Source organism: Nocardia sp. GTS18, assembly GCF_013839555.1.
GTDB classification, from domain to species: Bacteria; Actinomycetota; Actinomycetes; order Mycobacteriales; family Mycobacteriaceae; genus Nocardia; species Nocardia rosealba.
Genome location: NZ_JACBIU010000011.1, coordinates 1 through 57671 on the forward strand (window position 1 = coordinate 1; position 57671 = coordinate 57671).

Annotated in this window: 53 protein-coding genes and 1 tRNA gene (1 of these 54 running past the window's edge); 31 read left to right on the top strand and 23 right to left on the bottom strand. The window is 67.9% G+C overall.

The features are described from left to right. The first annotated feature begins 407 nt into the window (after window positions 1-407). The 3 genes from HYG95_RS12550 (at window position 408) to HYG95_RS12560 (ending at window position 2491) form a co-directional block, all read left to right on the top strand. Window positions 408-1319: an LCP family protein gene (locus HYG95_RS12550; protein ID WP_370465773.1), complete on the top strand. Its 912-nt coding sequence runs from the start codon at window positions 408-410 to the stop codon at window positions 1317-1319. A 9-nt stretch (window positions 1320-1328) separates the two neighbouring features. Beyond that, on the top strand, window positions 1329-1856 hold the full coding sequence (locus HYG95_RS12555) for a ferritin (protein WP_181698154.1): 528 nt from the start codon (window positions 1329-1331) through the stop codon (window positions 1854-1856). An 86-nt stretch (window positions 1857-1942) separates the two neighbouring features. Beyond that, complete coding sequence (locus tag HYG95_RS12560; protein ID WP_181698155.1) at window positions 1943-2491, top strand: ferritin; 549 nt, start codon at window positions 1943-1945, stop codon at window positions 2489-2491. Between the two features lie 259 nt (window positions 2492-2750). On the opposite strand, the gene HYG95_RS12565 is transcribed toward HYG95_RS12560, so the two are convergent. The 4 genes from HYG95_RS12565 to HYG95_RS12580 form a co-directional block, all read right to left on the bottom strand. Continuing rightward, window positions 2751-3671: a DUF5926 family protein gene (locus tag HYG95_RS12565; RefSeq protein ID WP_067644351.1), complete on the bottom strand. Its 921-nt coding sequence runs from the start codon at window positions 3669-3671 to the stop codon at window positions 2751-2753. Between the two features lie 158 nt (window positions 3672-3829). Next, window positions 3830-4597 (bottom strand): glycerophosphodiester phosphodiesterase, encoded by a 768-nt coding sequence (locus HYG95_RS12570; RefSeq protein WP_067495278.1) that lies wholly within the window; start codon window positions 4595-4597, stop codon window positions 3830-3832. Beyond that, entirely contained in the window at window positions 4594-5631 is a 1038-nt protein-coding gene (locus tag HYG95_RS24835) for a DUF4328 domain-containing protein (RefSeq protein WP_370465774.1), read from the bottom strand. The genes HYG95_RS12570 and HYG95_RS24835 overlap by 4 nt, the downstream gene beginning before the upstream one ends. 19 nt (window positions 5632-5650) lie before the next feature. Next, on the bottom strand, window positions 5651-6010 hold the full coding sequence (locus tag HYG95_RS12580; protein ID WP_181698157.1) for a rhodanese-like domain-containing protein: 360 nt from the start codon (window positions 6008-6010) through the stop codon (window positions 5651-5653). A 366-nt stretch (window positions 6011-6376) separates the two neighbouring features. On the opposite strand from HYG95_RS12580, the gene HYG95_RS12585 reads away from it, so the two are divergent. The 4 genes from HYG95_RS12585 (at window position 6377) to HYG95_RS12600 (ending at window position 9469) form a co-directional block, all read left to right on the top strand. After that, window positions 6377-6988 carry a hypothetical protein gene (locus tag HYG95_RS12585; protein ID WP_181698158.1) on the top strand — a complete coding sequence of 204 codons (612 nt, stop codon included), beginning with the start codon at window positions 6377-6379 and terminating at the stop codon, window positions 6986-6988. Window positions 6989-7108: 120 nt separating this feature from the next. After that, on the top strand, window positions 7109-7732 hold the full coding sequence (locus HYG95_RS12590; RefSeq protein WP_067495485.1) for a superoxide dismutase: 624 nt from the start codon (window positions 7109-7111) through the stop codon (window positions 7730-7732). Between the two features lie 143 nt (window positions 7733-7875). Further along, window positions 7876-8403 (top strand): peptidase, encoded by a 528-nt coding sequence (locus HYG95_RS12595; protein WP_067495270.1) that lies wholly within the window; start codon window positions 7876-7878, stop codon window positions 8401-8403. A gap of 358 nt (window positions 8404-8761) precedes the next feature. Then, window positions 8762-9469, top strand: coding sequence for a TMEM165/GDT1 family protein (locus tag HYG95_RS12600; protein WP_181698159.1), 708 nt, complete (start codon window positions 8762-8764; stop codon window positions 9467-9469). Here the strand turns inward: HYG95_RS12600 and HYG95_RS12605 are convergent. Next, window positions 9445-10092, bottom strand: coding sequence for a TetR/AcrR family transcriptional regulator (locus tag HYG95_RS12605; RefSeq protein WP_181698160.1), 648 nt, complete (start codon window positions 10090-10092; stop codon window positions 9445-9447). The two genes, HYG95_RS12600 and HYG95_RS12605, sit on opposite strands and share 25 nt — an antisense overlap. Next, window positions 10089-10964, bottom strand: a complete 876-nt coding sequence (locus tag HYG95_RS12610; RefSeq protein WP_181698161.1) for an SDR family NAD(P)-dependent oxidoreductase — start codon at window positions 10962-10964, stop codon at window positions 10089-10091. The genes HYG95_RS12605 and HYG95_RS12610 overlap by 4 nt, the downstream gene beginning before the upstream one ends. A gap of 264 nt (window positions 10965-11228) precedes the next feature. Between HYG95_RS12610 and HYG95_RS12615 the strand changes: the two genes are divergently transcribed. After that, on the top strand, window positions 11229-11996 hold the full coding sequence (locus tag HYG95_RS12615) for an SDR family NAD(P)-dependent oxidoreductase (RefSeq protein ID WP_181698162.1): 768 nt from the start codon (window positions 11229-11231) through the stop codon (window positions 11994-11996). Between the two features lie 53 nt (window positions 11997-12049). On the opposite strand, the gene HYG95_RS12620 is transcribed toward HYG95_RS12615, so the two are convergent. The 4 genes from HYG95_RS12620 to HYG95_RS12635 form a co-directional block, all read right to left on the bottom strand. Beyond that, window positions 12050-12499 carry a GNAT family N-acetyltransferase gene (locus tag HYG95_RS12620; protein WP_181698163.1) on the bottom strand — a complete coding sequence of 150 codons (450 nt, stop codon included), beginning with the start codon at window positions 12497-12499 and terminating at the stop codon, window positions 12050-12052. Window positions 12500-12549: 50 nt separating this feature from the next. Next, on the bottom strand, window positions 12550-14271 hold the full coding sequence (locus tag HYG95_RS12625; RefSeq protein WP_220139373.1) for an FAD-dependent oxidoreductase: 1722 nt from the start codon (window positions 14269-14271) through the stop codon (window positions 12550-12552). A 219-nt stretch (window positions 14272-14490) separates the two neighbouring features. Continuing rightward, window positions 14491-16449 (bottom strand): molecular chaperone HtpG, encoded by a 1959-nt coding sequence (gene htpG / locus HYG95_RS12630; protein ID WP_181698164.1) that lies wholly within the window; start codon window positions 16447-16449, stop codon window positions 14491-14493. 13 nt (window positions 16450-16462) lie between these two features. Next, window positions 16463-18178: a TM0106 family RecB-like putative nuclease gene (locus HYG95_RS12635; RefSeq protein ID WP_181698165.1), complete on the bottom strand. Its 1716-nt coding sequence runs from the start codon at window positions 18176-18178 to the stop codon at window positions 16463-16465. A gap of 133 nt (window positions 18179-18311) precedes the next feature. Between HYG95_RS12635 and HYG95_RS12640 the strand changes: the two genes are divergently transcribed. From HYG95_RS12640 to rraA, 7 genes are read left to right on the top strand one after another with little or no spacing between them, the layout of a single operon-like run. After that, window positions 18312-18983, top strand: a complete 672-nt coding sequence (locus HYG95_RS12640) for a DUF6474 family protein (protein WP_067644129.1) — start codon at window positions 18312-18314, stop codon at window positions 18981-18983. A 4-nt stretch (window positions 18984-18987) separates the two neighbouring features. After that, window positions 18988-19545 carry a hypothetical protein gene (locus HYG95_RS12645; RefSeq protein WP_181698166.1) on the top strand — a complete coding sequence of 186 codons (558 nt, stop codon included), beginning with the start codon at window positions 18988-18990 and terminating at the stop codon, window positions 19543-19545. A gap of 40 nt (window positions 19546-19585) precedes the next feature. Next, window positions 19586-20236, top strand: a complete 651-nt coding sequence (locus HYG95_RS12650; RefSeq protein ID WP_067644123.1) for a YcnI family protein — start codon at window positions 19586-19588, stop codon at window positions 20234-20236. Then, a complete protein-coding gene (locus HYG95_RS12655; RefSeq protein WP_181698167.1) occupies window positions 20236-20871 on the top strand; it encodes a copper resistance CopC family protein in 636 nt (211 codons plus the stop codon). Before HYG95_RS12650 ends, HYG95_RS12655 begins: the two co-directional genes overlap by 1 nt. 6 nt (window positions 20872-20877) lie before the next feature. Continuing rightward, complete coding sequence (locus HYG95_RS12660) at window positions 20878-21798, top strand: CopD family protein (protein WP_181698168.1); 921 nt, start codon at window positions 20878-20880, stop codon at window positions 21796-21798. Between the two features lie 30 nt (window positions 21799-21828). After that, window positions 21829-22284 carry an SRPBCC family protein gene (locus HYG95_RS12665; RefSeq protein WP_181698169.1) on the top strand — a complete coding sequence of 152 codons (456 nt, stop codon included), beginning with the start codon at window positions 21829-21831 and terminating at the stop codon, window positions 22282-22284. A 13-nt stretch (window positions 22285-22297) separates the two neighbouring features. Continuing rightward, the gene (gene rraA, locus HYG95_RS12670; RefSeq protein ID WP_067495230.1) at window positions 22298-22786 is read left to right on the top strand and encodes a ribonuclease E activity regulator RraA; all 489 of its coding nucleotides are present in this window, start codon (window positions 22298-22300) and stop codon (window positions 22784-22786) included. A 20-nt stretch (window positions 22787-22806) separates the two neighbouring features. Here the strand turns inward: rraA and HYG95_RS12675 are convergent, their stop codons facing one another. Beyond that, a complete protein-coding gene (locus HYG95_RS12675) occupies window positions 22807-23028 on the bottom strand; it encodes an RNA-binding S4 domain-containing protein (protein ID WP_181698170.1) in 222 nt (73 codons plus the stop codon). Between the two features lie 112 nt (window positions 23029-23140). On the opposite strand from HYG95_RS12675, the gene lysX reads away from it, so the two are divergent. The 4 genes from lysX (at window position 23141) to HYG95_RS12695 (ending at window position 27924) form a co-directional block, all read left to right on the top strand. Next, window positions 23141-26425 carry a bifunctional lysylphosphatidylglycerol synthetase/lysine--tRNA ligase LysX gene (gene lysX, locus HYG95_RS12680; protein WP_181698171.1) on the top strand — a complete coding sequence of 1095 codons (3285 nt, stop codon included), beginning with the start codon at window positions 23141-23143 and terminating at the stop codon, window positions 26423-26425. Between the two features lie 162 nt (window positions 26426-26587). Continuing rightward, window positions 26588-26896: a hypothetical protein gene (locus tag HYG95_RS12685; RefSeq protein WP_067495222.1), complete on the top strand. Its 309-nt coding sequence runs from the start codon at window positions 26588-26590 to the stop codon at window positions 26894-26896. Window positions 26897-27022: 126 nt separating this feature from the next. Further along, entirely contained in the window at window positions 27023-27268 is a 246-nt protein-coding gene (locus HYG95_RS12690; protein WP_181698172.1) for a hypothetical protein, read from the top strand. A gap of 38 nt (window positions 27269-27306) precedes the next feature. After that, window positions 27307-27924, top strand: a complete 618-nt coding sequence (locus tag HYG95_RS12695) for a histidine phosphatase family protein (RefSeq protein WP_181698173.1) — start codon at window positions 27307-27309, stop codon at window positions 27922-27924. A 49-nt stretch (window positions 27925-27973) separates the two neighbouring features. Here the strand turns inward: HYG95_RS12695 and HYG95_RS12700 are convergent, their stop codons facing one another. The 10 genes from HYG95_RS12700 to gltB all read right to left on the bottom strand — a co-directional run bounded on the left by HYG95_RS12700 (window position 27974) and on the right by gltB (window position 40822). Beyond that, window positions 27974-28873, bottom strand: coding sequence for a cutinase family protein (locus HYG95_RS12700; protein ID WP_181698174.1), 900 nt, complete (start codon window positions 28871-28873; stop codon window positions 27974-27976). Between the two features lie 190 nt (window positions 28874-29063). Next, the gene (locus HYG95_RS12705) at window positions 29064-29435 is read right to left on the bottom strand and encodes a hypothetical protein (RefSeq protein ID WP_181698175.1); all 372 of its coding nucleotides are present in this window, start codon (window positions 29433-29435) and stop codon (window positions 29064-29066) included. 10 nt (window positions 29436-29445) lie between these two features. Then, a complete protein-coding gene (locus HYG95_RS12710) occupies window positions 29446-29958 on the bottom strand; it encodes a roadblock/LC7 domain-containing protein (protein ID WP_225281661.1) in 513 nt (170 codons plus the stop codon). Then, the gene (locus HYG95_RS12715) at window positions 29955-31007 is read right to left on the bottom strand and encodes a hypothetical protein (protein WP_181698176.1); all 1053 of its coding nucleotides are present in this window, start codon (window positions 31005-31007) and stop codon (window positions 29955-29957) included. Before HYG95_RS12715 ends, HYG95_RS12710 begins: the two co-directional genes overlap by 4 nt. Then, on the bottom strand, window positions 31004-31423 hold the full coding sequence (locus HYG95_RS12720) for a hypothetical protein (protein WP_370465775.1): 420 nt from the start codon (window positions 31421-31423) through the stop codon (window positions 31004-31006). Before HYG95_RS12720 ends, HYG95_RS12715 begins: the two co-directional genes overlap by 4 nt. Window positions 31424-31752: 329 nt before the next feature. Further along, complete coding sequence (locus HYG95_RS12725; protein WP_181698177.1) at window positions 31753-32313, bottom strand: tetratricopeptide repeat protein; 561 nt, start codon at window positions 32311-32313, stop codon at window positions 31753-31755. 219 nt (window positions 32314-32532) lie between these two features. Beyond that, the gene (locus HYG95_RS12730) at window positions 32533-33930 is read right to left on the bottom strand and encodes an Abi family protein (protein WP_181698178.1); all 1398 of its coding nucleotides are present in this window, start codon (window positions 33928-33930) and stop codon (window positions 32533-32535) included. Window positions 33931-34091: 161 nt separating this feature from the next. Next, window positions 34092-34520, bottom strand: a complete 429-nt coding sequence (locus HYG95_RS12735) for a hypothetical protein (RefSeq protein ID WP_181698179.1) — start codon at window positions 34518-34520, stop codon at window positions 34092-34094. Between the two features lie 187 nt (window positions 34521-34707). Further along, on the bottom strand, window positions 34708-36177 hold the full coding sequence (locus HYG95_RS12740) for a glutamate synthase subunit beta (protein ID WP_181698180.1): 1470 nt from the start codon (window positions 36175-36177) through the stop codon (window positions 34708-34710). Continuing rightward, window positions 36170-40822, bottom strand: a complete 4653-nt coding sequence (gene gltB / locus HYG95_RS12745) for a glutamate synthase large subunit (RefSeq protein WP_181698181.1) — start codon at window positions 40820-40822, stop codon at window positions 36170-36172. The genes HYG95_RS12740 and gltB overlap by 8 nt, the downstream gene beginning before the upstream one ends. Window positions 40823-41757: 935 nt before the next feature. On the opposite strand from gltB, the gene HYG95_RS12750 reads away from it, so the two are divergent. The 6 genes from HYG95_RS12750 to HYG95_RS12775 all read left to right on the top strand — a co-directional run bounded on the left by HYG95_RS12750 (window position 41758) and on the right by HYG95_RS12775 (window position 49436). After that, window positions 41758-43524, top strand: coding sequence for a DUF4407 domain-containing protein (locus HYG95_RS12750; RefSeq protein ID WP_181698182.1), 1767 nt, complete (start codon window positions 41758-41760; stop codon window positions 43522-43524). Between the two features lie 166 nt (window positions 43525-43690). Beyond that, the gene (locus tag HYG95_RS12755; RefSeq protein ID WP_225281658.1) at window positions 43691-45244 is read left to right on the top strand and encodes an adenylate/guanylate cyclase domain-containing protein; all 1554 of its coding nucleotides are present in this window, start codon (window positions 43691-43693) and stop codon (window positions 45242-45244) included. 37 nt (window positions 45245-45281) lie between these two features. After that, window positions 45282-46142: a hypothetical protein gene (locus HYG95_RS12760; RefSeq protein WP_181698183.1), complete on the top strand. Its 861-nt coding sequence runs from the start codon at window positions 45282-45284 to the stop codon at window positions 46140-46142. Beyond that, the gene (locus tag HYG95_RS12765) at window positions 46139-47155 is read left to right on the top strand and encodes a DUF4129 domain-containing protein (protein WP_181698184.1); all 1017 of its coding nucleotides are present in this window, start codon (window positions 46139-46141) and stop codon (window positions 47153-47155) included. The genes HYG95_RS12760 and HYG95_RS12765 overlap by 4 nt, the downstream gene beginning before the upstream one ends. Beyond that, entirely contained in the window at window positions 47152-48138 is a 987-nt protein-coding gene (locus tag HYG95_RS12770) for a MoxR family ATPase (RefSeq protein WP_067644085.1), read from the top strand. The genes HYG95_RS12765 and HYG95_RS12770 overlap by 4 nt, the downstream gene beginning before the upstream one ends. Before the next feature lie 2 nt (window positions 48139-48140). Then, window positions 48141-49436: a DUF58 domain-containing protein gene (locus tag HYG95_RS12775; RefSeq protein WP_181698185.1), complete on the top strand. Its 1296-nt coding sequence runs from the start codon at window positions 48141-48143 to the stop codon at window positions 49434-49436. 91 nt (window positions 49437-49527) lie between these two features. On the opposite strand, the gene HYG95_RS12780 is transcribed toward HYG95_RS12775, so the two are convergent. Next, window positions 49528-50274: an RDD family protein gene (locus HYG95_RS12780; RefSeq protein WP_181698186.1), complete on the bottom strand. Its 747-nt coding sequence runs from the start codon at window positions 50272-50274 to the stop codon at window positions 49528-49530. An 18-nt stretch (window positions 50275-50292) separates the two neighbouring features. On the opposite strand from HYG95_RS12780, the gene HYG95_RS12785 reads away from it, so the two are divergent. Beyond that, window positions 50293-51318, top strand: a complete 1026-nt coding sequence (locus tag HYG95_RS12785) for a stage II sporulation protein M (protein ID WP_181698187.1) — start codon at window positions 50293-50295, stop codon at window positions 51316-51318. A 700-nt stretch (window positions 51319-52018) separates the two neighbouring features. Continuing rightward, window positions 52019-52657, top strand: a complete 639-nt coding sequence (locus HYG95_RS12790; RefSeq protein ID WP_181698188.1) for a class I SAM-dependent methyltransferase — start codon at window positions 52019-52021, stop codon at window positions 52655-52657. 57 nt (window positions 52658-52714) lie between these two features. Here the strand turns inward: HYG95_RS12790 and HYG95_RS12795 are convergent. Then, window positions 52715-52797 (bottom strand) — tRNA-Leu (locus tag HYG95_RS12795). A gap of 218 nt (window positions 52798-53015) precedes the next feature. Between HYG95_RS12795 and HYG95_RS12800 the strand changes: the two genes are divergently transcribed. The 4 genes from HYG95_RS12800 to HYG95_RS12815 all read left to right on the top strand — a co-directional run. Further along, window positions 53016-54407 (top strand): DUF3662 and FHA domain-containing protein, encoded by a 1392-nt coding sequence (locus HYG95_RS12800; RefSeq protein WP_181698189.1) that lies wholly within the window; start codon window positions 53016-53018, stop codon window positions 54405-54407. Window positions 54408-54572: 165 nt separating this feature from the next. After that, entirely contained in the window at window positions 54573-55049 is a 477-nt protein-coding gene (locus HYG95_RS12805; protein ID WP_067495180.1) for an FHA domain-containing protein, read from the top strand. Then, window positions 55046-56488 carry a PP2C family serine/threonine-protein phosphatase gene (locus HYG95_RS12810; protein ID WP_181698190.1) on the top strand — a complete coding sequence of 481 codons (1443 nt, stop codon included), beginning with the start codon at window positions 55046-55048 and terminating at the stop codon, window positions 56486-56488. Before HYG95_RS12805 ends, HYG95_RS12810 begins: the two co-directional genes overlap by 4 nt. After that, a protein-coding gene (locus HYG95_RS12815; RefSeq protein ID WP_067495175.1) for an FtsW/RodA/SpoVE family cell cycle protein crosses the window boundary here: on the top strand, window positions 56488-57671 show its 5' portion. 289 nt of this gene lie beyond the right edge of the window; 1184 of the gene's 1473 nt are visible here — the first part of the coding sequence; the start codon lies at window positions 56488-56490; its stop codon lies off the right edge, out of view. The genes HYG95_RS12810 and HYG95_RS12815 overlap by 1 nt, the downstream gene beginning before the upstream one ends.

The window sequence follows — 57671 nt, forward strand, 5'->3', positions numbered from 1 at the left end:
TCGGTCTGCTTTGATAGCAGAATCGGCATTCGGTATTCGTCTACGTCTCGTGGGCTCGGAGATGTGTGTAAGGATGTGTATAAGAAGCAGGCCCGACCGTCCGCCACACCCCGCACGACCGCCGCCCCGCCTCGCACATCGAACCCACCCAGGTCCTGCACCGCGACGGCCGCGACAACCAACCGCTCGCGTACTCACAGGCGTCTCAGCCCGCACAGGCGCCCCCGGCTCCGCGCGAACAGAAACCGCGCCGACGCGAACCGGTGCAGCACGCCCCGACGCAACGACCGGTCCCCCATCACGATGCGGTGCCGCCACGCAGACGCACCCCACCGCCCGTAGGCGGGGGCCGCGCACCACGTCCACCGCGTCCCCGTCGCAAGCGTCACCCGTTCCGCTGGTTCACGGTGGTGGTCGTCGCGCTGATCGCGGGCATGATCGCCGGTGTCATCTACCTGGACAACTCGCTGACCCGCATCCCCGCCCTCGCCTCCTACAGCGACCGGGTGGGCGACACCCCCGGCACGAACTGGCTGCTCGTCGGTTCCGACGGGCGCGGTGACCTGTCCGAGGACCAGGAAGCCGAACTGGCCACCGGCGGTGACACCGGTCCAGAACGCACCGACACGATCATGCTGGTGCACATCCCGTCGTCGGGCCCGACGACCATGGTCAGCCTGCCGCGCGACTCGTATGTGAGCATCCCCGGCCACGGCAAGGACAAGCTCAACGCCTCCTTCGCGCTCGGCGGCGCACCGCTGCTCGTACAGACCGTCGAGGTGGCCACCGGCGTGCGCATCGACCATTACGCCCAGATCGGTTTCGGTGGTTTCGCCAGTGTCGTCGACGCGCTCGGCGGTATCGAAATGTGCTTGGACCAGCCGATCGTCGACCCGCTGGCCGGTCTCGACCTGCCGGCGGGCTGTCAGGAGCTCAGCGGCCCGCAGGCACTTGGCTTCGTGCGTACCCGGGCGACACCGAACGCCGATGTGGACCGGATGAATCATCAGCGCATGTTCATGTCGGCGCTGCTGAAGAAGGCGACGAGCATGGGCACGCTCGCCAATCCGTTCGCGCTGTGGCCGATGGCGACGGGTGTGGCAGGCTCGCTGAAGGTCGACGACGGCGACCACATCTGGAACCTCGGTGCGCTCGGCTGGGCGATGCGCGGTGACACGGTGACGACCAGCGTGCCGATCGGCGGCTTCACCGATACCGATGTGGGCAATGTGCTGCTCTGGGACAAGGCCAAGGCACCCGGCTTCTTCGACGCGCTCGCCAAGGATCAGCAGATCCCGGAGGATCTGCTCACCCGGTAACGTCGACTCATGGCCGACTTCACCGAACTCCTGCGTGACCAGATCCGCCACGGACTCACCGCGGCCCAGCAGTACCTGGCCGCCGCCGTCTATTTCGACGCGCAGCGACTCCCCCAGCTCGCCGGACAGACCTACTCACATTCCTCGCGACATCGCGCGCACGCGCTGCGCATGGTGCAGTACCTGCTCGACCGCGATGTCGCCGTGCGCGTCGGCGGGCTCGACGAGGTGCGCCCCGATTTCGATTCCCCGCGCGACGCGATCGCCTTCCTGCTCGCCCGCGAGGAGACCATCACCACCCAGATCAGTACGCTCGCGGCCACCGCCCGCGCGGCGAACGATTATCTGGGCGAACAATTCACCCAGTGGTTCCTGAAGGAGCAGGTCGACGAGATGTCGGCGCTCACCACACTGCTCGAGGTGCTCGACCGCGACGGGAATTTGTTCGATGTGGAAGAATTCGTCCGCCGCGAACTCGCCGGAGCTGCGAAAACAACCACAAGGATGCCGAAAATGGCGGGCGAGGGGCACATCTAGTTAGGAAATACTTGGTTAGGGAATACTGTCCTCAATAAGGCTGCACTTGGATGACAAGCCCTCTGACCAGCGCTAATGTTGCCGACATGTCGAGCAATCCGGAAACCCCGCGCAGCAAATTCCACAGCCTGCTCCAAGACCAGATCCGGCATGAGTTCAACGCCGAGCACCAGTACATCGCCATCGCGGTGTGGTTCGACAATGCCGATCTGCCACAGCTGGCCAAGCGCTTCTACGCGCAGTCCGTGGAAGAACGCAATCACGCGATGATGATCGTGCAGTATTTCCTCGACCGCGATATCAGTGTCGAAATCGCGGGTGTCGATGCGGCGAAGTCGCATTTCGACAACCCCCGCGAGCCGATCGCGCTGGCGCTGTCGCAGGAGAAGACTGTCACCGATCAGATCATCCAGCTCGCGAGCACCGCCCGCGAAGAGGGCGACTACCTCGGCGAGCAGTTCATGCAGTGGTTCCTCAAGGAGCAGGTCGAGGAAGTCGCCGCGATGAACACGCTGCTCAATATCGCCGATCGGGCCGGGTCGAACATGTTCGATCTGGAGAACTTCATCGCGCGTGAGATGAGCACTCCGTCGGATGCGTCCGGGGCGCCGTCCGCCGCGGGCGGCAGCCTGTAGGACCAACAGCGAACGGCTTCGGCTCGCGGGCAGCGAGCCGAAGCCGTTTCGTGTGTCACCAGCCGGAGCCGGAACCGCCCGAGCCGGTGTTGGCGAGGATGGTGCCGATCACCATCTGTGCGAGACCGGCAACAGAGCCGAGAAATTCCATGATGTCCTCCGACTTTCACTGACGCCGAGCGTCGGCGTTGGGGTCAACCTAACCGACCGAACAGTGTGAAAGTGGAATGTTTCATTAATTTCATCCGCACGGAAATGTTCAGCGCAGGGTGACCTGACGCGAACGCAGACCGTCGCGCGACCGCCGCTCCTCGCTCGTCATCGGGGCGTCCGAGGCCAGCGCCTCGGCCAGGCGCGCACCGAATTCCCGTGCGGGCGCCTCCCATTCGGTGGGGTGACGCTCCGGATCGAGATCGAACACCGGAACGAGCACACCGTGGGTGCGGAAGGAACCGGCGAACCGCGAACCCTCGCCCATGTGCAGGCCGCCACCCGCGTGCACCCGCGCCAGCGCGAGCATCAGGGCGTCCTCGTCTTCCGGACGCACCCAGCGCACGTGCGCCTTCTCGCCCGCGTCGACCCACCACGCCGCGCCGACACCGTCGGCACCGAGATCCAGGCGGGCCGAGGGCATGATCGCCTGCTTGGCCTGCTCGATGGTCGCGGCGACCTGCGGATCGGGGGTCACGCCCTCGGGCACCCACCAATCGAAGTCCTGGTGCACGGTGAGCTCCAGGTCGGCACCGGGATCGATGACGTCCGCCAGGCGCGGACCGCCCTCGACAGCCTCCGGGGCCGTGAGCGACTCGCCCGGTTCGGCCGACTGCGTCCACAGGATCGCGGCGGCGATATCGGCCGACGGGTCGGCGCCCCGGAACTGCATCTGCGTGCCGACGAAGCCGACGGGCTCGTCACCGGCGCGCACCAGCGCGGCGACCGCGCCGGGCAGCACCGTCGCCAGAGTGACCTCGCGCTGCGCGGCCACGCCGGGCGCCAGCTTCAAGGTCGCGGTCGCCGACGGCACGAACTCCCGCAGCGCCACCAGATCACATTCGGCAGCAAGACCTTCGAACGGTCGCGTCACGACCGCCGATGCCTGCTCCTGCGCCGCACGCCGCTCGGCGAGACGCTGAGCCCGATTACTGTCGGGCTTAGGACTGTTCCGCTTGCTTTTACCCACGGCACGGAGTTTATGGCCGCCGATCACGTCGCAGCCCCGCGCCCCCGTTCTCGGCGCGCCTCCGACTCTGGACTGACCGGAGGGTGCGACGAAGGAGTGCCCGGAGGGAGGGAAGAGGCGGAGTCAAGCGCCGAGAACCGCGGCCCCGGCCGCCGATGTCACAGCGTGGCGAGCAGCGCTTTGGTGCGGCCGGGGTGGTTGGTCGCCACCCAGCTCACGCCGAGGTCGGCACACAGCTGCACATCCTCGGGATCGTCGACCGTCCAGCAGTAGGTGGCCCGGCCCGCCGCGGCGGCCTTGTCGACGAGTTCCGGGTGCTCACGAAGGGTTTTCACCGACGGACCGACCGCCGTCGCGCCGACTGTCGTCGCCGCGCCGCCGCCGAGGAAGCGCGAGGACTCGCCGAGCAGCACCGTCGGCAGCAGCGGTGCCGCGCGCCGGATGCGCCAGACGGCGGTGGCGGCGAACGACATCACGACCGCGCGCGAATGATCCGCCGAGGCGGGGGTGGCGATGCCGAAGCGCTGGAGTTCGGCGAGCACCTTGTTCTCCACCAGGGCGCCGTAGCGCACGGGGTGTTTGGTCTCGATGAAGAGTTTGGTCGGGCGACTGCGCCAGTCGAGGACGAGGCCGATGAGGTCGCTCAGGGCGAGCACGCCCGCCGGTGCGTCCTCGGTGCCGAAGTTCATGTCGCGCAGCTCGTCCAGGGTCAGCTCGCTGACCAGGCCCGTCGCGTCGGCGGTGCGGTCGACGGTGCGGTCGTGCACGCATACGAGGTGGCCGTCGCGGGTGAGCCGGACATCGCATTCCACCCCGTCGGCGCCCTCGGTCAGGGCGAGTTCGTAGGCGGCGAGAGTGTGCTCGGGAAGCTCCCCCGACGCACCGCGGTGCGCGACGACGAACGGCGCGCGATTGCCCTGACTCACTTGGCCACAACCTCCTTGTGCGGATTCTCGCCCGGCTCGGCGGATTCCGAACGCTCTGTCTCCTCGGCCGTACTCGTACCGCCCGGTTCCACCGGGGCGATGACCTCCTGCGCCGGGTCTGCGGCGATCAGCAGGCGGTGCGCCGAACGGGGATTCCCACGCAGGTCACGTCCCTCGAGCAGGCGAACCGTCCACAGCGTGAGCACCGCGAACCCGGCCGCGCACAGGTCGGTGAACCCGGTGAACGAGACGCCGTCGGCCTCGGCTTGCAGGGTAGAGGCATTGCGCCACAGCGTCGCGGCGATGAACAGCACCCCGCTGCTCACCCAGGCCGCCCACCAGATCCGCACCGCGCGCAGTGCGCGTGGATCGGGATGCGCCGCGGCGAGTTCGGTGAGGAAGACGCCGGGCCAGACGAGGTTGACACCCGGGATCACGCAACCGGCGATCAGTGTCCACGATCGGCGCGGGTCGCGGCTGCCGTGCGCCGCGTAGGCGGCACGGCGGGCCTCGATGAGCCACGAGACCAGCGACAGCGCCGTGAGCAGCGCGAGGATCGGCGCGAGCGTCCCGAACAGCCACACGGTGGCGTCGGAGATCCAGAGCAGCCAGCTCGGGATCAGGCGGGTGCGGTTCTGCAGCAGGATCAGGTAGCGGCCGTATTCGGCGAGGCCGGCGAGCACGAACGCCGCCGCGGTCATGACGAGCAGCCGGTCACGTCGGTCGGCGATGCCGCGCAACGGCCTGCGCAGTGTGCGCGGCTGGGCGGGCGGCGGGTCGAGCAGACCCCAGCGCGGTACCTCGGTGTAGCGGGGAGTCGGGCCGGGGTCGGCGCGGACGGTGCGGGAGCTGACGCGGCGGTCGCGATGATCGGGCCTGCGGGCGACCCAGCGGTAGTTGCGTTTCTCCGGCGGCGCGTCGACCCTGCCCGGGGACAGCAGCACGCCACGACAGCGCGGGCACCAGTGCATCGGCGCGCCCTGCACGGCCCACCGCGCGCCACAGCGTGCACATGGTTGCACCACCGAACTCACCCGCGCACCCCGTTCCGGACTAGTAGATCTTGGCTTCGTGGTCGCCGTCGGCGACCACCGGACGGCCGGTCTGTTGCCAGGCGACCATGCCTCCGGACACATGACAGGCCTCGTACCCGATGTGGGTCAGGTACTTGACCACCTCGATCGAGCGCCCGCCCTGCCTGCACACCACGTAGACCTCGGCGTCGATATCGATGTCGTCGAGGCGGGCGGGGACGTCGACCATCGGGATATGGATGGCGCCCGGTGCGTGCCCGAGCTCCCATTCGTCGGGTTCGCGCACGTCGAGCAGCTGGGCGCCGGGGACCGGTTCCGCGCGGTCGAACCCGGCCGGTACCTCGCCCACCGGCACCGTGGGGACATCGGAGCTCGTCACGCCTCGATCCTGCCATGCCCGAAGCGGTGCCGGGCGCCGTGTGCGTGGTCTGTGGACCGATCACGGTTATCCACAGAATCCACAGCTCGATCCACAGGTCTCAGCAATCGATCAGCACACGATCGGGCGTGTCCGCCCGCCGAGCGGGGTTCGGGCTGGTTCGCGCGGCATGGGAACGACCGATCCGGGACTCCCCTCCTGACATCCCGGAGCGGTCGTTCGCCGCTGACGTCGGGATTTCGCGTCCGCACTGATCCCGACATCTACTTGGACGCACGCCGGGCCGTTTCGGTTCCATAAAAACGACATCACTAGTGAAAATCCCATTTCGTGGGATCTGGGCGGGCGGATCGGTAGCCTGAGCGCATGAACCAGAGCAGGGGGCTACTCGACAGTTTCGACCGCAACGGCCTGAATACCGCTTTGTCCGAATCGACCTGTCTCGGCGTGGAGGTGGACGCCGACGCGGGCAAGCTGCAGCTGTGCCTGGCGGTGCTCACCCAGCCCGCCGACGGCGCCGAACCCGGTGAGCGCAAAGTGCTGCTCACCTTCACCGGTGTCACCCGCGTCGCCGCGTCGCTGCGCATCCAGCGCTGGGACGACATCGACGCCCGCGTTCTTCCCCTCACCCTCGACCAGCTCGACGAGGCCATCGAGAGCTTCGGCGGCGGCGGCCTGCACGGCTGGGAGTTCATCGACGTCGACGACAGCGGCTGGACGCTGTGGAGCGAGCTGCTCAGCTTCGACACGGTGCTCGACCAGCGCATCGCCGCGCATGTCATCGAATTCTCCCAGGAGGAGGGCATCGATCCGCGCGAACTCGACGTCCGAGTATGGTTCGACAAGATCACAATTACCGACCTGGACGGCCGCGAGATCCCGATGGCCGAGTTCGTCGAGGGCGGTCGCCGCTGGTGGGCCGCCCACGACTCGGGCGACACCCGCGCATCGAAGGCGGATGTCGCGCCCCCGCTGTAATCGGCTGGGCCATCAGAAATACAGCCCGCGCGTCGTCGGTTGCACGAATCGGGTGTACGAATGATGGTTGGTGTGCTCGATCGGATGGGCGCACACAGCCCGACACAGGAAAGGGACAACGTGGCCGAGTACACGCTGCCGGATCTGGATTACGACTACAGCGCACTGGAGCCCCACATCTCGGGGCAGATCAACGAGATCCACCACTCCAAGCACCATGCCGCCTACGTCGCCGGCGCGAACACCGCGCTGGAGAAGCTGGAAGCCGCGCGCGAAGCGGGCGATCACAGCGCCATCTTCCTGCACGAGAAGAACCTGGCCTTCCACCTGGGTGGTCACGCCAACCACTCGATCTGGTGGAAGAACCTCTCCCCCAACGGTGGTGACAAGCCGGAAGGCGACCTGGCCGCGGCCATCGACGACCAGTTCGGTTCGTTCGACAAGTTCCGCGCGCAGTTCACCGCGGCCGCCAACGGCCTGCAGGGTTCGGGCTGGGCCGTCCTGGGTTACGACACCCTCGGCCAGAAGCTGCTGACCTTCCAGCTGTACGACCAGCAGGCGAACGTGCCGCTCGGCATCATCCCGCTGCTGCAGGTCGACATGTGGGAGCACGCCTTCTACCTGCAGTACAAGAACGTCAAGGCCGACTACGTGACCGCGTTCTGGAACGTCGTCAACTGGGCCGACGTGCAGGACCGCTTCGCCCGCGCCGTCAACCAGGGCAAGGGCCTCATCTTTGGGTGAGTAGTACTTTCCGTGAAGGGCCTCCCGGCGTTCGCCCGGGGGGCCTTTTGCGTGGAATGACCAGTTCCTGGCACTCATTGGTACTTGTGTGCCAATAGGGTTCGGGGCTATTCCTGACTTATCTCGTAAGTCGGGAGGTCGTCATGACTGTTCAGGGGCCGATCGGGTTCACGCCGTTTCAGGCGGATGGTCGTCTGCGGGGGTTCGTGGTGTCGGGGCGGTGGCCGGATACCACCAAGGAGTGGGCGCAGGTACTCGTGCTCGCCGTGCGGGTGGCGTCGCTGCCGGGCCTGCTGCTCACCAGCACCGTGTTCGGGGTACGTGAGGAGTTGCCCGATGATCCGGAACCCGACACCGTCGGTCTCGTCCTCGCCGAGGGCCCGGTGGTGGGCGACCAGGCGATCGAGCCGGGGCGTTTCGCCGAGCATGTGCCGCCCGCCCTGCTGATGCTGCATCCGCCGTCGCAGACCCGACCGTCGCTACCCGAGTGCGTGGGAGCCGCGTCCGGGTGCGTGCTGCTGCCCGGTGTGCCGCATCTGGGTTTGGAACACCGCGCCGCCTGGGCCGAGGCCGAACTCGACGGCACCGTCACCTCCCTGGTGAGCCGGGTCGGCATGGATCTCATCAGCGACCCGGATACCGCCGTGCTCGCAATGCTGTTGGCTGCCTGAAACTTTCACGGCACAGGCCTGGCGAACCACTGGCAACAGGGTTTCCCGATCCGGAATTCAGGGGAACCGAACTATCCAGGCCGCTCAGCCAAACTTATTGTGTCCGTTGCCCTTTCGGTGATGCGATGTTGGCATTCCGGGAGCAACCGCGCTATGGTGGACGACAGCGAAGGGGAGTAGCCCGCAATCGCCCAGTCGACATACTGATCGCCGCCACCACCGGGGCGGTCCGGCTGCGCGAACCGGTAGTCACCGGTGGGCGAGACCTTCGGCCACGAAACCGATCATTCGACCGGTGTGGCTGAAGGCACCCCGTCTCAGCCGCAGGCCGGAAGTTGTTACCTGGGAGCTGAATTCATTGATCGCCACGATCCTGCTGAGCTTCGGCGTGATCTTCCTGGCCGAGCTTGGCGACAAATCGCAGCTGATGGCGCTGACCTTCTCGCTGCGCTACCGCTGGTGGGTCGTCCTGGCCGGTATCAGTGTCGCCAGTGTCGCCGTGAACCTCATCGCCGCCGGTGTCGGCCACTTTCTCGGCACGGCGCTGCCCGCTGGTGCCATCGCGGTGGTGACCGCGCTCACCCTGCTCGCGGTCGGCGTGTGGACCCTGCGCGACGCGCTCGGCTCGGCCGACGACACCGAGACCGCCCCCGAACCACCGAGCACCAGCAATGCCTTCCTCGTGGTGATCTCCGCCTTCATGCTCGCCGAACTCGGCGACCGGACCATGTTCGCCGCGGCCGCGCTCGCCTCGAACAACAGCTGGCTCGCGGTGTGGATCGGCTCGGTGGCGGGCATGGTCGCCGCGGGTGGGCTGGCGATTCTGGTCGGCAAGTTCGCGGGCAAGCACCTGCCCGAGCGCGGGATAGCCATCGCCTCGGGTCTGCTGTTCCTGTTCTTCGCCGGGAAAACCCTGCTCGACGCCTTCGTCCCCGGCGTCGACGGCATCGCCGCCATCGCGCTCGCCCTGCTCGCCCCCGCCCTCACCGGCGCCGGGGTACTGGCCTGGCGGTTCTCCCGGCGTGAGCGCGAGCCGGTGGATCAGCCGGCGAAGGCGTTGCCGTAAACCGTGCCCGAGCGCTGCGCCAACGCGATGAGCTGATCCTTCAGCTCCCACAGGCTGTCGAGGTCGCCGCCGGCGATCTTGCCGGTGACCATCGCGCCGATCGCCGCCGCCAGCGTGGCGCAGGCGAAGCGCTGCTCGTCGGTTTCGGCGCCGAGCATCGCCGCCACCACGGTGACGAACCGGTGCTGCAGGTCCATCCGGGCCGCGATCGCTGCCTGTCCCGCCGCGTACACCTCGACGAGGAACAGCCGTGCCGAGGCGGGATCGTCGATCAGGTGCTGGAAGTAGGCGGTGAGGATGCGATCCATCCGGGTCGGTGCGTCGGCGTCGGCGAGTTCGGCGATGGTGTCCTGCAACCGATCCGAGAGCAGTTGGGAGGCGCGGTCGAAGGCGGCGCGGAAACAGTCCTCCTTGGAACGGAACTGCTCGTAGAACGTCTCGCGGGACACCCCGGCGCGTTTGAGCACCGCCGCCACCGGCGTGCCGACATAGCCGCTCTCGCACATCGCCTCCCCCATCGCGACGAGGATGCGTTCGCGCTGGGACGCGACCACTTCCGCACGCGAGAGTCGGTGGCGCCCGCGTGGCAGCTGACGCAGGGTCGATCCGGGTTCCTCACTCATTGCCGTTCCATTCTGCGCGGCCGGGCCGGTTGGTCGGTGGTGAACGGTGCGTCCTCGTCGCGGGCGATCTCGACGGCGCGCGCCACTCTGTTGCCGTGCAGCCGTTGCACGACCAGCTGGGCGAAGGGGCGAAGCGGCCGGGCCATCGCGACCCACCACGGCGCGTACACCGTGGCCTTGCGGCGGGCCACAGCCCGTTCCATGGCGTCGACGGCCGGGCCGATCGGCGAGATCCCCGCCAGGCTCGTGCCGCCGAGGATGGTGTGCGCGGCGGCGGTGTCGAAGCCGCGCACGGTCATGTCGGTGTCGATCCCCGCGAAGTAGGTGACGCCCACTTTGGCTCCCGTGGAGGACAATTCGAAGCGCAGCGTTTCCGCGAGCGCGGCCACCGCAGCCGCCGACGCACTGTAGGCGCCGCCGAGCGGCAGCTGCACGGCACTCGAGATGGACGACATCATCAGGACGTACCCATCCGCGTGCGCGATATACGGTCCCGCCGCCTGCACCGCGTACGCGACACCGAGCACGTTCACCGCAAGCGTCTCCTCGAGCACCGAGGCGTCACCACCGACCATCGCCATCTGCTTGGCGATCCCCGCGTTGGCCACCAGCACATCCAGCCCACCGAGTTCGGCGACCAGCACCGGAATCACCCGCCCCACCTGGGCCGGGTCGGCCACATCGCAGTAGCGCCACGGCACGTCACCGCATTCCGCGGCCACCTCGGCGAGCAGTTCCGGCTCGATCCCGAGCAGCGCGACCCGCGCCCCCTTCGCCGCCAGCCGCCGCGCCAGCGCAGCACCGATCCCGCGCGCGGCACCCGTGATCAGGACCCTGCGCCCGGCCACGCTCGGACCGGCGAACGATCTCATGACGGCACGCTACCACCGGCAAACACCGCTGTTCGCGACGATTTCGCCTACACCGAAGTAGGGGTGCGCCACACCACACCCCGCAACGCTATGGTGCATTATTGGCAGAAGGCCGATAAGGCCGCAAAACCACGACCGGTCTCGGCGCGTCGCCGCCTCTGGACTGACCGAAGGGTGCGACGAAGGAGTGCCCGCAGGGAGGGAAGAGGCGGCGCTTAGCGCCGAGACCCGCGGCGCCAGCCGCCAATAAACACAGGAGAATTTGTGGAGATTTCTGGTTCCGCCGCAATCGTCACCGGAGGCGCGTCCGGTCTCGGTGCCGCCACCGCCAAGCGCCTGGCCGAGGCGGGTGCCACCGTGTTCGGTCTCGACATCCCGCAGTCCATCGAGCGCGCGGGCGGCAACGTGCCCGACGGTGTCACCCTGATCGCCGCCGACGTGACGAGCAACGACGAGGTCGCCGCTGCGGTCGCCCAGGTGGCCGAGGGCCCGGCGCCGCTGCGCATCGTGGTGAACTGTGCCGGTGTCGGCTGGGCGGGTCGCATCCTGTCCAAGAACGGCCCGCACGATCTCGAGCTGTTCCGCACCGTCATCACCGTGAACCTGCTCGGCACCTTCAATGTGATGCGGCTGGCGGCCGACGCCATCGCCAAGACCGAGCCGGTGGACGAGTACGGCCAGCGCGGCGTGGTCGTGAACACCGCGTCGGTGGCGGCGTTCGAGGGTCAGATCGGTCAGATCGCGTACTCGGCGTCCAAGGGTGGCGTGCACGGTATGACCGTGCCCGCCGCGCGTGACCTGGCCCAGTTCGGTATCCGGGTGAACACCATCGCCCCCGGCATCATCGATACCCCGATGCTCGCCGGCGTCACCGAGGACTACCGCAAGAACCTCGAGGCGGGCGTCCCGTTCCCGTCGCGGCTGGGCCGCCCCGACGAGTACGCCCAGCTGGTGGAGTACATCGCCCGCCACGACTACCTCAACGGCGAGACGATCCGCATGGACGGCGCCCTGCGCATGGCGCCCAGGTAAGCAGTTCGAATACCGAACGGCGCCTTCGTTTTCGGAGGCGCCGTTCGGCGTTTCTACAGGACCCGCTCGAAGGTGATGAGGGCCCGGCCCGGACCGTTGTAGTTCGCGACCGGTCCGGTCACCGTGAAGCCGAGGCTGCGGTGGAAGTCGATCGAGGTGTAGTTCGACGGTGAGGTGATGGCCGACACCAGCTTTCGGCCCTCGGCACGCACGATCGTGAAGAACTCGTCGTAGAGGGTGCGGCCGAGGCCGGATTTGCGGGCGTCGGGACGCACGGCGACGAAGTGGATGTAGGCGGCGTCGGCGTCGGCGGGCGAGCCGAAACCGATGAGGAATCCGGAGATTCCGGCGTCGTCGGTGGCGATCAGGCTGGTGCGGTGGAAGTGGTCGAGGAACATGCGCGGCAGGTTGTGCGTCACGGCCCGCCCCCACCAGTCGTCGACCACCCCGATCAGTTCGTCGTAGTCCTCGGGACGTGCTCGCCGAATCTCGTGCCCACCCATATGTCCATGGTGGACCGAAATCGCTTATTCGGCACGGTGTTCGATCCGGTTCACGCGCCGACGGCAGACCGGTCCACCGGTTCGATGGGCAACCGCAGGGCCGCAGGGGCTCCGGCGGGCACAACGGGAGCACGCGGGGGGACCGGCGCGATCCGGCGGTACGGCTCCCCCGTCGGCGGCCGCGGATCGGCCTCACCTCGGTTCGGCCACAGCGCCGCCGCCCGTTCCGCCTGCGCGGCGATGGTCAGCGACGGGTTGACTCCCAGGTTCGCCGAAATGGCCGAGCCGTCGACGATGCTCAGTCCCGGATAACCGTGCACCCGGTGGTAGGGGTCGATCACGCCGGTGGCCGGATCGGCGCCGATGGCGCAGCCGCCGATGAAATGCGCGGTCACCGGAACACCGAAGACATCGGGCCAGGTGGTGCCCGCGGTGGCGCCGAATTTCTCGGCGACCCTTCGCGTCACCTCGTGCCCGGCCGGAATCCAGGACGGATTGGGGTGGCCGTACCCCTGCTTGCTGGTGTAGCGGCGGCCGAACAGCCCACGCTTGGTGTAGGTGGTGATGGAGTTGTCCAGGCTCTGCATCACCAGCAGGATCAGGGTCCGCTCGCTCCAGCGAGTAGTGCGCAGCAGGCGCACGGTGCGGATCGGATGACGGCCCGCGATGCCGAGCACCCGCAGCCAGCGCGGTGTGCGCTGGTCGCCGTCGACGAGGTAGGTGTTCAGCAGGCCCATCGCGTTGGAACCCCGGCCGTAGCGCACCGGTTCCACGTGGGTGTCGGGCGTCGGGTGGAACGAGGAGGTGATCGCCACCCCCGTGGTGACCTCGATGTCGGGATTCACGGTGGTTCGGCCCGCGCCGAGGATGGCCTCGGAGTTGGTGCGGGTGAGCACACCGAGGCGCGGCGACAGCGCGGGCAGGACGGCGCGGTCGCGCATGCGGAACAGCAGTCGCTGGGTGCCCCAGGTGCCCGCGGCGAGCACCACCCGGTCGGCGGAGAACGTGGTGCGCTGCTTGCGGATCCAGCTGCCGGTGCGCTCGGTGTCGACGAGCCAGGTGCCGTCGGTTTGCGGACGCAGGGCCGTCACGGTGGTCATCGGCAGTACGGTCGCCCCGGCCTGCTCGGCCAGCCCGAGATAGTTCTTGACCAGCGTGTTCTTGGCGCCGTGCCGACAGCCTGTCATGCATTCACCGCACTTCACGCAGCCGGTGCGGGCAGGGCCGACACCGCCGAAGTACGGGTCGGCGTCGGTACGGCCCGGCTCGCCGAAGTACACCGCGACGGGAGTCGGCACGAAGGTGTGCCCGACGCCCATCTCCTCGGCCACCGCCTTGATGACCGTGTCGGCCGGGGTGTGCAGCGGGTTTCGGACCACCCCGAGCATGCGGGTGGCCTGCTCGTAGTGCGGGGACAGTTCGGCTTCCCAGTCGGTGATGCCCGCCCACTGCTTGTCAGCGAAGAATGCCTTCCCCGGCTTGTACAGCGTGTTGGCGTAGTTGAGCGACCCGCCGCCGACACCGGCTCCGGCCAGGATGAAACAGTCGCGCAGGCGATGCACGCGCTGAATGCCGTAGCAGCCGAGTCGTGGCGCCCACAGGTAGCGGCGCAGGTCCCAGTTGGTCGCGGCGAAATCGGCGTCGGCGAACCGGCGGCCCGCCTCGAGCACGCCGACCCGGTATCCCTTTTCCACCAGCCGCAGCGCCGTGACGCTGCCGCCGAAACCCGATCCGACGATCAGCACGTCGTAATGGGTGTTCACGTCCACCATTGTCGCGAGCCTAGGAGCAGCGCCCCGCTCCCGAACCCGGCTCGTGCGGCATTGCCACAGGACACAGGGCGGCATCCCCGAGACTGGTAACCGTCACAACACCGCCGCGCGGCCGACCGGCACAGCCGAACCGTGACCTCGACCGCGAGCCGCCACCGAACCGACCCCCGCGAGACCCGTTGTGCCGCAGCACAACGGTCCCGCCGAGGCGGCGTCGTGTCACACCGTGCGAGTCAGGCGCTCGGTGAGCAGGTGGGCGAAGCGGGCCGGATCCTTCAGTTCGCCGCCCTCGGCGAGAACGGCCGTGCCGTACAGCAATTCGGCGGTCTCGGTGAGCTCGGGGACCTTGCCCTCGTCGGCGTCGGACTTGCGCGCGTCGTAGGCGTCGCGCAGGCCGGTGACCAGCGGGTGGGTGGGGTTGAGCTCGAGGATGCGCTTGGACTCCGGCAGCGCCTGGCCCGAGGCGCGGTACATGCGCTCGAGCATCGGGGTGAAGTCGAAGACGTCGCCGACCAGGCAGGCCGGTGAGGTGGTGAGCCGGTTGGTGAGGCGCACCTCCTTGGCGACCTCGGACAGGGTCTTGCCGAGCCAGGCGAGCAGGTCGGCGAAGTCCTTGTCCTGCTGTTCGCGCAGGGCCTCGGTCTCCTTCTTCTCCTCCTCGGTCTCCAGGTCGACCTCGCCCTTGGCGATGGACTGGAACTTCTTGCCGTCGAACTCCGGCACCGAGCCGACCCACATCTCGTCGACCGGGTCGGTGAGCACGAGCACCTCGAGCCCCTTGGCCTTGAAGGCCTCCAGGTGCGGCGAATTCTCCACCTGCGCACGGCTTTCGCCGGTCATGTAGTAGATCGCGTCCTGGCCGTCCTTCATCCGCTCCACGTACTGCGCGAGCGTGGTGAGCTCGGACTCGGAGGCCGTGGAGGCGAAAGACGAAACGGTGAGCAGGGTTTCGCGGTTGTCGGTGTCGGACAGCAAGCCCTCCTTGAGAACCCGGCCGAACTGGGTCCAGAAGGTCTGGTACTTGGTCTGGTCCTCGGCCGACTGCAGATCCTTGACCGTCGAGAGCACCTTCTTCACCAGGCGCTTGCGGATCATCTGGATCTGGCGGTCCTGCTGCAGGATCTCGCGCGACACGTTAAGCGACAGATCCTGCGCGTCGACCACACCCTTGACGAAGCGCAGGTACTCCGGCATCAGCTCTTCGCAGTTGTCCATGATGAACACCCGGCGCACGTACAGCTGCACGCCGCGCTTGTGCTCACGGGTGAACAGGTCGAACGGCGCGGTCGAGGGCAGGAACAGCAGCGCCTGGTACTCGAAGGTGCCCTCCGCCTTCATCGGGATGATCTCGAGCGGGTCGTCCCAGGCGTGGCTGACGTGGTGGTAGAACTCCTTGTACTCCTCGTCGGTGACCTCGCTGCGCGGACGCGTCCACAGCGCCTTCTGCGAGTTCAGCGTCTGGTCCTCGACGACGGTCTTCTCGACCTTGTCCTCGCCCTCGCCCTCCATCACGGTCCGCTCGACCTGCATACGGATCGGCCAGGCGATGAAGTCGGAGTACTTGCGGACGATCTCGCGCAGCTTCCATTCCTGCGTGTAATCGAATAGGTGATCGTCCTCGTCGGGCTTCTTCAGCGCCAGCGTCACCGAGGTGCCCTGCGGTGCGTCGGTGACGGCGTCGATCGTGTAGGTGGAGCTGCCTGCCGCGGCTTCCCAGCGGGTGCCCTCGGTCTCGCCCGCCTTGCGGGTGGTGAGGGTGACCTTGTCGGCGACCATGAAGGTGGAGTAGAAGCCGATACCGAACTGGCCGATCAGCTCCTCGGCCGCGGCGTCGGACTTGGCTTCGGTGAGTTTGCGGCGCAGCTCGGCGGTGCCGGACTTGGCGAGGGTGCCGATCAGATCGATCACCTCGGCACGGGACATGCCGATGCCGTTGTCGCGCACGGTCAGGACCCGCTCGTCGGAGTCGACATCCAGCTCGATGTGCAGATCGGTGGTGTCGGCGACGAGGTCCTTGTCCTGGAACGTGGCCAGCTTGAGCTTGTCCAGTGCGTCGGAAGCGTTCGAGATCAGCTCCCGCAGGAACGTGTCTTTGTTGGAGTACACCGAGTGGATCATCAGCTCGAGGAGCTGGTGGGTCTCGGCCTGGAACTCGAGTGTTTCGACTGCTTCTGTCACGCCGACAATGGTATTACCGGGCGAAGTCCTTGAGCGAGGGAACCTCAACTACAGCCTTAGTGGTCATCCATTCGCGCAGGACCTGGGTGGCGCGGACATCGTCTTCGTTGTACTCGAGCAGGCGCGTGCGCTGCGACATGTCGCTGTCGGCGTCGTAACCGACCGCGCGGCGGTACCAGCCCATCGACGCCTCACCACCGGCTTCGGGATCGCGCCAGCCGAAACCGGCGACGGGCGCGATCTTCTTGAGTCCCTTGCCGTTCGGGCAGATGAACTGGTCGGTGACGGCCTGGAACATGTCGACCCACTCGGGTGAGTCGACGAAGGCGCGCACCTCCTCGTGGGTGGGGATGCCCGGCCTGCCCGCGAACCGGCGCGCCGACTCGTAGAGCCACTTGTCCTCGGCGGTACGCGAATAGCAGTAGGCGGCAAAGGTTTTGCCCGCCGCATGAGCCTGCGCGCGCTGTGCCATCAGCCAGGTCCAGAACTCGCCGAAGGAACGGCCCTCGTCTTCGGTGGGCAGCGGGTCCCAGGTGACGAACGGGCGGTACACGTCGTCGAGCAGGGTGCCCCAGAGGTAGGCGCCGTCTTCCTGGTAGCTCTCCAGATCGACGTCGATCTCCACGTCGGCGCGGCGCACGCTGACGGTGTCGAAGCGCCGGACCAGCGGTGCGCCGGCGATCCAGGCGCGCGCGGTGACGACGGTCTCGGTGAACGGGCCGTGCTGCCAGTCCTCGGGTTCCTCGCCGATCCAGGCGGCCAGTTCGTCGATGGTCTGTACGCCGTGCACACGCAGCACCTCGGCCCGCGAGCCGGGCGCGACCAGACTCACGTCCCGCATCGCCGCCAGCGTGCCCTCGCACCCCGGCTGATCGGACTCCGGCCCGCGCACCCACCAGGGGCACTGCCTGCACTCGGGCACCTTCGACGGCTGGGTGGGCAGTTCGCCGCGCACCACCGCGATGCGGTCGGCGTAGCGCAGGTCGTAGTCGGCGAGCACACCGGTGAGGTCGTGCACGAGGATGCGGTCGAACGCGAGACCGATGGCGCCGCCGACCAGCGCGGGACTGGCCAGACCGTGGCGCTGCAACATCCGATACAGGTGGGCCAGGCGCTGCTGGTCGCGCGGCTGGGGACGCAGCTTCACATGCTTGTCGCGGCGCGGCTCCCAGCGGAACAGGTCCGAGGTGAGCGGGTGGAAATCGGCCGGGTCGGGGCGGCGCGGGTCGGTGACCTTGTGGTTGACGACGATGATCGGGATGTATCCGCCGCGATCGGCATCACGCAGCAGGAACTCGGCGCCACCACGGCGGCCGGTGTCGGGTTCCTGGGGCAGCAGGCCACCCCAGATCCGCGACGCGCCCGCCCGCATCGCGGCCATCGTCGCGGCGGCGCGCGCACCGGCACGCAGCGCCGGATCGATCACGACCCAGTCGTCGGGAGCGGCGCCGACCAGTTCGTCGCGGACCTTGGTGCGGTACGCGGTGGCGGCTTCGCGCCGCTGCTGCACGCCCGGGTCTTCCCTGACCTCGGCGAGCATGCCGGGGTTGGCGGCGTCCAGGCGCAGCCGGTGGCGGCAGCCGATGAGCGAGCGCGCGTCGAGGAAGGCCGCCGGGGAGCCGTCGCGACCGGCCGAAGTGGCCGTTGTGGGCTCGGTTTCGAGCGCAGCGGAAGCCGGGGCCGGGATCGTCACCGGCCCGCTGTCGAAGTTCTCCTCGGCTGCACGCACACCAGCAGTATGGTCCTTACCCCCGACACATTGCCCAATCGCTACCCTGATCCCACTACGCTACGAAGTACGGCAGGCCGGTCCGGACGGCGCTGCCTCGTGACTTGGCGAGCATGACGGAGGGCCTGATCTCATGGGGTTGTTCAGCAAGCGTAAGCGGCGGCCAAGTCGTCGCGCGGAGGCGAAGGCGCTCAAGCACAAAGCCGCCGTCGAGGCGAAACTCAGCGCCAAGAACGAGCGCAAGGCGGCCAAGGCGGGCGAGCGGACCACCCGCCGCGCGCTGAAGGCGCAGACCCGCACCGAGGCCAAGGTGGCCAAGGCGCAGATCGCCGCGCTGCAGGCCGAGGAGAAGGCGGCACAGAAGCTGGCCGCCAAGGCCGATCGGGAACTGTTCAGCGCGGCCCAGATCCGCAAGTACATCGGGGTGGCCCGGGTGCTGATCCCCGTGCTCGCGCCGCTGGCCTACCGTGGCGCCACCCTGGTGCGCGGGCAGCTCGACGCGCGCAAGGCACAGCAGCTGGGCATCGGCCTGGACCAGCTCGGCGAGTTCAGCGGCCACGGCGCTCGTCTGCAGGCCCGCATCACCAACACCGAGAACGCGCTGGACAAGATCGCGGCCGACTCCCCCGACGGCGAGACCAAGAAGTTCGTCGAGGCAGCCCGTTCGCGGCTGACCGACCTCACCGTCGCCGTGCGCACCGCCGAGCAGATGCCCGCCGCGCGCCGCAAGGCCGTGCACACCTCCATCTCCACCGAACTGTCGGTGCTGGAGAACGACGCGCTGGCCCGCCTCGGCGTCCGCTGAACCTGTGACGACGCCGCAGCTCACCTCCCGCCTGCGCGGTGGTGGCTGCGGCGTACTCGTCGGCGCGCTCGCCGTCGCCGCGCACGGTATGGCCGGTGGTGGGGTGCCGCGGTCGGCGGAAATCGCGCTGTTGCTGCTGGTTTCACTCGCGACGGGCGCGTTCGCCGGGCGTCGCCCGCCCGCCCGGGCTCTTCCCACCTTCGCGCGTCGTGCCGATGCCGGGTGGGTGCGGGCAGCGGGAGCACTCGTCGGCGGTCAATGGGCCGGGCACTACGCGCTGACCGGGACGCTCGATCATCACGCCGGCGTTCTCGACGTGCTGCACCTGCCGAGTGCGCCGATGGTCGTGGCGCACCTGCTGGCCGCGTTCGTCTGTGCCGCACTGATTCTCGTCGCCGAACGGCTGTATCTCGTTGCGTCGGGCGTGATCCGGGCGGTACTCACCGTTCCGCGACTCGACGTCACCCATCGTGCCGCGCGCTGGACGGAAACCGTCGACATCGCCCTCGGCACCCGCCTGGAAGGTGTGCGATGTCCGCGCGCACCGCCGCTGTCCGCCTGATCTCACTCGACATCAGAACTCTTCGGACAGAAGGCATTCCATGCACAACTTCATCACCCGTGGGACGGCGACGGCCGGTCTCGCGGCTGCTCTCGTGCTCGCCGCCTGCGGTTCGGCCGCGGCGCACGTCACCGTCGACGCGCCCGGCGCCGCCAAGGGCAAGTACACCGTTGCCACCTTCAAGGTGCCCAACGAATCCGACACCGCCTCGACCACCTCGGTGAGCGTCACCGTGCCGAACCTGAAAAGCGTTCGCACCGAACCGATGCCGGGCTGGTCCTCGCGCATCGAACGCAACGACAAGGGCGAGGCGGTGGCCGTCGCGTGGACCGCCGAGCCGGGCAACCCCGGTGTCGGACCGGGTCAGTTCCAGCGTTTCGTGCTCTCGCTCGGACCGCTGCCCACCCAGGACGAGGTGACCTTCCCCGCACGGCAGACCTACAGCGACGGCAAGGTCGTCGCCTGGGATCAGCCGAGCACGGGCGGTGCCGAGCCCGAATACCCGGCGCCCACACTGGCACTCAGCGAATCGGGTGGTTCCGACGGCGGTGACCACCACGTCGCCACCGACGAGCCCGCCGAAGCGGAGTCCGACTCGGTGGCTCGCTGGACCGGTGGAATCGGCCTGGCACTCGGCCTGTTCGCCGCCGCGCTCGGTCTCGGGCTCGTCGCGCGGTCGAGGAAGTCGTGATGGAACGCTGTCAGACTCCTGCGGTGTCCGGGCGGTCGCGACAGTCCACGCCCCAGGCCGTCGTGCCGAACGAGATCGTGGCCGAGATCAATCGGTCGGCGCGGCGTCGCCTGGCGAGGCGGTTCGCTGTCACCCTGGTCGCCGGCCTGTTCGCCCTGATCTTCGGTGCGACCGGCATCGCGAACGCGCACTCCGGTGCCGTGAGCAGCGTTCCCGAGGACGGTTCGTCGATCGAGGCGGGACCGGCGCGCGCGAGCATCACCTTCAACGAGGAACTGCAGCAGACGTTTCCCTCGCTGACGGTGGTCGGTCCGGACGGGCGGCTGTGGTCCAAGGGCAAGCCGGTGGTCGAGGGCCGCACGGTGAGTGTGGAAGTAGGTGAACTCGGGCCGGTCGGCGAATACACCATGGCGTTCCGGGTGACCTCCGCCGACGGTCATCCCGTCAGCGGGACGAGGACGTTCACCCTCACCAAGGAAGGGACCGGGACACCGGGCGCCAAGCCGGGCGAGGACGAGGGCTCCGACGGCGAGGAGTCCGGTGGCGTGCCCGTGTGGGTGTTCGTCGCCGGTGGTGTCGTGCTGTTCGGCGTCGGTCTCGCGGTGGCGCTGCTCGGCACCGGCCGCAAGAAGTAGCCGCCGATGACGACCGGAGGCCGGTGGCGAGTGCTGGTTCCGGTCGTCGTCGCCGCCCTCGCCGGGGTGGCGCTCGCCTGGATACTGCGCCGGACCGGCGGTTTTCCGGCGGCGGCGTGGGCCCGGGTGATCGCCGACGGCGCGGGCGCGACGGTGCTCGGGCTGGCTGCGCTGCCCCGCCTCGACCACCGGCTCGTGGTGGCGTGGCGGCCGGTCGCGGTGCTGGCCACGATCTGGCTCGGCGCCGAGTTCGCCGTGCTGGTGTGCGAGGCGGCGGGCATCGTGGGCGTGCCGGTGCACGAACTCGCCGCGGGTGAATTCGGCACGTTCCTCGGCAGGCTCAGCGGCGGGCAGATCGGGATCGCCATCCTGTTCTGCACCGCCGCCGTCGCCTGCTACGCCGCGTGGGCGTTCCGCAGGCCCGACGACGCCTCGGCCGACCTGGTCCTGGTGTTCGCGGCGGTCGCGCTCGCCCTGCGACCCATCACCGGGCACATGTCGCAGCAGGTGCTCGGGTCGGTGCTCGTCGCGGTCCACGCCCTGGCCGCAGCGGCGTGGTTCGGGCTGCTGCTCGCGCTGGCACTCGTCGTACGCACGCGCGGCGGCTGGGCGAGCGCGCTACCCCGCTACTCGACCGCCGCCGCTCCGCTGGTCGCGGTGATCGCGGTGACCGGGCTGATCGACGGCCTCGTCCGCATCGGCTCGATACCTGCCCTGGTGACCACCGGCTACGGACGGATCATGCTGGCCAAGGTGGTCGTGCTCGCCATTCTCGCCGGGCTCGGCTGGTGGTGGCGGCGCACCTGGGTGGGCCGGGCCGCCGAGCATCGCGTCACCGCCGACATGTCGGTCCGCAACGCGGCGATCGAGGTGACGCTCATGGCGGTGGCGCTCGGCTTGGCCGCCACACTGGCCGTGACCGCTTAGACGCCATACAAACGCATTACAGTTGCCGGTATGAGCGACGTGAGGATTGTCGAAGACTGCGCAGCGCCCGCCGAGACGGCATTCGCCTTTGTCAACGACTATCGCAACCTGCCGAAATTCTGGTACGGCATCGAGTCCTTCACCCCGGTCACCGACCAGACCGAGGGTGTCGGCGCGAAGTTCGACGGGAAGATGAAGCTCGGCCCCGCCTCGCTCACCTCCCGCATCGAAGTGGTGCGCTGGGAGGAGGGCTCGGTGATCGGCACCAAGTCGATCAAGGGCTTCGAGATCCTCTCGACGTTCGTCTTCACGTCCAAGGGCGCCGACACCAGCACCATCGACGCGCACATCCAGTACTTCGTGCCCGGCGGTATCGCGGGCAAGATGCTCGGCCGGACCATCGAGCCGTTCATCAAGATCGCCGTGAAACACACCACCGAGGCGCTCATCAGCGAGATCGAGAAGGCCCACCGCCCGACCACCTGACACAATCGGCGTCATGACCGAATCAGCGAATGTAGTGGCAACCGCCGATCTGGCCGATGAGATCGGCCCCGAGATCCGCAGCTGCGATACCCAGTTCATCCAGTTCGGTGGCCGTCAAGCGTTCGCCGGGCGGATCACCACGATCCGTTGCTTCCAGGACAATCTGCTGGTGAAGCAGACCCTCGGCGAACCGGGCGAGGGCAAAGTGCTGGTCGTGGACGGCGGGGCGAGCGTGCACACCGCGCTGGTCGGCGACATCATCGCGGGCCGCGGCGTGGACAACGGCTGGGCGGGCGTCGTCGTCAACGGCGCCGTGCGCGACTCGGCCATCCTGCGCACCCTCGACATCGGGGTGAAGGCGCTCGGCACCAACCCGCGCAAGAGCACCCAGACCGGCAGCGGCGAACGCGATGTGCCGGTGGAGTTCGGCGGCATCACCTTCGTCCCCGGCGAGATGCTCTACAGCGACCACGACGGCGTAGTCGTCCGCGCCGAGGACTGAGAACTCGCACAGGGTGCGGGTCAGGCCTCGCCGACCCGCACCTTGTGACCGGCCAGCACGACGATGTCGCCGACCTGCAGTTGCCTGCCACGGCGCAGTTCCACCTCGTCGTTGACCCGGACCAGACCCTGGGCGATCACCGACTTGGCCTCCGAACCGGAATCGATCAGGTTGGCCAGTTTGAGGAATTGCCCGAGCCGGATGACCTCGTCATCGATCGGCACGTCCACTGGTTCCGACATGCGCTAATACTTACCCCGTCGGGAAATCCGGTCGCCCACCGGGCCCCACGGTGACGAACACGCCGTCGGCGACCCCCTGCGGTTCGCACCCGCTGGCACGCACACTGGATCGGTGACTTCCACGCGGGCCGAGCAACACCCCAGCAGCTCCCTCGACCGGGTTCCCCATCGCGCGCACGGCAGGTTCTCCGAGGTACCGCACATCACCGGGCTGGTGCTCGGTGTGTTCGCGGTGCTGTGCGCGCTCTGGAGCCTGTCACCGGGGTTGCGGCAGCTCACGGAGGTGCCGCGCGATTATGTGGACACCCACTATTTCGACGCGCCCGACACGAGTCTGGTGTGGGCGCTGGTCGTCGGGTTGCTGGCCGGTGCGGCGGCGAGCCGCAAACGGGTGGCGTGGTGGTTGCTCGTCATCTATCTGACGCTGTACTCGATCACCAACATCGTCGACTACACGAGCACGCGGGAGCTGGACCCGCTGGTGGCGTTCGTCGTGCACGGTGTGGTGCTGGCGATCCTGATCGCCGCCCGCGCGGAGTTCTACACCCGGGTGCGGCCGGGCGCGGTGCGTAAGGCGCTCGCGGTGCTGGTCGGCGGCTGTGCGTTCGGGTGCCTGCTCGGTTGGGGTCTGGTCGAGCTGTTCCCCGGTTCGCTGCCGCGAGGTGCGCAGCGACCGCTGTGGGCGGTGTCGCGGGTGACCGCGGCCGTCCTGGTCGACAACGAACACTTCGACGGGCACCCGCCGGGCTGGGTGGATTTCGTGCTCGGCCTGCTCGGCGCCCTCGCGCTGATCGCCGCGGTGATCGTGCTGCTGCGGTCGCAACGGGCAGGCAACGCCATGACCGCGCTCGACGAGTCCGCTCTGCGCGGCCTGCTCGCGAGCGGCGATGTGGACGACTCGCTCGGCTATTTCGCCACCCGCCGCGACCGCGCGGTCGTCTTCGCCCCGAACGGCAAGGCGGCCATCACCTATCGCGTGGAGCTCGGCGTCTGCCTGGCGGCCGGTGATCCGATCGGACCGAAACAGGGCTGGCCGCAAGCTGTCCGGGCCTGGCTCGAGCAGGCCGACCGATTCGGCTGGGCACCGGCGGTGATGGGCGCGAGCGAGCAGGGCGCGCTGGTGTATCAGCAGGCGGGCCTGTCGGCGCTGCGCCTCGGCGACGAAGCCGTGCTCGACACCCGCACCTTTTCGCTGGCCGGTCCCGCCATGAAGCCGGTGCGCCAAGCCGCGAACAGATTGCGCAAGAACGGCTTCGGAATCAGGGTCCGCCGGGCCGGTGAGATATCGCCTGCCGAATTCGCCGAGGTGATCGCGCACGCCGACGCCTGGCGCGACACCGAGACCGAACGCGGCTTCTCGATGGCGCTCGGCCGCCTCGGCGACCCACTCGACGGTGACTGCCTGCTGGTCGAGGCGATCGACCACGACGAACGGGTGCACGCGATGCTCTCGTTCGTGCCGTGGGGACGCACGGGGGTGTCGCTGGAACTGATGCGCCGCGATCCCGCGAGCCCCAACGGCGTGATGGAGCTGATGATCTCCCAACTCGCCCTCAACGCCGATCAGTACGGCATCACCAGGATCTCGCTGAACTTCGCGGTGTTCCGCTCGGTCTTCGCCGAGGGCGGACGCATCGGTGCCGGACCGGTGCTGCGGGCGTGGCGCGGTGTGCTGCTGTTCTTCTCGCGCTGGTGGCAGCTCGAGGCGCTGTACCGCTCGAACGTGAAGTACCACCCGCGCTGGGTGCCACGGTTCTTCCTGTACGAAGACCGCAGGCAGCTGCCTCGGGTGGCGATGGCGAGCGGCCTGGCCGAGGGGTTCCTGCCGCGCCTCGGCCCACAACCCGACCCCGCCGTCCACACCGGGACCACGCCCGCCGTTCCGGCGACGGTCACCGGCCTGCACACCGACGGCAGCGCCCCCGACATCGACGCCGACGAGGAGTCCGGCCCCCGCCGCCCCGAACAGGTCCGCGTGCGGATGACCACCCTCGACCGCCTCACGGCGAGCGGCGTCGATCCCTACCCCGCCGCCTATCCGCCCACCCACACCATCGCCGACGCACGCCGCTGCCCGCACGGGACAACCGTGCGGGTAGCCGGTCGGATCACCCGCATCCGCGACTACGGCGGGGTGATCTTCGCGGTGGTCCGCGACTGGACCGGTGATATCCAGCTGCTCATCGACCGCGAACGGGTCGGCGCCCGCGCGGGCGAATTCAGCACCGACTTCGACCTCGGTGATCTCATCGAGGCGAGCGGCCGGATCGGCACGAGCCGACGCGGCGAACTGTCGCTGCTTGCCCAGGACTGGCGGATGAACGGCAAGTGCCTGCACCCGCTCCCCGACAAATGGCGTGGCCTCACCGATCCGGAGGCCAAGGTCCGGCGCCGCTACGTCGACATGGCGATCAACGCCGACAGCCGCGAACTGCTCGCCAAACGCAGCGCCGTCCTGCACTCGCTGCGCGAGTCACTGCACGACTGGGGTTTCCTCGAGGTGGAGACGCCGATCCTGCAGCAGGTACACGGCGGCGCCAACGCCACCCCGTTCCGCACCCACATCAACGCCTACGACCTGGACCTCTACCTGCGCATCGCCCCCGAGCTGTACCTCAAACGGCTGTGCGTCGGTGGTATCGAGAAGGTATTCGAGATCGGGCGGACCTTCCGCAACGAAGGGGTGGACTACAGCCACAATCCGGAATTCACCATGCTCGAGGCGTACGAGGCGCACAGCGACTATCTGCGGATGATGCAGCTGTGCCGCCGGCTGATCCAGGACGCGGCGGTCGCGGCCAACGGCGCCGAGGTGGTGCTGCGCCCCGACGGCACCGAGGTCGACATCTCCGGCGAATGGCGGGTACGCACGGTGCACGGCGCGCTGTCCGAGGCGCTGGGCACCGAGGTGACCGCGGCGACCGACCTCCCCCGCCTGCGCGAATTGTGCGACGGCGCCGGCATCACCTATCAGCGCGGATGGGACGCAGGCCAGGTCGTGCTGGAGATGTATGAGCATCTGGTCGAGTCCGAAACCACGGAACCGACCTTCTACCTGGACTTTCCCACCTCGGTCTCACCCCTGACCCGGTCCCACCGCAGTACCGCGGGCGTGACCGAACGCTGGGATCTGGTGGCCTGGGGAGTCGAACTCGGCACCGCCTACAGCGAGCTCACCGACCCCGTCGAACAGCGGCGCCGCCTCACCGAACAGTCCATGCTCGCCGCCGGTGGCGACCCCGAGGCGATGGAGCTCGATGAGGACTTCCTGCAGGCGCTCGAGCACGCCATGCCACCGACCGGCGGTCTCGGCATCGGGGTCGACCGGGTGGTCATGTTCATCACCGGACGCGGCATCCGCGAGACGCTGCCGTTTCCGTTGGTGAAACCGCGCTGAAATCGGGTACACCGACCTCGGCTGTAAACGATCTTGCGCGACACAGCGATGAACCACTGCGTCCCGCGAGTTTCCGAACGAAACTCGCAGCGACAGCAGTACTCTCGGATGTTCCGGCACCGGGAGGATGCCGGCACAACACACCATCGGATGGGGAAAAATATGTACCTTGACCTGCTGACATCGGCCGCACTGGTCGACCCACAGGTGCTCGCGGGCAGCATCGACACGCTCGCCGGCTCGGACCTGGTCACCGAACTGGCCGCGAAGAAGAAGGGGAAGAAGAGCAGCAAGGGTCTCATCATCGGCGGCGTGTGCTGCCTGCTGGTCGTCCTCGCCATCGTTGGCCTGGTCTTCATGCTCAAGAACAAGAAGAAGAACGACCAGCCGCCGAACCAGCCGCCCTACGGCGGCGGACCGGGTCAGGGTGGTCAGCCGCCTTACGGCCAGCCGCCGTACGGCCAGCCATGACGTGAACCGGGGGCTCGCGGCACTATCCTCGCCTCATGGCGAGGCACCCCCGCGAGTCCTCGGATCAGCACCTGGTCGCCAAGGGTCTTGTTGCGCGCAGGTAAGCGCGATCCCGAAGGGTCGCGGATGGCGCACTGGTTCGTGTCCAGTTCGGCTCTGATCGTCACGCTCGCCGCGCTCGTGCTCGCCGCGACGGTGCAGGTGCCGTGGGTGTCGCTCGAGGAGATCGCGACGAAGAACGGCGTCGTCCGGGGATATGTGGTCGAGAATCCACCCGGATATCTGAAGGTGCTGCTCGAACAGGAACGCGAGATCGTCATCGTCGACACCGCCGACGTCACCGGTCGCACGGAGATCGAGCCCGACCTCTGAGGCGACACAATGCCCGGTCATGGGGCACAGTGGGTGACGTGCAGCTGATTCTCGTGCGTCATGCCCAGCCCGACAAGGTCGTCGCAAGTACCTCCGCCGCCGATCCGGGTCTCACCGACATCGGCCGCCGTCAGGCCGAGCGGGTGCCCGCCGCGCTGGCCGCCCACGAGATCACCCGCATCGTGTCGAGCCCCCAGCGCCGGGCCCGCGATACCGCCGCACCGACCGCGCTCGCCCGCGACCTGCCCGTCGACATCATCGACGACCTCGCCGAATACGACCGCGATCTGCCCGCCTACATCCCCATCGAAGACGCCAAGACCGAATTCGCCGACGCCTACACCCGGATCAAGGCCGGTCTGCTACCCGAGCAGATCGACGGCCCCGCCTTCACCCGTCGCGTGCTGAGCGCCGTCGAACAACTCGTGGCCGCCACCCCGCACACCGAGACGGTCGTCGCCTTCGCTCACGGCGGGGTCGTCAATGTGCTGCTGGCCGACATCCTCGGCCTGGCCCGCCCGCTCACCTTCCCCGTCGACTACTGCTCGATCACCCGGATCCTGTACTCGCGCAGCGGAACGCGCACGGCGGCGACGATCAACGAGTCCGGTCACGTGTGGGACCTGCTGCCACGCAACCTCGCCCGAACGACATAGAAAAAGCCGGGTGCGAGAAACTCCCGCACCCGGCTTCACCTGCGAAAACTCAGGCGTGCGAGGCGATCCAGTCGCGCATCCAGGTGATGGCGGTGTGTCCGCCACCCACCGAGTAGCTGCCGTACAGGTGGTGCGCCTGCGACTTGTAGAACTGCTCGAGATCCTTGGCCCGCTTCTGGTTCGCCGCGTCCGAGAGCTGCGCCTGCAGCACCGGCACACCGCCGTGGGCCATCAGATCCTGCATGATCGCGCCCGCCTCGATCTGGTAGCGCCACATGTTCGCCGGGTTGGCATCCGAGCTCTGCGCCAGGAAGCCCGCGAACCGGGTGACGAAATCGTCGGTCGCCGTGGCGCAGTACAGGTCGTCGACCGCGCAGATGGTGCGGGTGCGGTCGCTGAGCCAGCCGAAGCCGCCGGGCCGCGCGCCACCGGCGCCCGCGCCCTGGGCATGCGGGCCGACCTGCACGTCACCGGGTGCCCGACGCGGATCGGAGATCAGGCCGACCGCGGCCACCCGATCGGCCGGAATGGTGCTGAGCCCGGTGCCGATCTCGGCCGCGAGATCACCCGCGGCGTCGGCGCCCTGGCTGTAGCCGACGAGGGCGGCCTTGGTGTTACCGCACTGCGCGAGCTTGGCCGAGATGAGGCCGCGCGCCGAATTCACCGCCTGCTTCTTGGAATTGCCGTAGACATCGCCCTCCCACGGGAAGGCGGTCGCCGCGTAGGTCACGTAGTCGACGTCGACATTGCGCGGCAACCCGTTGGTGACGCCGGACAGCATGCCGGGCCCCGGCGGCTTGTCGATGCCGGTCTCCCAAGTGCCGGGAATGGCGACGACATAGAGACTCGGGCAGGCAGGCGCCGCGCTGGCACTCCCGCTGCCGACAACGATTCCGGACAACATCGCCGCGGACGCACCGAGTGCCGCGACAATCTTCTTCACCTGCATACCGCTCCAGTTCCACCTTGCTCGCCGCTGGAGAGCAAACCCCGTTTACGTGTGGCTCCCAGACCTCGCCGCGAATCACAATAGAGGTACCACCACGCCTGTGCCACATGAGTATGACGAGCTTGTCCGATCGTTGTGACAGAATTCATTTCGGCCGAGTGAGCACCGCGCTCACCCGGCCCGCGCCGGCCTAGACCTCGAGGTCTTCCTCGATGCCCTTGAGCCGGTGGCGGGCCAGGGCGAGGTTGGCGCGGGTGCGGTCCAGCGCCAGGTAGAGGAAAAGCCCCTTGGACTTGCGGCCGGTCATCGGCCGGATCACGTGGTACTGGCCCGAGAGGGTGATGAGCATGTCCTCGATCTCCTCGTTGAGGCCGAGCTGCTCGATGGTCCGCAGCTTCGCGCGCACCACCTCGGTGTTGCCCGCCGCCGCGATCTGCAGGTCCAACGACTTGCTGCTGCTGAGCATTCCAAGAGCCATGCCGCTGCTGTAGTCGACGACCGCGGCGCCGATCGCGCCGTCGATCACCATCATGTCCTTGAGCGCCAGATCCATATTCGACATGTCGTACCTTTCAATCGTGCGCCGCCGCCAGATGAGCGGCGATGGCGCGAGCTACCGGACGCGACTCCAGGTGGAGCCGGCCGACGTTCACATCCGGGCCCGCGAGCACGGTGAGCGCGGTGTACCCGGCGGCGTAGATCACCACCTGCCCGTCGCTGCCGTGCACGACGACCTCGTTGAAACCACCGCCGTGCGCGGTGCTCGCCAACCGGTACGACAGCGACAGCTGCGCGGCGGCCAGCGCCGCCATCCCGGCCGGTTCGATATGGGCGGGTAGGTCGTGCTCGATGAGCAGGCCGTCGCTGGAGGCGACGACTGTGCCGGTGAGGTGGGGGACGCGGTCGCGCAGGGCGGTGAGCTCGGCCTGGACGGCCGGGTAGCTCTGCGGCAGCGGTCGCGTGGTCTGGTCCTGGCCGTACGGGGTGGGCCCCGTGAGCTCCGAACCGGTGGTCTTACGTTCGGGCAGCGGCATTTTGGTCAACTTTCCCCTCCACTCGCCGAGCAGCTTCCTGCGCCCGGTCATGCCAGCTCCGCCAACGCCGTCCTGATGCGGATCAGGAGGGCGCGATCCACCTGCTGCCAGGGTTGGTCGACCGGGGGTGTCCAGGAGTAGGTGTCCGCGCCGCGGGTGTTCCGGTCCGCGGTCCGGGCGGTTGTGCCCGGAGTCGGAGTTGTCGCGGCGGGGGTCCGGGCGGCCGCGCTCGCTTCCTCGACGAGCGCGTGCCTGCCCGAAGTCGGTGGGGCTACCGGCGACGGAACGCGGCGCGGAAGAGGCGGTATCGGTTTCCCGGCCGACGCAACCCGGGCAGACGCGATCGGGGTCGCGGCGTCGGTGCCCGAATTCTCTTGTGCTGCGGCGTAACCGGCGCCGCCCTGGGGTGCCGCGTGGCGTCCGTGCTCGGGCCGGGGTGCCACGGTGAGGTGGCGGGTGCGAGGCTCGGCGTCGGCCGATTCCGGTGCCTCGATCAGCCCGGCTCTGGTCAGGTCACGGACGGCGACGAGGCAGCCGTAGGTGGTGCGGCCGAGCTCGCGGGCTATGTCGGCGATGGTGCGGTGGTTGTCGGCCGCGGCGAGTACTTCGGCCTGGCCGACGGTGAGCACTGTGCGTTTGCGACGTGCCCGGTGCGCGGGCGAGACGGGGACCGTCGACACCATGTCGGCGGTCCACGGACCGGCGTCAGGGCGTCGGCGTCGCGCGCATTCGCTCACCAGTGCGTGCGGCGCGATCCGGCACACCGGAGCGAGCCAGTGCTCTTCCGTCGGAACGAATTCCGCTGCGGCCCCGGTTTCGAGCAGAAAGTAGGCCGCGTCGTAGGCCGAGAGCCTCGCGAGGGTCTCCAGACGTGGGCGGCGCAGCAGCGCACCCGGCTCGCCCGCGCGGGCACGGCGCAGGTCCTCGTCGGTCGCGACACCCGCCTCGACGGCGAGCCGGTCGAGACCGATGGTGCGCCGGCAACCCACCGAGGCGATAGCCCCACGGGCCAAATGGAATTCGCCGTCGCCCGCCCGCAATATCCCGGTGGAGCCTTGTTCTTCGAGCCGCTGGAGTTCTTCGGCGAGGGCCGCGCTCATCGGCCCGCCATTTCTTCCAGCGCGGCCTTGAGCTGATAGCGCGCCATTCCCAGATTGGCGGCGGCACCGTCGAATACCGCGTGGACGAAAAGTCTTCCCTCGAAATCGCCGTCGAGCAGGTGCAGCAGGTGAAAGCCCTTGTCGCGGCAGACGATCAGCTCACGGACATCGTCGTCGGCGGAGCTGCTCGAGAGCGCGGTGCACGCGAGGACCGTCCGCATGACGTCGGTGGTTCCCGCGGCGTCCTCGTGCTCGTCGACGATGTCGTGCGCGCCGACGGCGGCCACCGCCAGCCCGCTGGCACCGTCCACCAGCGTCACGCCACACGCACCGGGAATCTCCATGATGCGTTTCAGGCAGCCGTCGAGAGAATTCACCCGCGCCCCCGGTCTGTCCTCGAAAATGTTCGACAGCACGAGACGCTATACCCGCCCGCAAATTTCCGCATCCCGAACGCGGGAAAATTACTGTGCCACCGAAGTTTGCTGGTAGTTGCTGGAAAACCGCTCGGTATCAATACTTTTCGGTAACCAACGGACTCGTTCGCCGACACCACTCGAAGCCGGTGGTCAATCCCGGTTTCCGCCGTTCAGCGACCCGGTGGCGAACTTCCGTTTTAATAGTCTTCGCAGAACTCGCCATAGTGCGAATGCACGTCAGCGCCACTCAGCGGGTACCCCCACTTCGGTGGTAGTCGATGAAAGGACAGAACTCAGTCGAGCGGCTGCGTTCGAGGCAGGCTGGATCAGCCGGCCGCGCGGCGATACCAGGATTCGGCCTCCCGGTGCGCCCCTTCGGATTCGAGCAGGGCCGCGAGATTGGCCATCGCCTTCGGATGACCGAGATCGGCGGCGCGCCGGAAGCATCGCCGGGCCGCCGTGATCGCGCCCCGGCGACGCAGCAGCAGACCGAGGTTGTTGATCGAGTCGATATCGCCCGCCGCGGCCGCTTCGTCGTACCACGCTTCGGCGTCGTCGAGCCGGTTGTCGTCCTCGAGCAACCGCGCGAGGTTGTACATCGCGTCCACGTGCCCCGCGAGTGCCGCGTGGTGGTACCAGGTTTCGGCCTCGGCGATATCGCCGCTCTGATACAGCATGGTGGCCAGGTTGTACATGGCGTTGCCGTTGCCGCCCGCCGCCGCCCGCCGATACCAGATCTCGGCCTCGGCCAGCTCCCCGAACTGATCGAGCAACACCGCGAGATTGTTCATCGAGCGCGTATGCCCCGCCGCCGCCGCCCGCCGGAACCAGTACTCCGCACCCTCGTAATCGCTGTGATCGTGGTAGAAGTGGGCGAGGTTGTGCATAGCGGTACCGTCACCGCGCTCTGCTGCGCGGCGCAGATACGCCAACGTTCCCGGCGGCAACGGCACAGCTCCCCCTCGGATCTCCCGTACACCTCGTCACGGAAAGTCTATGTGCTGCAAGGAAGATCGGCCACGTTGTATTTCTTGCACCCAATCCCATTGAGCGCCTGTGCGGTTGAGTTCCCAACGCACACCCCCGGCAAACTCTACCGACGGGGTTCACCCGAACGGTTCGTCTTGCCCGGTCGCGATCCGTGGGAGATCAGCGACTGTCATCGACTTCTCGCCCACAGCGATAGTGGCAGCCAGCAGCTGACGACGGCCCTCTGCGGAGGACACCAACGTCGCCGGTGCTCCTCCCCCGATCCCCGGGTTGGCCTCGACCCACCACCGGGCACATTCCCAAGGCTGCTTGACTGCGTCCAATGCTGTATTGATCAGCGCGACCTCCGGATAGACGCCAGGCCGACTCGCATCGACCTGAAAAGTGGGAAAGCGAAAAGACCTACCAACAGGCAGACCCAGTAGTTGGGCGCGTGATCGCAACGACCGCACGGCACTGGTTCTACGCTTCGAGACACTGCTGGTATCGAGGAGCTTTCCCGCCTCGGCGGTGCTCACCCATTCGAAGTGCCGCAGGATCTCCCGGTGCTCGGACGGTATCGGATCTGCGCTAGGACGGTAGCCCGCCGACCAGATCGCTTCGTTCTCCCAACCTGACGGGAAACCCATCTGCTCGACCGGGAGTCCGAGACCGGCGAATTGTCCGCTCACCAAGTCGATGACCCGGGCACGCCAGGTCGACAGTGGATTGATCTGCGTGGTCAGGAACGCGAGGACTGCCAATGACGCATACACCCTCGACTTGGATCGAGGCACTGACGCATGCACGAGTTCGGCGGTATTGTCCAACCTACCGAGCTGCACCGCCATGTTCCTGTTCCACAGGCGGCCGTGGTGCGCACAGATGTTTCGGATGTAGGTGAGATTCTGCATCCAGCCTGCCAGTGCGGCACCGTCGCCTTCACAGTCCGAATCGAAGATTCCGAACGTCTCCGCGATCAAGCTCTTGTGCCGGGCTTTCAATCCGTCGACGAGTTTGACCAGGCTGCCGAAGCTCAGCAGTTCGGTGACTACCCAAATCGGCAGCGGCATACCGTACTTCGTCTTGAAATGGGTGACGAAGTCTTCCTTCGACCGGCCCTCTTCCGTCGTCACATTCGACAGCCATTTCATGTGCTCGCTGCCGATCCATGGTGACCGACTGGCAAGCGGCCGTGTCTCGTCGAATCTGGTGAAGGTCGGATCGAGCGCTGCGGGATCGAGATGGGCGAACGCACCTCCGGCACCGACGATGTACCCCAAGCGCATCCGCAACGCGACTTCGACCCGTTCGATTCCGTCCAACACGAGCAATCGCAGCAGCCGATCGAACTCGTACAGTTCGACCACTCGGTCGAGCGTGGTACCTGGTACGAAGATGTCACTACGCCGAGGGCAGTCGCATGTCGCTGCGCAGGGCACGGCATGTTCGCGGAAGGTATAGCAGTAGCCGCTGAGCCGGTAGTACCCGATCGCTAGCAGCTGTGAGATTGCCGCAGCCTCGTCGGTGATCACCATCCCACGCTGTCGGAGCAACTCGACCTGCTCCGACAGCGTCTTATACGGCTTGTCGTAGCTGGTAACAAGCGGATTCGTACCGATTTCCGACCCCCCTGCTAGTATTGGACTACACGGCCGATCGTCCACTCCCGCACCAGGGAGGGGCGGTCGGTTCTCTATTTCTGACTCTCCTGAAGCGCCAACTCGGACCGCAGTTCACGCAAAGTCCGCCCCGATGGCACGTGAATCCAGTTGTGCCAACCGTCGATATCGGTACCGACCAGGTCCTTGAGTGCAGGCGAAGGGGCGCTGTACAGGCCGTTTGCGGTCCGGATCGAACCGCCCTCCACGATTTCGGCAACGACCACCTGGCCCTTGCGAACGCGTTCATGACGCAACTGATCTCCGACAGCGACCAAGCCTGCGTCTACAAGCGCGGAGAGGCGACCCCTTCGAGGGATCACGTCCATCACCAGGCCTTCCACACTCGGCTTTTCGCCGTCCAAGAGCAACCTCCGCAACACGTCGTTGGGCTGCTCGAAACCCCGACGATTGTGCACAAGCGCCTGGTAGACGTCGTCGTCAACACTGATCTGGTGATTCATATCCCGCCTTCACTTAGGTGCAAGTTCACTGTACGCCTGTGCGATAACAAAGTGCAGCGATTTTTCCAAAGTTTAAGGATCAGGTAAGGCGAAGGCGAGCCCAGGACTGCGGATCGGCATGCGTGAAGTGCTCAACGCAAAGCGCCCGCAGACTCAACGAGTCTGCGGGCGCCTTCGGTCGAACTGATTACCGCTGGGCGACAGCGGTCGGGGGGATCGGCGCGGGGAGCGCGGTTTCGCCCTCGAGGTACTTGTCGACGGCGGCCGCGGCGGCGCGGCCCTCGGCGATGGCCCAGACGATGAGGGACTGGCCGCGGCCCATGTCACCGGCGACGAAGACGCCGGGGATGTTCGTTGCCCAGTTCTTGTCGCGCTGGACGTTGCCCCGGCCGTCGTAGCCGACGCCCAGGTCGGTCAGCAGGCCCGGCTTCTGCGGGCCGACGAAGCCCATGGCCAGCAGCACCAGGTCGGCTTCGAGGGTGAAGTCGGTGCCTTCGACCTTCTCGAAACGGCCGTTGACCATCGTGACCTCGTGCGCCTCGAGGCCGGTGACCTTGCCGTCCTTGCCGACGAAACGCTCGGTGTTCACGGAGAACACGCGCTCGCCGCCCTCCTCGTGCGCCGAGGAGACCCGGTACATGAGGGGGTAGGTCGGCCACGGGGTGGAGCCGGCGCGCTCCTCCGGCGGACGGGGCATGATCTCGAACTGGTGCACCGACTCGGCACCGTGGCGGTGCGAGGTGCCGAGGCAGTCGGCGCCGGTGTCGCCACCACCGATGATGACGACCTTCTTGCCCTTCGCGTGGATGGGCGGCAGGCCTTCTTCGTCGGTGATGTCGTCGCCGAGCTGCACGCGGTTGGCCAACGGCAGGAACTCCATCGCCTGGTGGATGCCGTCGAGCTCGCGGCCCGGGATGGGCAGGTCGCGGGCGATGGTGGCGCCACCGGCGAGCACGATCGCGTCGAAACGCTCACGCAGCTGCTCGGCGGTGATGTCGACGCCCACGTTCACGCCGGTCTTGAAGATGGTGCCTTCGGCTTCCATCTGCGCCAGACGGCGGTCGATGACCGACTTCTCCATCTTGAATTCCGGGATGCCGTAGCGCATCAGGCCGCCGATGCGGTCGTCGCGCTCGAACACGGTGACGGTGTGACCGGCACGCGTGAGCTGCTGGGCGGCGGCCAGACCCGCCGGGCCCGAACCGACGACGGCGATCTTCTTGCCGGTCAGGCGGGTGGGGTACACGGGGGTGACCCAGCCCTCGTCGAAGGCGTTCTCGATGAGTTCGACCTCGACCTGCTTGATGGTCACCGGCTGCTGGTTGATGCCGAGCACGCACGACGCCTCACACGGCGCCGGGCACAGTCGCCCGGTGAACTCCGGGAAGTTGTTGGTGGCGTGCAGCCGGTCGATGCCCTCGCGCCACGAGTCCTTGTACACCAGGTCGTTCCACTCGGGGATCAGGTTCCCGAGCGGACAACCATTGTGACAGAAGGGGATACCGCAGTCCATGCAGCGGCTGGCCTGCTTCTGCAGGGTCTCGTGAGAGAACTTGTCCTCGTAGACCTCTTTCCAGTCGAGCAGACGCAGCTCGACCGGTCGACGCGCCGGGAGTTCCCGCGAGGTGTGCTTCAGAAATCCTTGTGGGTCAGCCACGAGCCGCCTCCATAATCGCCTCGTCAACGTCCTTGCCGCTCTTCTCGGCTTCGGAGATGGCGAGCAGAACCTTCTTGTATTCGCGGGGCATGACCTTCACGAAGTGGTTCACCTGCTGGGACCAGTCGCTCAGGATGCGTTCGGCCACAGCCGAACCCGTCTCGTCGCGGTGGGTGCTGATGATGTCGCGCAGCCAGGTGAAGTCGTCACCGGAGAGCTGCTCGATCGCATCGGCCTGATCCGGGTTGACGCGCTCGGCGAGCGTGCCCTCCGGGTCGTAGACGAACGCCACACCACCCGACATTCCGGCGCCGAGGTTGCGGCCGGTGCCACCGAGGATGACCACGCGGCCACCGGTCATGTACTCGAGCGCGTGGTCGCCCACACCCTCCACGACCGCGGTGGCGCCGGAGTTACGCACGCCGAAGCGCTCGCCCGCGACACCGTTGATCAGGATGCGGCCGCTGGTGGCGCCGAACATGATCACGTTGCCCGCGATGATGTTGTCCTCGGCGACGAAGCCGGCGGGTGCGTTGAGCGACGGGCGGACCACGATGTGACCACCCGAGAGACCCTTGCCGACATAGTCGTTGGCGTCACCCTGCACGCGCAGCGTGATACCGGCCGGGACGAACGCGCCGAAGCTGTTGCCCGCCGAACCGTTGAAGGTGATGTCGATGGTGTTGTCGGGCAGGCCCGCGCCACCGTAGAGCTTGGTCACCTCGTGGCCGAGCATGGTGCCGACCGTGCGGTTCACGTTGGTGATCTTGGTTTCGATCTTCACGGCCTTGCCACGCTCGAGCGCGGGCGCGGCCTGGGCGATCAGCTCGTTGTCCAGCGCCTTGTCCAGACCGTGGTCCTGGGTGCCGGTGCAACGGGTGTCCTGGTTCATGAACGCCGTCTCCGGCATGTCCAGAATCGGGGACAGGTCGAGCTTGGCGGCCTTGAAGTGCTCCTTGGCCTTGGCGGTGTCGAGCAGGTCGACCCGGCCGATGGCCTCGTCGAGCGTGCGGAAGCCCAGCTCGGCGAGCAGCTCACGCACCTCCTCGGCGATGAACAGCATGAAGTTCTCGACGAACTCCGGCTTGCCGGTGAAACGCTCACGCAGCACCGGGTTCTGGGTGGCGATACCCACCGGGCAGGTGTCGAGGTGGCACACACGCATCATCACGCAGCCCGAGACGACCAGCGGAGCGGTCGCGAAACCGAACTCCTCGGCGCCGAGCAGCGCGGCGATCATCACGTCGCGGCCGGTCTTCATCTGACCGTCGACCTGGACCACGATGCGGTCGCGCAGGCCGTTGAGCAGCAGCGTCTGCTGGGTCTCGGCCAGGCCGAGCTCCCAGGGTCCACCCGCGTGCTTGAGCGAGGTCAGCGGCGAAGCACCGGTACCGCCGTCGTGACCCGAGATGAGCACGACGTCGGCGTGCGCCTTGGACACACCGGTGGCGACGGTGCCGACACCCGGCTCCGCGACAAGTTTCACGTGAATCCGAGCCTGCGGGTTCGCGTTCTTCAGGTCGTGGATCAGCTGCGCCAGATCCTCGATCGAGTAGATGTCGTGGTGCGGCGGCGGCGAGATGAGACCGACGCCCGGCGTGGAGTGACGCACCTCGGCGACCCACGGGTACACCTTGTGCGCGGGCAGCTGGCCGCCCTCACCCGGCTTGGCACCCTGGGCCATCTTGATCTGGATGTCGGTGGCGTTGGTCAGGTAGTGCGCGGTGACACCGAAGCGACCCGACGCGACCTGCTTGATCGCCGAACGACGCCAGTCGCCGTTCTCCTCCACCTCGAAGCGAGCGGGGCTCTCGCCGCCCTCACCGGAGTTGGAGCGGGCACCGAGACGGTTCATCGCGATCGCGAGGGTCTCGTGCGACTCGGCCGAGATCGAGCCGTAGCTCATCGCGCCGGTCGAGAACCGCTTCACGATCTCGCGGGCGGACTCGACCTCGTCGATCGAGATCGGCGCACGCACGCCCTTCTTGAACTTGAACAGACCACGCAGCGCGGCGAGGCGCTCGGACTGATCGTCGACCAGCTTGGTGTACTCCTTGAAGATCGAGTACTGGCCGGTGCGGGTGGCGTGCTGCAGCTTGAACACCGTGTCCGGGTTGAACAGGTGGTACTCGCCCTCGCGCCGCCACTGGTACTCACCGCCCACCTCGAGCTCGCGGTGGGCGCGCTCGTTGCGGTTCTCCAGGAACGCGGTGCGGTGGCGGATGGCCACCTCTTCGGCGATCTCGTCGAGACCGATACCGCCCAGCGGCGAGCGCAGGCCGGTGAAGTACTCGTCGACCAGGTCCTGGGCCAGGCCGATCACCTGGAACAGCTGGGCGCCGTTGTAGGAGGCGAGGGTGGAGATGCCCATCTTCGACATCACCTTGAGCACGCCGTTGCTGGCCGCGGTGCAGTAGTTCGCGACGGCCTTGCGGTAGTCGGCGGCCAGGTCGCCGGTGCTGGCGGGCAGCGAGAGCGAGCCGCGCTCGAGCATGTCCTCGATGGACTCGAAGGCCATGTACGGGTTGATCGCGGCCGCGCCGAAGCCGACGAGGGCGGCCATGTGGTGCACCTCGCGGGCGTCACCGGCCTCCACGACCAGGCCGACCATGGTGCGGGTGCGTTCGCGCACCAGGTGGTGGTGCACCGAGGAGGTGAGCAGCAGCGACGGGATCGGCGCCAGCTTCTCGTTGGACTCGCGGTCCGACAGCACGATGATGCGCGCGCCGCCGTCGATCGCGGCCGAGACCTGGGTGTTGATGGCCTCGAGTGCCCGGCGCAGACCCTCGCCGCCCTCGGCGACCGGGTACAGACCGCGGACCACGACCGAACGCAGCTCGGGGTGGCTGCCGTCGTCGTTGATGTGGACCAGCTTGGCCAGCTCGTCGTTGTCGAGGATCGGCTGCTCGAGCGCGATCTGCTTACACGACTCCGGGCCGGGGTGCAGCAGGTCGGCCTCGGGGCCGATGTTGCGCTTGAGGCTGGTGACGACCTTCTCGCGGATGGCGTCCAGCGGCGGGTTGGTGACCTGCGCGAACAGCTGCGAGAAGTAGTCGAACAGCAGGCGCGACCGGTTCGACAGCACCGCGATCGGGGTATCGGTGCCCATCGAGCCGAGCGCCTCACCGCCGGTCTTGGCCATCGGGGTGATGAGCAGGCTCAGGTCCTCGGTGGTGTACCCGAAGATCTGCTGACGAATGAGCACGCGGTCGTGCGACATGTGCACGTGCGGGCGGTCGGGCAGGTCGGCCAGGCGGCTCACGCCCGCGTCCAGCCATTCCTGGTACGGCTCGGCGGCGGCCAGTTCCGACTTGATCTCGGCGTCGGTGACGATGCGGCCCTGCTCGGTGTCGACCAGGAACATCTTGCCCGGCTGCAGGCGGATCTTCTGGACGACGGTCGAGGGGTCGATGTCGAGCACGCCGACCTCGGACGCCAGCACGACCAGTCCGTCCTCGGTGACCCAGATGCGGCCCGGGCGCAGACCGTTGCGGTCGAGCACGGCGCCGATCTTCTTGCCGTCGGAGAAGCAGACCGAGGCCGGTCCGTCCCACGGCTCCATCAGCATCGAGTGGTACTCGTAGAACGCCCGCAGCGCGGGGTCCATGTTCTCGTTGCGCTCCCACGCCTCGGGGATCATCATCATGATCGCGTGGTGCAGGTCGCGCCCGCCCAGGTGCAGCAGTTCGAGCACCTCGTCGAAGCGGGCGGTGTCGCTCGCGCCGGGGGTACAGACGGGGAAGATCTTGTTCAGGCGGTTGTTGCCCGCCTCGTCCTTGCCGAACACGTCCGAACGCAGCAGCGCCTCACGCGCGCGCATCCAGTTCTCGTTACCGGTGACGGTGTTGATCTCACCGTTGTGGGCGACCCGGCGGAACGGGTGCGCCAGCGGCCACGAGGGGAAGGTGTTGGTGGAGAAGCGCGAGTGCACGATGCCGATGGCCGACTCGACGCGCTCGTCCTGTAAGTCCAGGTAGAACGCGCGTAGCTGCGGCGTGGTGAACATGCCCTTGTAGATGAAGGTCTCGCCGGACAGGCTCGGGAAGTACACCGACTCCTTGCCGACGGCGCCCTCGCCGGGACCCGCGTTGCCGAGCTCGTGCTCGATGCGCTTGCGGATCACGTAGGCGCGACGTTCCAGGTCCATGCCCGAGAGCTGCTCGGCCGAGTTCTTGGGCGAGCCGATGAACAGCTGACGGAAGGTCGGCATGGCATCGCGGGCCAGCGCGCCGAGCGAGGACTCGTCGATCGGCACCGCGCGCCAGCCGAGTACGGCCATGCCCTCTTCGGCGACGATCTTCTCGACGCCGTAGGCGGCACGCGCGGCTTCGCGGCGGGCCTGCGGGAGGAAGGCGATACCGGTGGCGTAGGAGCCTGCCTCGGGCAACTCGAAGTCCACAACCGCGCGGAAGAACTTGTCCGGGAGCTGGATCAGGATGCCCGCGCCGTCGCCGGAGTTCGGCTCGGCGCCCGCGGCACCTCGGTGCTCCAGGTTCAGCAGTGCCGTGATGGCCTTGTCGACGATGTCTCGACTGCGTCGTCCGTGCATGTCGGCGACGAATGCGACGCCGCAGGCGTCGTGCTCGTATGCCGGATCGTAGAGCCCGGTGACACCGGGTGACCTGTGGCCAGGAAGTTGCGTCATGCCTCTGCCTTCAAGAAAGTCGGCTGTCGATGATCGGCCACCCAGCAAGCTGAGCGTGGACCCTTCGTCGTTTCGCCTCCGTCAAGACTGCGTCCGTACGATCCGAAACCAGCGGCGATGATGGTTTGCGGCGTGCAGTCACGTCTCCAGTTGTCCACCCGCTTCGTTGACGTAGTGGGGGTGCTCAGAGGTAACGGGACGCTTACCTGTCCCTTACCTCCGCGCGGGGTTTCACCCGCTACTCTTGGCCCGGTTTCACCGGACCCCGAGCAGGTGGTTGTGCCGAACAAGGGTGCGTTCGGCGTAAGAGCAAACGATAAGTCAGACCGCAGACCCAACCAACTAAGGTTGGGCTTAGTAACCCTGTCTAGCTGGGGTTTGTAACGCCAGCCCGTATCGTCACGCGCGTCGTCCAGTGTAAAGCAGGGCGGGGGCCGGATCGATCCCGCAGAACCGGCGCCGACCTGCGCGAACACCGTCGACGGGCGAGCCGGAACCGGCCGGAGGTGTGTGACCTTCGACCGAACTCAGCTGCATCGCAGCAGGATTCCCCAGCAAAGCGCAGGTCAAACCTATGGTTTCCCGCTAACCAGAGCCACCGACGGTGAGATATTCCCGACAGCGCCCCGACATGCCCTGGTAGTCAGCCAACCGTACGGTCTGCAAGTGAGACGCTCTTCACAGCACATATCCAGCTAACGCGCGGCAGTGTCGTTCGCCACACGACGGCCCCGAAGCGGCCACCGATGCGGCTCGCCGAGACCGACACGCCGAGGTCGGCGGCCCGCGCCGCTACCGCCGCGATGCCGGGAGTTCGGATCTGTGAGGCTGACCACAAATACCGCTTCGCCGCTCGGTGTGGCGGCGCCGGGCCTGTCACGCTGACACCACGAATCCATGACAGTTTCGCCACGCGAAAGAACCGGGGAGAAGGTATGACCGGCACACTCGCCTGGCTCGGCGGCGGCCTCGTCACGCCTTCGCGCGACCACAACGGGCCCGACAACGCCGGATATGTCGTCACCGGCGCCGCGGTGGCGCTGTTCGCCGTGGTCGCGGGACTGGTCACCGCCGTCGCGCTCGCCGCGGCCGACGGGATCGGGTTCTTCTTCGTCGCCGTGCTCGCGCTGCTCGCCGCCGTGGCGGCCGGTGCGATCGGGCGGGCGCTTGCCACCAGGAACACCACCGACGACCGGCGCGGCACCGCCGCGCGCGTCGGAATCGGCGTGCTGGCCGGGGTGTTCGTGGCCGAGCTGGCCACCACCGTGCTGCTCGGCGGGACCGTCGACCGCGAGCTGGACGTGCGCGCCCACGCCGACGCCGAACAGGCGCCTGCCGTCGTCACCGCGCGCGCCGAGTACGACCTCGCCGTCGCCGACCGCACCGCGCTCGACGCGTCCATCGCGACCGCGCAGGCCGATATCGACCGCAACCTGGTGATCGCGCGCTGCGAGTTCAATCCGACCCCGGAGTGCCCGCAGACCCGCATCACCGGTGTTCCCGGTCGTGGACCCGAGGCCCAGACCGCCAACGAGATGCTCGACGACGCCCGCAAGCAGCTCGCCGCCGCACAGGCCCGCACCGACGGCCTCGACCAGCGCGTACGCGCCGAAACGGCCGAGCTGGCCGCCGCCCGCGCCGACGCCTTCGCCGAGGGCGATCGCGGGATCGGCGCCCGCTGGCTGGCCATGAACGGCTACACCGCCGATCACCTCGGCGGCGCCGCGCTTCGCCTGCTGATGCTGGTCGCGGGAATCGCGCTGGCGTTGTTGCCGCTGCTGCTGCGCTGGTGGCGTGGGGAGACCGCGCTGGACCGCAAGGTCGCCGCCGACGAGATCGCCGACCGGGCCGAACGCGCCGCCGACGCCGCCATCGCGGTGAAACAGGCCGAGGTGCGCACCGAGACGGCGGTGCTGCGGGCCGACCAGGAACTCGACTCGCAACGGCTGGCCATCGAGGCCGACGGCGTGATCGATCGAGAACGCCAGCGAACCAGGATCATCGCCGCGATCGGCGGTTTCGAGCTCGGGTACACCGAGCCGCATCGAAAGGACGAGTCCGTGGCTCTGGAACCGACTTCGCAGCAGCAGCTGCCCGCCGGATACCTCCCGCACGCCCTGCCGCACGGCCAGGCCGGTGCGCTGGTACCCGCCGAGCAGGCACCGCCGCAGGCGCCGACCGGGGGCGGGCTGGAGCTGCCGATCATCGGGACCGTGCCGTTCACCGACACCGCCGCGCGCTGGATCCGGCCGCTCGTCCCGTCGTTCGTCGCCAATGCCATCGACTCGGCCACGCATCCGCTGCGGACCGCGCGACAGGCGTTCGAAGAGGTCGAGGAGGTGACCTTCACGCTGCGCCGCAGCCGGAAGGTGACCGTCGATACCCAGGACTCGCAGCAGCAGTTCCAGCACGCACCGCAGCAGCAGTTCCAGCAGGCGCCCGGGCAGCAGGGTTACCTGCCCGCGGGTTATCCACCGCCGCAGTACAACCCGTACGCGCAGCAGATCGCGTCGAATGTGGTGGACGCGCCCGGCCGGAACTACCACCCGGATCCGCGGCAGTACCCTGGGCAGCCGAGCTACACCGCATTGCCCGCAGGACAGGGCACGGCGCTGCCCGCCGCCGGGCAGGGTGAACTGGCCGGGTCGGACGCGCAGGAGCTGCCGGGTGGCCGACAGCGTCAATTGCCGCCTGCTCGATAGCTCAGTGGACATCTGTTCACTGGGCGTCAGCGGTGATCGATCGCACCGACGACCTCCGGGTGCGCACGACAAAACGCGCGACCATCAGTTGTTATACGTACCGGATTCGCCGGTGACCTAGCTAACAAGGTCGCCTGTTCAGGGTGATTCGGTTTACAGTTCGAGTGTGATCAGCGACGTACGCTCCGGGACGTCTTCGCCCTGGGGTTCGCCCCTGCTCGGACCCGCCGAGGAGAAGGCGACCATCCGCCGGGTGCGGGTGCAGTTGCTGCTCACCGCTCCCCTGCTCATCGCCAACCTCATCGGCATCGCGATGACCATCGTGCTCGCGGGATTCGTGCTGCCGGGGCCGAGCATGTTCACCGGGCGGCTGCTGCTGGTGAACGCCGTCTTCACGCCGCTGTGCGCGGTGGCCGCGCTCGCGATCGGCACGGTGTGGGGGACCGTCGCCGGGCTGCGAACCATGCGCTGGGCCACCGACCCCGACCACGTGCCGACACCGGCCGAACAGCGCGTCACCGTCTCGGCGCCGCGCTGGATGGTGCTGCAGCAGGCGATGCTGTGGACCCTGGCGCTCATCGTGCTCACCATCGTGTACGGCGTGATCGAGCCGGGGCTCATCCCCAAACTCATCCTCGCCATCGGGTCGGCCGCGATCGTGGTGTGCGCCAACAGCTATCTGATCGTCGAATTCGCGCTGCGGCCCGTCACCGCGCGGGTGCTGCAAGCCGATCCGCAACGCCGGCGCGGCATCGGCGTGTTCGGACGCACCATGCTGTCGTGGCTCGTCGGTGTCGGTGTGCCGGTGGCGCTGGCGATGGTCGTCGCCATCTGGGCACTCGCCGATCCTCAAGTGAGCAAGGCGCGCCTGGCCGTGTGCGTGCTCAGTCTCGGCGGCTCGGCGCTGCTGTTCGGCATGCTGCTGATGGCGCAGGTCGTCGCCGCGACTGTCGCGCCGATCCGTGGCGTACGCCAGGCGTTGCGCCGGGTGGAGAACGGCGACCTCGACGCCGAGATCGCGCTCTACGACGGCACCGAACTCGGTGAGCTGCAGAGCGGGTTCAACCACATGGTGCACGGCCTGCGCGAACGCGCCATGATCGAGGACCTGTTCGGAAAACACGTCGGCCACGATGTCGCCATGGCCGCCATCGCCTCACGCCCCGTCCTCGGCGGGACCGAAACCGAGGCCGCCGCCCTGTTCATCGACATCATCGGCTCCACGACCATGGCCGCCACCCTTCCCGCGCCCGAGATCGTCGGCATCCTCAACCGCTTCTTCGACATCGTCGTCGACGAGGTGGAACGCCACGGCGGTCTGCTCAACAAGTTCGAAGGCGACGCCGCCCTCGCCATCTTCGGCACTCCCGCGCCGCTGGAAGACGCGGCGGGCGAGGCCCTTTCGTGTGCCCGCGCCATCCAGCGCCGCCTGCGCGACACCTCCGACCTGGACGCGGGCATCGGCGTCGCCGCCGGGCGCGTGGTCGCGGGCAATGTGGGCACCCACAACCGCTACGAGTTCACCGTCATCGGCGATGCGGTCAACGAGGCGGCCCGCCTGTGCGAACTGTCCAAGCAGTACGAACAACGCCTGCTCACCTCCGCAACCACCCTCACCAAGTCCGCGCCGACCGAAGCGAACCACTGGACCCTCGGCGAGCAGGTCACACTGCGTGGCCGCCTCGAACCCACCCACCTCGCCCTTCCGCACACTCCGTGAACCCACTCCCCCGGCCCGGCCCCGCTAGACTCGGGCCGTGCGCCCCGCCGTGACCACGGTCGGCGCCGTCGGGGCGGGCATCGATCCGGCACAAACGCCGACGGTCCCGATCCGCCCCCTGCGATTTTGCGAACTGCTCGACGAGCCGTTCGCCCTGATCCAAGCCCATATCCGGCCGCTGGCCGCGCTCGCGGGGGCAACGCTCACCCTCGCCGTACTCGGTGTACTCGGCATCACCGGCGTGGTCTCGCACCTCACCGACGGCTCCGACGCGGGTACCGCGTGGGCGGTGGTGCTGGCAACGGCCGCGTTCGGATGGTTGTCGCGGTTGGTGTTGCGTGGTGTGACCGTTGCCCTGGTGCTGGCCGACTTCTCCGGCGCCCGCATCAACCTGCGGTCCGGCCTTCGGACTGCCGCACACCACGGCGGGCCGCTCGTGCTCGCGCAGATCATGTTCTCGCTCATCGGAATCGGCGTGTTGGCGGTCGGCAGCCTGCTCGTTATCACCTATCCGCTCGCCCTGATCTGGCTGTCGAATCTGCGTGCCCGCCGATTCGTCACCGAACCCGCGATCATCGCCGAGAACGCCGGCTACCGGCCCGCCGTTGCCCGCTCGAAAGACCTGGTGGAGGGCGCGAACTGGAGCATCGGCGGTCTCTGGCTCACCCAGCGGGTGCTGTTCGCCGTGCTCGCGGTGCCCGCCTTCGGCATCCCCTTCTTTCTGTCGGACTTCTCCGGCACCCACCGATGGGCCTTCATCACGCTGGTCGTCGGTGGCCTGCTGCTGGTGGTGACGGTCGCCGAGATCGTGGAATCCACCAGCCGGGTGCTCTGCTATATCGACCGTCGCTGTGTCCGCGAAGGGCTCGACATCCGCATTCCGGGTGAGAACCGATGAACGACAACCAGGTCGGTCCCCCGCCACCGCCCCGGCTCGGCCCGGCCGCCGACCATCGCGCCGAAGCCGAGAACGCCGCGGGCCGCCGCGATTTCGACCGTGCCGTACGGGAACGCTTCCGCGCGGTCCTGCGTGGACTGGAACAGAACGGCAGCCTGCCGGTACGCCGCTCACGCACCGCGCAGGAAACCGCCGACGACGCGACCCTCACCCTTCCACCCGAACAGTCCGCCGAATTACATCCGGCGGCAAGCACTTTCGACGAGGTCGTCTACGGCGGCCGCCGCGCCACCGAGGACGAATACCGCCACCTCGAATACGCCGACCGCTATTCCCAGCACGCGCCACCGCCGGCCGCCGAGCCGGTCGACATCGAGATCGTCGACACCGAACCCGCACCGCGCCGACAACTTCCGCCACTTCCGGCGATCCTGCGCAACCCACGGTTCTGGGCGGTCCTCGCGGGCATCCTGTTCCTCGGCGTGCTCCTGTACGCGGGCCTGCAATCCTGCGGCGCGCCCAACGCACCGACCCCGCCCGACCCGCCACCGAACATCGACAGCCCACCGGACCGGCCCGACGACCTCCCCGATCCCGCGGGCAGCGACTCGATCTTCAGCACCCTCCCCGGCTGGCTGGCCTACGGCGGCCTGCAACTGCTCATCGCCTTCGCCGTGGTGGTGTGGTGGCGAGCCCGCAGGCGCGGCGCACTCGTCGGCGAACCGCGCCCGGTGGAGGTGGCCGCCAACGAACTGCTCGCCGGCCAGGCCGGGCTGTACCGCCGCTCGGGCGACGTGGCCTACGTCGCCCACATCCTGCGCTCGGCGACCCTGCGCCGAATCCGACCACGCCTCGGCACCCCAACCGACGACCAACTCGTCGCGACCGTCGCCACCCGCCTCGGCACCCCAGCCCCCCAGATCGGCACCGTACTGTTCGGCCCGGTGCCCGACGAATCAACCCTCTACCACGTTGCCGCACACCTCGAATGGATCGAGACGGAGCTCGGATGACCGACAACACTGTCCTGCAGAAGACGCCGACCGCGGCGGAGGCCGGGGCGGCGTTGGCCGCCTTGCGTACCGAGATCGGGAAGGCGGTGGTCGGTAACGATCAGGCCGTGCTGTACCTGGTGCTCGCGCTGCTGTGCCGGGGGCACGTGCTGCTGGAAGGTGTACCGGGCGTGGCCAAGACGCTGCTGGTGCGTGCGCTGGCCACCTCGCTCGACCTCGAGCATGCCCGGGTGCAGTTCACGCCCGACCTGATGCCGGGTGATGTCACCGGGTCGCAGATCTACGACCCGCATTCGGCCGAGTTCACCTTCCGGCAGGGGCCGGTGTTCACCAACCTGCTGCTGGCCGACGAGATCAACCGCACCCCACCGAAAACCCAGTCCTCGCTGCTGGAATCGATGGAGGAGCGCCAGGTTTCGGTCGACGGGCAGCCCCGGCCGCTGCCCGACCCGTTCGTGGTGATCGCCACCCAGAACCCGATCGAGCAGGAAGGCACCTATCCGCTGCCCGAGGCGCAGCTCGACCGGTTCCTGTTCAAGGTCGACATCCGGCTGCCCGAACGCGACGACGAGTTCCGCATCCTGCAGCGCCACGCCAACGGCTTCGACCCACGCGACCTCGGTGCGGCGGGATTGCGCCCGGTCGCCGGGCCCGCGCACATCGCGGCCGCGCGGGCCGCGGTGGGCCAGGTGACGGTCAGTCCCGAGGTACTCGCCTACATCGTCGACCTGTGCCGGGCCACCCGGTCCTCGCCCGCCGTCGCACACGGTGCGTCGACCCGTGGCGCCACCGCGCTGCTCGCCGCGGCCCGCGCCTTCGCCTGGCTGAACGGACGCGGATACGTGACCCCCGACGATGTGAAAACCGTTGCGGTTCCGGTGCTTCGGCACCGTCTGCAGTTGCGTCCGGAGGCCGAGCTGGACGGGGTGAGCGCCGAGGGTGTGCTCGCGTCGTTGCTCGGCTCGGTGCCGGTTCCGGTGTAGCGGTGGTCGTCACAGGCCGGTTCGCGCTGCTCGCCACGATGGCGGGTGCGCTGGTGATGTTCGCCGTTCCGTCGTTCGGTGGTGTGCTCGGCGCGAGTTCGCTGCTGCTCGTCGTCCTGCTGATCGATGTCGCGCTGTCCGCCCGCCCGAACACGCTGACCGTGACGCGCGAGCCGTTGACCGTCGTCCGGCTGGGCCGGGAGACGGAAGTCGAACTGGCCGTGACCAATACGGGAACCACTGCGGTTCGCGGGCTGCTCTGGGATGCGTGGCCCGAGAGTGCGCGCGCCGAATACCGCACGCGCCGCCTGGCTTTGGCACCGAACACCCGGATCCGGTTCCGCACCAAGCTGAATCCGGTATATCGCGGTGACCGGGTGGCGGGTCCGGTGACACTGCGCCTGCTCGGGCCACTCGGCATGGCCGGGCGGCAGACTCGCGTCGACGCGCCCGCCCGCGTCCGCGCGCTGCCCGCCTTCCGCAGCGAACGCCTGCTGCGGTCGAAGGTGAAGCGGCTGCATCACCTCGAGGGCCGCAATGTCGCCAATACCCGTGGTCAGGGCACCGAATTCGATTCGTTCCGGGAGTACGTGGCAGGCGACGACGTGCGAAGCATCGACTGGCGGGCCACCGCGCGCGCCACCGATGTGCTCGTGCGCACCTGGCGGCCCGAACGCAACCGGCACATGCTGATGGTGCTCGACACGGGCCGGGTCAGCGCGGGCCGGGTGGGCGACGGCACCAGGCTGGACTGCGCGATCGAGGCCGCCCTGCTGCTCGGCGGGCTGGCCGGCGCGGCGGGCGACACCGTCGACCTGCTGGCCTACGACCGCACGGTGCGCGCGGAGGTGACCGGCGCCGGTGGTGCGGGCCTGCCGATGAAACTTATGCACACCCTTGCCGGGGTCACACCGCAGCTTGTGGATACCGACACCGATGGTCTGGTTCGCACCGTGCTCGCCCGGGTGCGCAGGCGGGCGCTGATCGTGTGGTTCACCAGTCTGGACGGTCCGACGGTCACCGAACACCTGCTGCCCGCACTGCCGACGCTCACCCGACGGCACCGGGTGCTCATCGTCTCGGTGACCGACCCCGACATCGCCGCCGCCGCTCGCGACCGGGAAACCGCCGATGCCGTCTACACCTCGGCCGCCGCCGAGACTGTGCTGGCCGAGCGCGCGGTGGTGCGGGAATCCTTGCGCAGGCGCGGGGTCGCGGTGGTCACCGCCGCGCCGGATCAGCTGCCCGAGGCGCTGGCCGACGAGTATCTGGAGCTCAAGCGGTCCGGTTCGCTCTGAGTTGTGGACAGCCGGAGTTTCCACCGGCACTCACAGTTCATGCACCGATTCACCAACAGGTTGTCCACAGGATGGGCCTGTGGACAACTTCTCAGCGCAGCGAAAGCTGCTGGCGCCGAGACAGAATCGCGCCGATCACGTGGTACGGGGGATAACCCGCGGGCACCTGGGTGCGGACCGCCGCGCACATCGACTCGGCCAGCTTCGTCCCCAGGTGGTGCTGGGCGGCCGGGGTGAGGGTGCGCAACCTGGTGAGGTACTGCCGTGCGGCCGTCGCGAGCTCGTCGGACAGGCCGGTCGGGTCGAGCTGCGCGGCCCAGCCGGTGAGCCACGGGGGTGCGGCCGCCAGCGCGGGCCGGGGAAGCTGCTGACGGGTGTGCACAACCACCGTGCCCGCGAGCACGTCACCCACACGCCTGCCCTCGCGTGAGCACAGCGAGGTGATCACCGCGACCGCGCCGAAGCCACCGAGCATCCAGAAGTCGACGATCGCCCCCGTCAGCCCACGGGTGAGCGCGTGCCGGAAATCGGTCGGGCCCGCATCGGTGCGAACGACCCGCAGCCCGAACGCCATCTTCCCCAGGGAGCGTCCGCGCGTGAGGGTTTCGCTGCACACGGGATAACCGACCAGCACGGTCACGATGGTGACCACCGCGAGCACCGACATCCACGCCTCGTCGGCGGCGCTCCACAACAGCATCAGCATCCCGGCGTAGAACAGGCAGAAGGCCAGCGTCAGCTGCAGCATCAGGTCGAGCAGGAAAGCGCCCGCACGGCTGGGGATACGCGCGATGGGAAGTTCGAGCGCCACCGCTTCGCCGGTGGTGAATTCGGCCATGTGGCTAGCATTCCCGATATGGACACCGATGCCTACAGCTGGGCGCGTCAACGGTCGTGGTATCGGCTGGATCAGCTGGTCCGTCAGCGCAGGCTCACCGGGGCCGAGGCCGACGAACTGATCGCCCTGTACCGCTCGGCGTCCCAGCAGCTGGCCAAGCTGCAGGGTCATCGGGCCGATCCCGAGGTGCTCGCCGGGCTCAGCGCGCTGCTCGCCCGCGCGCGTGGGCGCGTGCTCGCGGCGCGCTCCCAGCCGTGGCGCGAGATGGGCCGATTCTTCACCAGGGGCTTTCCGGCGGCTGTGTACAGAGCATGGCCGTGGTGGTTGGGGACAACCGCGATCTTCCTGCTCGTCAGCACGGTGATCGCGGTGCTTGTGGACAACTCGGCGGGCGCCCGCGAAGCCCTGGGGATTCCCGAGGGCGATCACTCGATCATCACCGGACCTGGGGGTTCGTTCGAGACCTACTACTCCGAACACCCCAACGACGCCTTCGCCGCCAAGGTGTGGACCCACAATTCCTGGGTCTCGGCGATCGCCTTGTTCACCGGCGTACTGATTCTCCCGGCTGTGTATGCCCTGTTCATGAACGCGCTGAATCTGGGGATAACCGGTGGATTGATGGCCGACGCCGACCGGCTCGACTCCTTCTTCGGTTTCATCCTTCCGCACGGAACACTCGAGCTCACGGCACTGTTCGTGGCGGGCGGTGCCGGCTTGAAGCTCGGCTGGACGCTGGTCGATCCCGGTCGGTCGAGCCGAGCCGCCGCGATGGCACGGCAGGGCCGGGCGACTGCCACGGTCGCGCTCGGTCTGGTCGCGGTGCTGCTGGTGTGTGGATTGCTCGAGGGATTCGTGACGCCCAGCGGCCTGCCCGCGCCCGTGCGCATCGCTCTCGGCTTCCTGGCCGAAGGATTGTTCCTCGCCTATGTGTTCGTGGTGGGCCGCCGGGTCGCCGAAGAACAGGACGCCGCTTCCGCGCTCCCCGAGGCCATGCCCGATCCGGCCTTGCGATGGCTGCCGAAGGCTCCCGCGCGGGCGTGATCACGCATCTGCACGTGCATTTGTGCGGCAGGCAACTCCGAGCACACCTCGGCTGTGAGCCCACTGGGCAATCGACAGCTACGTGAGGTTACGAGTTGGTGAACTCCCCCGATTTGAGTTCCGCTGGCCGCAGCGAGTCGAGCTCGAGCTGCGGCCAGCGTTGCCGTTAACTGTACACAATCGTTATGCCCATGCAACCCCCTACGCGCAGGTTAGGGGTATCGAGTGCGGGTCTGCGAAGACCTGTGAAGCGGCCGCTCTCCACAACTACAGCTAACTCCTGGCGCTTCGCCGGGAAGGCAATTGCACACACCGGGAATTCACCTTCGGCAAACCTGGGACCATGAGTCCCATGCGTTCGATGGCGCGGTCAAGGGAATATTGCTGCCCATTGCCCACACCTCCGACCGCACCCCGCGCATAGCCGATAACCTGCGACAACGGCAACCGGATTTCGGTTTGCGCGATACTCGGCGCCTTAAAAGAAACCTTAAGTTTGTTTACAAGGCTGCAAACATGATCAACAACTAGCAATCAGGTCGAATCACCTGCCATGCAGCTACTTACTGCGCGGCTGACAAGTTGCGCAGGGACCCCGAACGGCTCGAGACGGGCAGTGAAACAGCTGGAAGACAGCCGGATTACCGCGCTGTGATCTTCGCCTCACCGCCCCGGAATAGCGAAGCCCTACGATGACGACATGACCGGGGTCAAGGACCGTTTGCTCACCATCGTTGCCGGCCAGCTCGGTAATCCACACGGACCACTCGGCAAGGTGGTGGCCTTGCTCCTCAATCGGGGAAACAAGCGCGCCATCGCGGGCGCCGTCGACGGCGCTGCCCCCGCCGCGGGCGCGGATGTGGCCGATATCGGCTTCGGCGGCGGCGCGGGCTTGGCGATGCTGCTGGAGCGAGTCGGCCCGGACGGCGTGGTGCACGGCATCGAACCCTCGCCCGACATGCTCGCCCGCGCCCGTGGCACCTACGCCATGGAGGTGGCCGAGGATCGGCTCGTGCTCGCCGAGGGCACCCTCGCCGCCTTGCCGCTGCCCGATGCGAGCCTGGACGCGGCGATCACGGTGAACACCGTCTACTTCCTCGACGACCTGCCCGCCGCGTGCGCCGAACTCGATCGCGTGCTCCGGCCCGGCGGCACGGCCGTGATCGGCATCGGCGATCCGGACGGTATGGCCCGGATGCCTTTCACCCCTTATGGATTCACGCTGCGCCCGGCAGCCGAGGTGACGGGCGCGCTCACCGGGGCCGGCTTCACGGTCGAACAGCGCACCCTGCCCGGTCCGCCGTTCCCTTTCCACCTACTCGTCGCGCGCAAGGGGTGAGCGTCGCCGGAAACGACAAAAGGCCCGATCCCGAGGGATCGAGCCTTCTGCTCTCTGTGGGCGAAGGGGGACTTGAACCCCCACGTCCTTACGGACACTGGCACCTGAAGCCAGCGCGTCTGCCATTCCGCCACTCGCCCGAGCGACTCGAAAAATCTAACATGCTCGCCACCCGAAAATAAAATCGGGCCCCTGACCTGCGGTGATGTGAACCTGCACAGCTCGGGAACCGGGGCGCTGCGCCGGGAGTTACCTGGTAGGAGGATCGTGGATATCATGCAAGGAACGTGGTCGGGTTCGGACACGCCGTAAAGGGCACTCCGACAGGACGGACACGCGCACCGAAGGGAGGGCTGTGATGGGCATCGTGTCGAGATTCGAACGTCGCTTACAGAGCGCCGTCGGTGATGTGTTCGCGAGGGTGTTCGGCGGCAGCGTCGTTCCCCAGGAGGTAGAGGCCGCGCTGCAGCGCGAAGCCGCAGATCGGATCCAGGATCTGGAGGGCGGGCATCAGCTCGCACCCAACAGTTATGTGATCACGATCAACGAATCAGATTTCGGGAAACTCGACGCAGATCACGACCTGACGACCAAGGCGTTCGCCAAACATCTGCAGGATTACATCCGCGAGCAGGGCTGGCAGACCTACGGCGAAGTGCACGTGGCGTTCGAGGCATCACCTACGCTGCACACCGGAATGTTCAGAGCGAGCGGCCGCGTCGACCCCGACGCCGGTCGCGGGACCGTCCCACCTCGCCCCGGACCGCCACAACGACCCGCACACCCGCAACCAGGAGCTGGCCCCATGACGCACAACTCAGGCTACGAGCCAAGCCGAGAGCCCGCGGAGTCCGATCCACGCAACCGCGGGTACGCACCGCCGCCCGCCGCGCCTGGGGCTCCCTATCCGCCTGCCGACGACTACGGCCGCGGTGGCTACGGCGCGCCCGAGGGTCAGCCCGGCTACGACCCCGCCTACGGCCAGCAGGGCGGCGAGTACCACAACGGGTACGACCAGGCCCCGCAGCCGGGCTACGGTCAGCCCGGGTACGGCCAGCAGGGCTATGCCGAGCCCGGTTACGACCAGCAGGGCGGGTACGGCCAGCAGGCCTACAGCCAGCAGGGTGGTTACGGCCAGCCCGGTTACGCCGAGCCGGGTTACGACCAGCAGGGTGGGTACGGCCAGCAGGGTTACGCCGATCCGCAGCAGGCCTACGGCCAGCAGCCCGGGTACGGCCAGCAGGGTTACGCCGAACCCGGTTACGACCAGCAGGGCGGCTACGGTCAGAACGGTTACGCGGAGCCCGGCTACGGTCAGTCCTCCGGTTACGGCGCCCAGGCGGCCGGTTACGCCGAGCCCGCTTACGAGGAGCCCGCCGGTTACGGCCAGCAGGGTGGGTACGCCCAGCCGCAAGCCGGTTACGGCCAGCCCGCGGGTGGTTACGGTGCCCCGGCCCAGTCCAGCTACTCGGCCACGCTGCAACTCGACGACGGCAGCGGCCGCACCTACCAGCTGCGTGAGGGTTCCAACATCATCGGCCGCGGCCAGGACGCGCACTTCCGGCTGCCCGACACCGGTGTGTCGCGCCGCCACATCGAGGTCCGCTGGGACGGTCAGACCGCCATGCTCTCCGACCTGGGTTCCACCAACGGCACGCTGGTCAACGGCTCGCCGGTACAGGACTGGCAGCTCGCCGATGGTGACGTCATCCGGGCCGGACATTCCGAGATCCTGATCAGGATCGTCTGATCCCGTAAGCTGCGCGGTGCAGGTCACGTGTCGACGCCGTCGGCCCTATGATGCTGCCATCACACGCACGGCCCCGACCTCGGGGCCCGCAAGCCAGCACGCTGGTGGGGGTCACTTCGTCCCCTGCCGTACCGACGTACCCGGGCGAACAGGAGGTGGAACGCCGTGCAGGGATTGATCCTGCAATTGACCCGCGCGGGGTTCCTGCTGCTGCTCTGGTTGTTCGTCTGGGCCGTTCTGCGGACCTTGCGCAGCGATATCTACGCGGCATCCGGCATCCGGATACAGCCGAGGGCCGCACGCGGAGCGCGTGGTTCCATCGGTCTGCCATCCCTGAGCCGAGGCCAGAAGGGCGCCAAGTATCTAGTGGTGACTCATGGTTCACTAGCCGGCACTCGGATCACACTCGGCACGCAGCCGGTCCTCATCGGCCGCGCCGACGATTCGACGCTGGTACTCACCGACGACTACGCCTCGACCAGGCACGCGCGACTGTCTCAGCGTGGTGACGACTGGTACGTGGAAGACCTCGGTTCCACCAACGGCACGTATCTCGACCGCGCGAAAGTCACCACCGCCGTCCGTGTTCCGCTCGGCACTCCTGTCCGGGTCGGCAAAACAGTGATCGAGCTGCGATCGTGACACTTGTTCTGCGCTACACCGCGCGAAGCGACCGCGGACTCGTCCGGGGCAACAACGAGGATTCGGTCTACGCGGGCGCTCGCCTGCTAGCCCTCGCCGACGGTATGGGTGGACACGCCGCCGGTGAAGTCGCCTCCCAGTTGATGATCGCCGCGCTGGCGCATCTCGACGACGACGAGCCCGGCGAGGACATCCTCGGCAAGCTCGACCGCGCCACCCGTTCCGGCAATGCCGCCATCGCCGACCACGTCGAGGCCGAACCCGAACTCGACGGCATGGGCACCACGCTCACCGCCATCCTGTTCGCGGGCCGCAAGCTCGGCATGGTGCACATCGGCGACTCGCGCGCCTACATGCTGCGCGACGGCGAACTCACCCAGATCACCCGCGACGACACCTTCGTGCAGTCGCTGGTCGACGAGGGCCGCATCACGCCCGAGCAGGCGCACACCCACCCGCAACGATCGCTCATCATGCGTGCCCTCACCGGCAACGAGATCGAGCCGACGCTGATCATGCGTGAAGCCCGCGCCGGTGACCGGTATCTGCTGTGCTCCGACGGACTTTCGGACGTGGTGAGCGACGAGACCATCGGCAACACCATGCGTGAGGGCAATACCGACGAGTGCGCCGACCGGCTCATCGAATTGGCTCTGCGCTCGGGCGGTCCCGACAACGTCACCGTTGTCGTCGCCGATGTCATCGACCTCGACTACGGGCAGAGTCATCCGATCGTCGCCGGTGCCGCCTCCACCGAGGAGGAGGAAGACGCGCCGCCGCCGAACACCGCGGCCGGCCGCGCCGCCGCCATGCGTCCACCGCGTGCCCAGCCGCGCCGGGCCGCCGCCGCTCCCCCGCCGCCGGAGACCAAGTCGCACAAGCTGCGCTGGCTGCTGCTGTCGGTGGCCTTGATCGTGGCCGTCGCGGTGGGACTCGTGGTGGGCTACAAGATGATTCGCAGCAACTACTACGTGGGCGCCGACAACGATCAGGTGGTCGTGATGCGCGGCCTGCCCGGTTCGATCCTCGGCTACGCCATCCACGACGTGGAGCTCACCGCCTGCGTGAACAGCAAGAACGAGATCACGCTCCTCGAGGTCGGCGCCACCGCCCCAACCGGCTGCAAAAAGCTGATGGTCAGCGATCTCAAGCAGACCGGCCGCGACCAGGTGGAGCGCAGCTTGCCGCCGGATTCGCTGGCCCAGGCCCGCGAGAGCATGCGCCGGCTCACCGGCGAGGTGCTCGACCCGTGCCCCAAGAAGGAATCGGTGCCGCAGCCGGGTGTGCTGCCCACCGAGGTTCCGCCTGCCACCCCGGCGCCCGCGCCCGGCCCGGGTGACCAGCCCGCCACGGCGACACCGACGCCCGCACCGACCACTACGCCCGCCCCGACACCTTCCCCGCAGATCTCAGGGGAGAACTGCCGGGTGACGGACTGATGTCCGCACCGGCACCACCGTCGGCGGGGGCTTTCCCGAGTCCCCCAGGCGGATTCGCGCCCGCACCGCCGCCCTCGACGCGGCGGAACCAGGAGCTGTTACTGCTGGCGGGCGCGGCGGGTATCACGACGGTGTCGTTGTTCATCGTCGAGGCGAGCCAGGAACAGTCGATCACCTGGGACATCGCCAAGTACGGTGTGGCGTTCCTCGCGCTGTTCGGGGTGGCGCACCTGGCGGTTCGCCGGTTCGCGCCGTTCGCCGACCCACTACTGCTACCGATCGTGGCGCTGCTCAACGGTCTCGGTCTCGTCCTGATCCACCGCCTCGACCTCGCCGACGCGCAGCAGGCGGCATACGACTCGAGCCCCATCCCGTCCCCGGACGCCAACCAGCAGATCATGTGGACCGGCCTGGGCATCGTGGTGTTCATCAGCCTGCTCATCGTGTTGCGTGACTACCGCACGCTGGCGCGCTACACCTACACACTAGGCCTGGTCGGACTGATCGCGTTGGCGATTCCGGCACTGTTGCCGAGCCGGTTCTCCGAAGTCAACGGCGCCAAGATCTGGATCAAACTCCCCGGATTCAGTGTGCAGCCGGGCGAATTCGCCAAGATCCTGCTCATCATCTTCTTCGCGGGTGTGCTCGTCGCCCAGCGCGACCTGTTCACCGCCGCGGGCAAGCACTTCCTGGGCATGGAGTTCCCGCGGCCGCGCGACCTCGGTCCGGTGCTGATCGTGTGGGTCGTGTGCATCGGTGTGCTCGTGCTCGAAAAGGACCTCGGCACCTCGCTGCTGATCTTCGGCACGGTGCTGGTGATGCTCTACATCGCGACCGAACGGGTGGGCTGGTTGCTCATCGGCGGCGGCCTGCTCGCGCTCGGTTTCGTGTTCGCCTACCAGCTTTTCGGGCATGTGCGGGTGCGCGTGGACACCTGGCTGCACCCGTTCGACGACTACCACAACACCGGCTACCAGATCTCGCAGTCGCTGTTCGGTTTCGCCACCGGCGGCCTGGCGGGCACGGGCCTTGGCAGCGGGCGTCCGCAGCAGGTGCCCTTCGCCAAGACCGACTTCATCGTCACCACCATCGGTGAGGAACTCGGCCTGATCGGCCTGGCCGCGGTGCTGATGCTGTTCCTGATCTTCATCGTGCGCGGGCTGCGCACCGCGCTCGCCGTGCG

What these genes read in the sequence shown, in the direction of transcription:
- HYG95_RS12555 (WP_181698154.1), top strand. Translation starts at nt 1,329, where the DNA reads ATGGCCGACTTCACCGAACTCCTGCGTGACCAGATCCGCCACGGACTC.
- HYG95_RS12560 (WP_181698155.1), top strand. Translation starts at nt 1,943, where the DNA reads ATGTCGAGCAATCCGGAAACCCCGCGCAGCAAATTCCACAGCCTGCTC.
- HYG95_RS12585 (WP_181698158.1), top strand. Translation starts at nt 6,377, where the DNA reads ATGAACCAGAGCAGGGGGCTACTCGACAGTTTCGACCGCAACGGCCTG.
- HYG95_RS12595 (WP_067495270.1), top strand. Translation starts at nt 7,876, where the DNA reads ATGACTGTTCAGGGGCCGATCGGGTTCACGCCGTTTCAGGCGGATGGT.
- HYG95_RS12605 (WP_181698160.1), bottom strand. Translation starts at nt 10,092, where the DNA reads ATGAGTGAGGAACCCGGATCGACCCTGCGTCAGCTGCCACGCGGGCGC.
- HYG95_RS12610 (WP_181698161.1), bottom strand. Translation starts at nt 10,964, where the DNA reads ATGAGATCGTTCGCCGGTCCGAGCGTGGCCGGGCGCAGGGTCCTGATC.
- HYG95_RS12620 (WP_181698163.1), bottom strand. Translation starts at nt 12,499, where the DNA reads ATGGGTGGGCACGAGATTCGGCGAGCACGTCCCGAGGACTACGACGAA.
- HYG95_RS12625 (WP_220139373.1), bottom strand. Translation starts at nt 14,271, where the DNA reads ATGGTGGACGTGAACACCCATTACGACGTGCTGATCGTCGGATCGGGT.
- HYG95_RS12640 (WP_067644129.1), top strand. Translation starts at nt 18,312, where the DNA reads ATGGGGTTGTTCAGCAAGCGTAAGCGGCGGCCAAGTCGTCGCGCGGAG.
- HYG95_RS12650 (WP_067644123.1), top strand. Translation starts at nt 19,586, where the DNA reads ATGCACAACTTCATCACCCGTGGGACGGCGACGGCCGGTCTCGCGGCT.
- HYG95_RS12655 (WP_181698167.1), top strand. Translation starts at nt 20,236, where the DNA reads ATGGAACGCTGTCAGACTCCTGCGGTGTCCGGGCGGTCGCGACAGTCC.
- HYG95_RS12660 (WP_181698168.1), top strand. Translation starts at nt 20,878, where the DNA reads ATGACGACCGGAGGCCGGTGGCGAGTGCTGGTTCCGGTCGTCGTCGCC.
- HYG95_RS12665 (WP_181698169.1), top strand. Translation starts at nt 21,829, where the DNA reads ATGAGCGACGTGAGGATTGTCGAAGACTGCGCAGCGCCCGCCGAGACG.
- rraA (WP_067495230.1), top strand. Translation starts at nt 22,298, where the DNA reads ATGACCGAATCAGCGAATGTAGTGGCAACCGCCGATCTGGCCGATGAG.
- HYG95_RS12675 (WP_181698170.1), bottom strand. Translation starts at nt 23,028, where the DNA reads ATGTCGGAACCAGTGGACGTGCCGATCGATGACGAGGTCATCCGGCTC.
- HYG95_RS12685 (WP_067495222.1), top strand. Translation starts at nt 26,588, where the DNA reads ATGTACCTTGACCTGCTGACATCGGCCGCACTGGTCGACCCACAGGTG.
- HYG95_RS12690 (WP_181698172.1), top strand. Translation starts at nt 27,023, where the DNA reads ATGGCGCACTGGTTCGTGTCCAGTTCGGCTCTGATCGTCACGCTCGCC.
- HYG95_RS12700 (WP_181698174.1), bottom strand. Translation starts at nt 28,873, where the DNA reads ATGCAGGTGAAGAAGATTGTCGCGGCACTCGGTGCGTCCGCGGCGATG.
- HYG95_RS12705 (WP_181698175.1), bottom strand. Translation starts at nt 29,435, where the DNA reads ATGTCGAATATGGATCTGGCGCTCAAGGACATGATGGTGATCGACGGC.
- HYG95_RS12710 (WP_225281661.1), bottom strand. Translation starts at nt 29,958, where the DNA reads ATGACCGGGCGCAGGAAGCTGCTCGGCGAGTGGAGGGGAAAGTTGACC.
- HYG95_RS12715 (WP_181698176.1), bottom strand. Translation starts at nt 31,007, where the DNA reads ATGAGCGCGGCCCTCGCCGAAGAACTCCAGCGGCTCGAAGAACAAGGC.
- HYG95_RS12725 (WP_181698177.1), bottom strand. Translation starts at nt 32,313, where the DNA reads ATGCACAACCTCGCCCACTTCTACCACGATCACAGCGATTACGAGGGT.
- HYG95_RS12735 (WP_181698179.1), bottom strand. Translation starts at nt 34,520, where the DNA reads ATGAATCACCAGATCAGTGTTGACGACGACGTCTACCAGGCGCTTGTG.
- gltB (WP_181698181.1), bottom strand. Translation starts at nt 40,822, where the DNA reads ATGACGCAACTTCCTGGCCACAGGTCACCCGGTGTCACCGGGCTCTAC.
- HYG95_RS12750 (WP_181698182.1), top strand. Translation starts at nt 41,758, where the DNA reads ATGACCGGCACACTCGCCTGGCTCGGCGGCGGCCTCGTCACGCCTTCG.
- HYG95_RS12765 (WP_181698184.1), top strand. Translation starts at nt 46,139, where the DNA reads ATGAACGACAACCAGGTCGGTCCCCCGCCACCGCCCCGGCTCGGCCCG.
- HYG95_RS12770 (WP_067644085.1), top strand. Translation starts at nt 47,152, where the DNA reads ATGACCGACAACACTGTCCTGCAGAAGACGCCGACCGCGGCGGAGGCC.
- HYG95_RS12780 (WP_181698186.1), bottom strand. Translation starts at nt 50,274, where the DNA reads ATGGCCGAATTCACCACCGGCGAAGCGGTGGCGCTCGAACTTCCCATC.
- HYG95_RS12785 (WP_181698187.1), top strand. Translation starts at nt 50,293, where the DNA reads ATGGACACCGATGCCTACAGCTGGGCGCGTCAACGGTCGTGGTATCGG.
- HYG95_RS12790 (WP_181698188.1), top strand. Translation starts at nt 52,019, where the DNA reads ATGACCGGGGTCAAGGACCGTTTGCTCACCATCGTTGCCGGCCAGCTC.
- HYG95_RS12800 (WP_181698189.1), top strand. Translation starts at nt 53,016, where the DNA reads ATGGGCATCGTGTCGAGATTCGAACGTCGCTTACAGAGCGCCGTCGGT.